The 54,964-nt window shown below is 66.9% G+C and carries 55 protein-coding genes and 2 tRNA genes (1 of these 57 cut by a window edge); 33 read left to right on the forward strand and 24 right to left on the reverse strand.

Translation table 11 applies throughout. From position 1 onward, the window contains the following. The first annotated feature begins 80 nt into the window (after positions 1 to 80). The 10 genes from V6D00_05210 (at position 81) to V6D00_05255 (ending at position 7,611) form a co-directional block, all read left to right on the forward strand. Positions 81 to 314, forward strand: a complete 234-nt coding sequence (locus V6D00_05210; protein HEY9898561.1) for a BolA family protein — start codon at positions 81 to 83, stop codon at positions 312 to 314. A 31-nt stretch (positions 315 to 345) separates the two neighbouring features. Beyond that, positions 346 to 693 carry a glutaredoxin domain-containing protein gene (locus V6D00_05215; GenBank protein HEY9898562.1) on the forward strand — a complete coding sequence of 116 codons (348 nt, stop codon included), beginning with the start codon at positions 346 to 348 and terminating at the stop codon, positions 691 to 693. A 142-nt stretch (positions 694 to 835) separates the two neighbouring features. After that, entirely contained in the window at positions 836 to 3,163 is a 2,328-nt protein-coding gene (mbhE, locus tag V6D00_05220) for a hydrogen gas-evolving membrane-bound hydrogenase subunit E (GenBank protein HEY9898563.1), read from the forward strand. After that, positions 3,156 to 3,563: an MnhB domain-containing protein gene (locus V6D00_05225; protein ID HEY9898564.1), complete on the forward strand. Its 408-nt coding sequence runs from the start codon at positions 3,156 to 3,158 to the stop codon at positions 3,561 to 3,563. The genes mbhE and V6D00_05225 overlap by 8 nt, the downstream gene beginning before the upstream one ends. Continuing rightward, on the forward strand, positions 3,560 to 3,892 hold the full coding sequence (locus tag V6D00_05230; GenBank protein HEY9898565.1) for a sodium:proton antiporter: 333 nt from the start codon (positions 3,560 to 3,562) through the stop codon (positions 3,890 to 3,892). The genes V6D00_05225 and V6D00_05230 overlap by 4 nt, the downstream gene beginning before the upstream one ends. Beyond that, complete coding sequence (locus V6D00_05235) at positions 3,889 to 5,328, forward strand: proton-conducting transporter membrane subunit (protein HEY9898566.1); 1,440 nt, start codon at positions 3,889 to 3,891, stop codon at positions 5,326 to 5,328. The genes V6D00_05230 and V6D00_05235 overlap by 4 nt, the downstream gene beginning before the upstream one ends. Continuing rightward, the gene (locus V6D00_05240; GenBank protein ID HEY9898567.1) at positions 5,325 to 5,822 is read left to right on the forward strand and encodes a Na+/H+ antiporter subunit E; all 498 of its coding nucleotides are present in this window, start codon (positions 5,325 to 5,327) and stop codon (positions 5,820 to 5,822) included. The genes V6D00_05235 and V6D00_05240 overlap by 4 nt, the downstream gene beginning before the upstream one ends. Then, positions 5,822 to 6,094 carry a monovalent cation/H+ antiporter complex subunit F gene (locus tag V6D00_05245; protein ID HEY9898568.1) on the forward strand — a complete coding sequence of 91 codons (273 nt, stop codon included), beginning with the start codon at positions 5,822 to 5,824 and terminating at the stop codon, positions 6,092 to 6,094. The genes V6D00_05240 and V6D00_05245 overlap by 1 nt, the downstream gene beginning before the upstream one ends. After that, a complete protein-coding gene (gene mnhG, locus V6D00_05250; protein ID HEY9898569.1) occupies positions 6,091 to 6,420 on the forward strand; it encodes a monovalent cation/H(+) antiporter subunit G in 330 nt (109 codons plus the stop codon). Before V6D00_05245 ends, mnhG begins: the two co-directional genes overlap by 4 nt. 144 nt (positions 6,421 to 6,564) lie before the next feature. Further along, positions 6,565 to 7,611, forward strand: a complete 1,047-nt coding sequence (locus V6D00_05255; protein HEY9898570.1) for an acyltransferase — start codon at positions 6,565 to 6,567, stop codon at positions 7,609 to 7,611. A gap of 168 nt (positions 7,612 to 7,779) precedes the next feature. Here the strand turns inward: V6D00_05255 and tpx are convergent, their stop codons facing one another. Together tpx and V6D00_05265 are read right to left on the reverse strand one after the other, a co-directional pair. Next, the gene (gene tpx / locus V6D00_05260; GenBank protein HEY9898571.1) at positions 7,780 to 8,280 is read right to left on the reverse strand and encodes a thiol peroxidase; all 501 of its coding nucleotides are present in this window, start codon (positions 8,278 to 8,280) and stop codon (positions 7,780 to 7,782) included. A gap of 87 nt (positions 8,281 to 8,367) precedes the next feature. Continuing rightward, positions 8,368 to 8,961: a YdeI/OmpD-associated family protein gene (locus V6D00_05265; protein ID HEY9898572.1), complete on the reverse strand. Its 594-nt coding sequence runs from the start codon at positions 8,959 to 8,961 to the stop codon at positions 8,368 to 8,370. A gap of 146 nt (positions 8,962 to 9,107) precedes the next feature. On the opposite strand from V6D00_05265, the gene V6D00_05270 reads away from it, so the two are divergent. The 3 genes from V6D00_05270 (at position 9,108) to V6D00_05280 (ending at position 13,047) form a co-directional block, all read left to right on the forward strand. Next, positions 9,108 to 9,635, forward strand: coding sequence for a zf-TFIIB domain-containing protein (locus V6D00_05270; GenBank protein ID HEY9898573.1), 528 nt, complete (start codon positions 9,108 to 9,110; stop codon positions 9,633 to 9,635). 52 nt (positions 9,636 to 9,687) lie between these two features. Further along, the gene (locus tag V6D00_05275; GenBank protein HEY9898574.1) at positions 9,688 to 11,211 is read left to right on the forward strand and encodes a hypothetical protein; all 1,524 of its coding nucleotides are present in this window, start codon (positions 9,688 to 9,690) and stop codon (positions 11,209 to 11,211) included. Between the two features lie 742 nt (positions 11,212 to 11,953). Beyond that, positions 11,954 to 13,047 (forward strand): IS3 family transposase gene (locus V6D00_05280; GenBank protein ID HEY9898575.1). Its coding sequence is split into 2 segments (ribosomal slippage): positions 11,954 to 12,209 and positions 12,209 to 13,047, totalling 1,095 coding nucleotides; the frame shifts between segments, so codons are not numbered across the junction. 581 nt (positions 13,048 to 13,628) lie between these two features. Here the strand turns inward: V6D00_05280 and V6D00_05285 are convergent. From V6D00_05285 to V6D00_05295, 3 genes are all read right to left on the reverse strand, one after another. Then, the gene (locus tag V6D00_05285; GenBank protein ID HEY9898576.1) at positions 13,629 to 14,045 is read right to left on the reverse strand and encodes a DUF6228 family protein; all 417 of its coding nucleotides are present in this window, start codon (positions 14,043 to 14,045) and stop codon (positions 13,629 to 13,631) included. 203 nt (positions 14,046 to 14,248) lie between these two features. After that, positions 14,249 to 14,323 (reverse strand) — tRNA-Gly (locus V6D00_05290). Positions 14,324 to 14,340: 17 nt separating this feature from the next. Beyond that, positions 14,341 to 14,417, reverse strand: a tRNA-Pro gene (locus V6D00_05295). Between the two features lie 193 nt (positions 14,418 to 14,610). On the opposite strand from V6D00_05295, the gene V6D00_05300 reads away from it, so the two are divergent. The 3 genes from V6D00_05300 (at position 14,611) to V6D00_05310 (ending at position 16,450) form a co-directional block, all read left to right on the forward strand. After that, the gene (locus tag V6D00_05300; protein HEY9898577.1) at positions 14,611 to 15,195 is read left to right on the forward strand and encodes a DUF4332 domain-containing protein; all 585 of its coding nucleotides are present in this window, start codon (positions 14,611 to 14,613) and stop codon (positions 15,193 to 15,195) included. A 161-nt stretch (positions 15,196 to 15,356) separates the two neighbouring features. Continuing rightward, complete coding sequence (gene uppP / locus V6D00_05305) at positions 15,357 to 16,235, forward strand: undecaprenyl-diphosphatase UppP (GenBank protein ID HEY9898578.1); 879 nt, start codon at positions 15,357 to 15,359, stop codon at positions 16,233 to 16,235. Between the two features lie 5 nt (positions 16,236 to 16,240). Then, the gene (locus V6D00_05310; protein HEY9898579.1) at positions 16,241 to 16,450 is read left to right on the forward strand and encodes a hypothetical protein; all 210 of its coding nucleotides are present in this window, start codon (positions 16,241 to 16,243) and stop codon (positions 16,448 to 16,450) included. Positions 16,451 to 16,485: 35 nt separating this feature from the next. On the opposite strand, the gene ettA is transcribed toward V6D00_05310, so the two are convergent. Together ettA and V6D00_05320 are read right to left on the reverse strand one after the other, a co-directional pair. After that, the gene (ettA, locus tag V6D00_05315) at positions 16,486 to 18,402 is read right to left on the reverse strand and encodes an energy-dependent translational throttle protein EttA (protein ID HEY9898580.1); all 1,917 of its coding nucleotides are present in this window, start codon (positions 18,400 to 18,402) and stop codon (positions 16,486 to 16,488) included. A gap of 218 nt (positions 18,403 to 18,620) precedes the next feature. After that, positions 18,621 to 18,986: a response regulator gene (locus V6D00_05320; protein ID HEY9898581.1), complete on the reverse strand. Its 366-nt coding sequence runs from the start codon at positions 18,984 to 18,986 to the stop codon at positions 18,621 to 18,623. A 270-nt stretch (positions 18,987 to 19,256) separates the two neighbouring features. Here V6D00_05320 and V6D00_05325 point away from each other — a divergent pair, with 270 nt between their 5' ends. Then, on the forward strand, positions 19,257 to 19,481 hold the full coding sequence (locus V6D00_05325) for a hypothetical protein (protein ID HEY9898582.1): 225 nt from the start codon (positions 19,257 to 19,259) through the stop codon (positions 19,479 to 19,481). Continuing rightward, entirely contained in the window at positions 19,478 to 20,422 is a 945-nt protein-coding gene (locus V6D00_05330; protein HEY9898583.1) for a prohibitin family protein, read from the forward strand. The genes V6D00_05325 and V6D00_05330 overlap by 4 nt, the downstream gene beginning before the upstream one ends. A gap of 49 nt (positions 20,423 to 20,471) precedes the next feature. On the opposite strand, the gene V6D00_05335 is transcribed toward V6D00_05330, so the two are convergent. Beyond that, positions 20,472 to 21,302: a DNA adenine methylase gene (locus V6D00_05335; GenBank protein ID HEY9898584.1), complete on the reverse strand. Its 831-nt coding sequence runs from the start codon at positions 21,300 to 21,302 to the stop codon at positions 20,472 to 20,474. Positions 21,303 to 21,577: 275 nt separating this feature from the next. Between V6D00_05335 and V6D00_05340 the strand changes: the two genes are divergently transcribed. Further along, a complete protein-coding gene (locus V6D00_05340) occupies positions 21,578 to 22,423 on the forward strand; it encodes a hypothetical protein (GenBank protein HEY9898585.1) in 846 nt (281 codons plus the stop codon). 53 nt (positions 22,424 to 22,476) lie between these two features. Here the strand turns inward: V6D00_05340 and V6D00_05345 are convergent, their stop codons facing one another. Continuing rightward, positions 22,477 to 24,918, reverse strand: coding sequence for a vitamin B12-dependent ribonucleotide reductase (locus tag V6D00_05345; protein HEY9898586.1), 2,442 nt, complete (start codon positions 24,916 to 24,918; stop codon positions 22,477 to 22,479). Positions 24,919 to 25,744: 826 nt separating this feature from the next. Here V6D00_05345 and V6D00_05350 point away from each other — a divergent pair. Next, positions 25,745 to 26,239 (forward strand): helix-turn-helix domain-containing protein, encoded by a 495-nt coding sequence (locus V6D00_05350; GenBank protein ID HEY9898587.1) that lies wholly within the window; start codon positions 25,745 to 25,747, stop codon positions 26,237 to 26,239. A 72-nt stretch (positions 26,240 to 26,311) separates the two neighbouring features. Here the strand turns inward: V6D00_05350 and V6D00_05355 are convergent, their stop codons facing one another. Then, positions 26,312 to 27,481, reverse strand: coding sequence for an MFS transporter (locus tag V6D00_05355; GenBank protein HEY9898588.1), 1,170 nt, complete (start codon positions 27,479 to 27,481; stop codon positions 26,312 to 26,314). Between the two features lie 296 nt (positions 27,482 to 27,777). Here V6D00_05355 and V6D00_05360 point away from each other — a divergent pair, with 296 nt between their 5' ends. The 9 genes from V6D00_05360 (at position 27,778) to V6D00_05400 (ending at position 34,745) form a co-directional block, all read left to right on the forward strand. Next, positions 27,778 to 28,608 (forward strand): cytochrome c oxidase subunit 3, encoded by an 831-nt coding sequence (locus tag V6D00_05360; GenBank protein ID HEY9898589.1) that lies wholly within the window; start codon positions 27,778 to 27,780, stop codon positions 28,606 to 28,608. 141 nt (positions 28,609 to 28,749) lie between these two features. Continuing rightward, a complete protein-coding gene (gene coxB, locus V6D00_05365; protein HEY9898590.1) occupies positions 28,750 to 29,550 on the forward strand; it encodes a cytochrome c oxidase subunit II in 801 nt (266 codons plus the stop codon). Between the two features lie 21 nt (positions 29,551 to 29,571). Further along, the gene (gene ctaD / locus V6D00_05370) at positions 29,572 to 31,158 is read left to right on the forward strand and encodes a cytochrome c oxidase subunit I (GenBank protein ID HEY9898591.1); all 1,587 of its coding nucleotides are present in this window, start codon (positions 29,572 to 29,574) and stop codon (positions 31,156 to 31,158) included. Between the two features lie 18 nt (positions 31,159 to 31,176). Continuing rightward, positions 31,177 to 31,746, forward strand: a complete 570-nt coding sequence (locus tag V6D00_05375; GenBank protein HEY9898592.1) for a cytochrome c oxidase assembly protein — start codon at positions 31,177 to 31,179, stop codon at positions 31,744 to 31,746. A gap of 19 nt (positions 31,747 to 31,765) precedes the next feature. Further along, on the forward strand, positions 31,766 to 31,906 hold the full coding sequence (locus V6D00_05380; protein HEY9898593.1) for a hypothetical protein: 141 nt from the start codon (positions 31,766 to 31,768) through the stop codon (positions 31,904 to 31,906). Between the two features lie 46 nt (positions 31,907 to 31,952). Continuing rightward, a complete protein-coding gene (locus V6D00_05385; GenBank protein ID HEY9898594.1) occupies positions 31,953 to 32,903 on the forward strand; it encodes a COX15/CtaA family protein in 951 nt (316 codons plus the stop codon). Continuing rightward, positions 32,900 to 33,826 carry a heme o synthase gene (locus V6D00_05390; protein ID HEY9898595.1) on the forward strand — a complete coding sequence of 309 codons (927 nt, stop codon included), beginning with the start codon at positions 32,900 to 32,902 and terminating at the stop codon, positions 33,824 to 33,826. The genes V6D00_05385 and V6D00_05390 overlap by 4 nt, the downstream gene beginning before the upstream one ends. Positions 33,827 to 33,828: 2 nt before the next feature. Beyond that, positions 33,829 to 34,251, forward strand: coding sequence for a cytochrome c oxidase assembly protein (locus V6D00_05395; GenBank protein HEY9898596.1), 423 nt, complete (start codon positions 33,829 to 33,831; stop codon positions 34,249 to 34,251). Then, the gene (locus tag V6D00_05400; protein HEY9898597.1) at positions 34,248 to 34,745 is read left to right on the forward strand and encodes a hypothetical protein; all 498 of its coding nucleotides are present in this window, start codon (positions 34,248 to 34,250) and stop codon (positions 34,743 to 34,745) included. The genes V6D00_05395 and V6D00_05400 overlap by 4 nt, the downstream gene beginning before the upstream one ends. On the opposite strand, the gene V6D00_05405 is transcribed toward V6D00_05400, so the two are convergent. The 3 genes from V6D00_05405 to V6D00_05415 all read right to left on the reverse strand — a co-directional run bounded on the left by V6D00_05405 (position 34,738) and on the right by V6D00_05415 (position 36,536). Further along, positions 34,738 to 34,944: a hypothetical protein gene (locus V6D00_05405; GenBank protein HEY9898598.1), complete on the reverse strand. Its 207-nt coding sequence runs from the start codon at positions 34,942 to 34,944 to the stop codon at positions 34,738 to 34,740. The genes V6D00_05400 and V6D00_05405 overlap by 8 nt on opposite strands. Before the next feature lie 34 nt (positions 34,945 to 34,978). After that, on the reverse strand, positions 34,979 to 35,725 hold the full coding sequence (locus V6D00_05410; protein ID HEY9898599.1) for a hypothetical protein: 747 nt from the start codon (positions 35,723 to 35,725) through the stop codon (positions 34,979 to 34,981). Positions 35,726 to 35,840: 115 nt separating this feature from the next. Beyond that, positions 35,841 to 36,536, reverse strand: coding sequence for a hypothetical protein (locus tag V6D00_05415; GenBank protein HEY9898600.1), 696 nt, complete (start codon positions 36,534 to 36,536; stop codon positions 35,841 to 35,843). Positions 36,537 to 36,683: 147 nt separating this feature from the next. Between V6D00_05415 and V6D00_05420 the strand changes: the two genes are divergently transcribed. The 4 genes from V6D00_05420 (at position 36,684) to V6D00_05435 (ending at position 41,397) form a co-directional block, all read left to right on the forward strand. Next, complete coding sequence (locus tag V6D00_05420; GenBank protein HEY9898601.1) at positions 36,684 to 37,271, forward strand: hypothetical protein; 588 nt, start codon at positions 36,684 to 36,686, stop codon at positions 37,269 to 37,271. 137 nt (positions 37,272 to 37,408) lie between these two features. Continuing rightward, positions 37,409 to 37,831, forward strand: a complete 423-nt coding sequence (locus V6D00_05425; GenBank protein ID HEY9898602.1) for a hypothetical protein — start codon at positions 37,409 to 37,411, stop codon at positions 37,829 to 37,831. A gap of 115 nt (positions 37,832 to 37,946) precedes the next feature. Further along, positions 37,947 to 40,196 carry an NADP-dependent malic enzyme gene (locus V6D00_05430; protein HEY9898603.1) on the forward strand — a complete coding sequence of 750 codons (2,250 nt, stop codon included), beginning with the start codon at positions 37,947 to 37,949 and terminating at the stop codon, positions 40,194 to 40,196. A gap of 49 nt (positions 40,197 to 40,245) precedes the next feature. Further along, positions 40,246 to 41,397, forward strand: a complete 1,152-nt coding sequence (locus V6D00_05435) for an FAD-binding oxidoreductase (protein HEY9898604.1) — start codon at positions 40,246 to 40,248, stop codon at positions 41,395 to 41,397. Positions 41,398 to 41,454: 57 nt separating this feature from the next. Here V6D00_05435 and rocD read toward each other — a convergent pair whose 3' ends face one another. The 11 genes from rocD to V6D00_05490 all read right to left on the reverse strand — a co-directional run. Then, positions 41,455 to 42,669 carry an ornithine--oxo-acid transaminase gene (gene rocD / locus V6D00_05440; GenBank protein HEY9898605.1) on the reverse strand — a complete coding sequence of 405 codons (1,215 nt, stop codon included), beginning with the start codon at positions 42,667 to 42,669 and terminating at the stop codon, positions 41,455 to 41,457. Positions 42,670 to 42,757: 88 nt separating this feature from the next. Continuing rightward, complete coding sequence (locus V6D00_05445) at positions 42,758 to 43,024, reverse strand: hypothetical protein (GenBank protein ID HEY9898606.1); 267 nt, start codon at positions 43,022 to 43,024, stop codon at positions 42,758 to 42,760. A gap of 15 nt (positions 43,025 to 43,039) precedes the next feature. Further along, on the reverse strand, positions 43,040 to 44,731 hold the full coding sequence (locus V6D00_05450) for an ATP-binding protein (GenBank protein HEY9898607.1): 1,692 nt from the start codon (positions 44,729 to 44,731) through the stop codon (positions 43,040 to 43,042). Positions 44,732 to 44,867: 136 nt separating this feature from the next. After that, a complete protein-coding gene (locus V6D00_05455) occupies positions 44,868 to 46,634 on the reverse strand; it encodes an aldehyde dehydrogenase family protein (protein ID HEY9898608.1) in 1,767 nt (588 codons plus the stop codon). A gap of 79 nt (positions 46,635 to 46,713) precedes the next feature. Then, positions 46,714 to 47,580: a glycosyltransferase family 2 protein gene (locus tag V6D00_05460; GenBank protein ID HEY9898609.1), complete on the reverse strand. Its 867-nt coding sequence runs from the start codon at positions 47,578 to 47,580 to the stop codon at positions 46,714 to 46,716. Continuing rightward, positions 47,577 to 48,818, reverse strand: coding sequence for a glycosyltransferase (locus V6D00_05465; GenBank protein ID HEY9898610.1), 1,242 nt, complete (start codon positions 48,816 to 48,818; stop codon positions 47,577 to 47,579). The genes V6D00_05460 and V6D00_05465 overlap by 4 nt, the downstream gene beginning before the upstream one ends. Next, on the reverse strand, positions 48,812 to 49,975 hold the full coding sequence (locus V6D00_05470; GenBank protein ID HEY9898611.1) for a glycosyltransferase: 1,164 nt from the start codon (positions 49,973 to 49,975) through the stop codon (positions 48,812 to 48,814). Before V6D00_05470 ends, V6D00_05465 begins: the two co-directional genes overlap by 7 nt. After that, positions 49,972 to 51,435 carry an O-antigen ligase family protein gene (locus tag V6D00_05475; protein HEY9898612.1) on the reverse strand — a complete coding sequence of 488 codons (1,464 nt, stop codon included), beginning with the start codon at positions 51,433 to 51,435 and terminating at the stop codon, positions 49,972 to 49,974. Before V6D00_05475 ends, V6D00_05470 begins: the two co-directional genes overlap by 4 nt. Beyond that, positions 51,432 to 53,183, reverse strand: coding sequence for a Wzz/FepE/Etk N-terminal domain-containing protein (locus V6D00_05480; protein HEY9898613.1), 1,752 nt, complete (start codon positions 53,181 to 53,183; stop codon positions 51,432 to 51,434). Before V6D00_05480 ends, V6D00_05475 begins: the two co-directional genes overlap by 4 nt. Before the next feature lie 25 nt (positions 53,184 to 53,208). Next, a complete protein-coding gene (locus V6D00_05485; protein ID HEY9898614.1) occupies positions 53,209 to 53,901 on the reverse strand; it encodes a TolC family protein in 693 nt (230 codons plus the stop codon). Between the two features lie 22 nt (positions 53,902 to 53,923). Further along, a protein-coding gene (locus V6D00_05490) for a sugar transferase (protein ID HEY9898615.1) crosses the window boundary here: on the reverse strand, positions 53,924 to 54,964 show its 3' portion. Its footprint extends 609 nt past the window's final position; the window shows 1,041 of its 1,650 coding nt (coding positions 610-1,650); its start codon lies beyond the right edge, outside the window — the gene reads right to left on this strand; the stop codon is at positions 53,924 to 53,926.

The following is a 54,964-nucleotide window of genomic DNA, read 5'->3' on the forward strand; positions in this document are numbered from 1 at the left end:
GTTAGAGTTGAAGTTTACTAAAAAGACCGTATTTGTCCGATTCAATCCCGGACGCACCTGAGGAGCGAGAACCGCCACCCATGATCACCCCCGAGCACCTGACCCAGTACATCCGCCAGGCCATGCCCGACGCCGAGGTGACGGTGACCGACAAGACGGGCACCTCGGACCACTTCATCCTGCGGATCGTCTCCGATGCCTTCGAGGGCAAGAACCCGCTGGACCGCCAGCGCCTTGTCTACCAGGTCCTGAGCGACCCCATGAGCGACGGGCGCATCCATGCCCTCGAGATCCGCACCGAGACCAAGTCCTGACCGTCCCCGCCCCCACTGAAGAGGAGACCCCATGAGCGAGCTGTTCAAGATGGCCGACACGGCCGTCGAAGAGGAAGTCCGCCGCGAGATCCAGGAGCACAAGATCCTGGTCTACGGCAAGGGTACCAAGACGATGCCCATGTGCGGGTTCACCCGCGAGACCGTGCAGTTCTTCGATCGGTACGGCTACGCCTACGAGGTGATCGACGTCCTGAGCAACCCGGCGAAGCGCGAGGTCCTCAGCCGCATGACCAACTGGCCCACCCTGCCCAAGGTCTTCATCAACGGCGAGTTCTACGGCGACACCGACATCCTCGATCCCATGGCCGAGAAGGGCGAGATCGAGCCGCTGCTCAAGAAGGCATTCGAACAAGCCTAGCCCCTCGCCTGGATCCCGCGCGCCCCGGATGCCTTCCGGGGCGCGCTTATTTTTGGCGCGCCGAAAAGAACTGGCCACTCTGACCAGCCTTGGCTCGTTCGCCTGCTTCTACACTCGGGGGTGTCGAAGCGAGGGGTCGATCGTGTCGAACGTGCTGGTCATCGCCATCATCCTGCCGTGGCTGTTCGCGGCGCTGCTGGCGCTCCTGCCCAAGGGCCTGGAGCGCTGGGCCAGCCGCGCGGCCCTCGGGGGCAGCCTCTTGACGGCGCTGAGCCTGACGCTCGCCTGGCGAGACCTCTCTCCCGGCGCGCACCTGGTCACCGTCGCCGAGCTCGATTGGCTGAGCGTCCCGGGCGGTCGCCTCTCGGTGGCCTACGACGGCCTCTCCTTCCTCTTCCTCATGCTGACGGCCTGGATCGCCGTGGTGGTGGTCCTGTTCTCAGGGGCATACCTGCCCCATGCCCAGCATGCCGAGCACGGCGATCGCAGCGAGTCGAGCTACTACGCCCTGCTTAGCGCCTTCACGGGCTGCATGTTCGGCCTCCTGCTCTCGGGGCACCTGCTCGGGTTCTACGTCTTCTGGGAGCTGACGAGCCTCGCCTCCTTCCTGCTCATCGGCTTCTGGCATCACGAGGCCCGCGCGCGCGAGGGCGCCCTGCGCAGCCTGGGAATGACCACCGCCGGCGGCGTCATGATGCTGGTCGGGTTCGTCGGGCTCGGGCTGAGCGTCGGGGCGTGGGGCTTCGGCGAGCTGCTCGCTGCGGGCCGGGTCGGGCCGCACACCCCGTCCCTCGCCGTGTGGGCTGCCCTCATCGCGGCCGGGGCCCTCGCCAAGAGCGCCCAGGTCCCCTTCTCCAGCTGGCTGCCCGGAGCCATGGCGGCGCCGACGCCGGTGAGCGCCTACCTTCACTCCGCTGCGCTGATCGCCTCGGGGATCTATCTACTGGCGCGCTTCTTCCCGCTCTTGAGCGGCACGCCCACCTGGCACTGGCTGCTCATCGCCTCGGGCCTGGTGGGTGGGCTGTTGGGGGGGCTCATCGCCCTGCGGCAGGACGAGCTCAAGGCCATGCTGGCCTACTCCACCGTCAGCCAGTACGCCTTCATCGTCCTGGCCTTCGGGCTCGGCACCCAGGCAGGGGCGCAGGCGGGGCTCTACGCCTTCTTCATCCACGCGTTCATCAAGGCGGGCCTGTTCCTGCTCAGCGGGGCGGTGACGCACCTGACCGGCGAGAAGCGCTTCGAGGCGCTCGGCGGCCTGGCCCATCGTCAACCCGTGCTCGCTGTCCTGGCCGTCGTCCTGGCCCTGTCCCTCGGGGGGGTGCCCATCTTCGGCGGCTTCTACTACAAGGAGGAGCTGCTCCACGCGGCCCTCGAGAACGACGCCTGGCTCCTGCTCGGGGCCCTGCTCGCCGGAGGGGGGCTCACCTTCCTCTACATGATGCGCTTCTTCAACGAGATCTTCCGGGGCGATCTGCCGGCTCCGCTCCACGTGGAGCGCCTTCCGCTGCGCATGACCTTCGCGATAGCCCTGCTCGCCGGGGTCTCGCTGGCCGCGGGCCTGGCTCCCAACTGGATGAACCATGCCCTGCTGGACCCTGCGATCGAGAGCGTCCTGCGCCACCCCGCGCCCTTCAGCGTCGAGCTGAAGTTCAGTGGCCTGCTGCTGCTCAGCCTCGTGGTCCTGGCCTGCGTGGCGGGCCTCTGGGCCCTATGGCGGCGCGGGGTGCTGCCGGAGGAGTGGCTGTGCCGGCTCCCCAGTCGCTTCGCCTTCGGCGGCAAGCACATGCTCGGGTGGTACTCCGCCGCCTCCGAGACCCTGCTCGGCCTTCACGACGGCAACCTCAGGCACTACCTGCGCTGGGAGCTGAGCGCGGCCGCCCTGCTCACGGTCGGCTGCTGGTGGGGGATCTCGTGGGGGACGCTCCCGGTGCCCGCGCGCTTCGATCTCGCCGTCACCCTCATGCTCGCGGTCGTGCTGCTGGCCGCGGCAGCGACCATCTGGCTGCGCTTCCACGTGCTCGCCGTCATCGCGCTGACCATCTCGGGCTACGCGCTCGCGGTGGTCTTCGCCCTCATGCACGCGCCCGACGTGGCTCTGGCGCAGGTGCTGGTCGAGACCCTCGCGACCTTCTCGATCGTGGTGGCCCTGAACCAGAGCCGGCAGATCAATCCGCAGCAGACCCGGATCCTGACGGCGGGCCGCCGTGACTGGGGGCGATGGGCCATCTCCATGGGGGTGGGCGCCATCATCGGCTGGCTCACCTACTGGGTGGGAGGGCGCGCCCCCCACTCCTCGATGGGCGAGCGCTATGCGGCCGATGGTCACGCGCTGAGCGGGATGTGGGATCTCGTGACGGCGATCCTGACCGACTTCAGGGCGCTCGACACGGCGATCGAGATCCTGGTCTTCGCCGCGGCGGCCCTCGCGGTGGTGGCTCTCTTCCGGCGTCGGGAGGAATCCCATGAATAATCCCCTCGTGCGCTTCGTTGCGGCTCTGGTGTTCGGGGTGACCTGGGTGATTGCCTGGCAGGAGATCCTCTATGCAAGCGAGCTGCCCGGCGAGGGTTTCACCGCCTCCATCCTCCTGCTCCTGGTGGTCCTTCTCCAGTACGCGGTCATGGGGCGCGCCGAGGCCGCCCGCCGCTTGCCGCCACCGGTCTTCGCCCGTGCCATGACCGCGGGATGCCTCCTGTTGCTCGTCCTGGTTGCTGTGCCGCTGGCGTGGGGCGGATCGGCCCTCGAGGTCTTCAAGATCCCGCTCGGGCCCTACGCCCTCTCGAGCACCACCCTCTTCGATCTGGCCCTCTTCCTCACGGTGAGCGGGTCCATGCTCGCGGCCTTCTGCGGCGTCACGGAGAACGAGGTATGACGGCCGTCTACGCGGTGGCCGTCGGCCTGCTTTTCACCATCGGCTGCTACCAGCTGCTCGGCAGGGATCTGCTGCGCATCGCCTTCGGGATATACATGGCCTTCAACGGTGTCAACCTGCTCATCATGGCGCTCGGAACCGTGCCGACGGGGGCCGCCCCCTTCGCCCAGCTCCGCGGCCCCTACGTGGATCCGCTGGTCCAGGCGATGGTCCTGACGGCGATCGTCATCGGGTTCGGGCTCGCCACCTTCCTGCTGATCCTGGCGGCACGCCTCGCCCAGGCGCGCAACACCCTGGACGCCGAGGCCATGCGACGGTGGCGGCGATGAGCCTCGCGTGGCTGCTCATCACCCCTCTGGCGGCTTTCGTGGCCGTGCTCTCGGCGCGGAGCCGGCCTCGCATGCAGGCGCTCGTCATCATGGCCATGGCCCTTTGCTCCTGCATCTTGAGCGCGGCCCTTTTCGCGGCGGGGCCCGCACCGCTCACCTACGCCCCTGGCGGCTGGGGGGAGCCGCTCGGGATCCTGCTGCGCGCCGACCCCCTCAGCCGTCTGATGTTGCTGCTGACGGGCGTCCTCTTCAGCGCGGGAGCTGCCTGCCATCTGGGCCAGACGTGGCAAGGGGGGGCACCCACCGGGCGTCCCGTCTACCACATGGCCTTCCCCTTGCTGCTGCTCGCCCTCAACTGCCTGTTCATGACGGCCGACTTCTTCAACTTCTACGTCTGCTTCGAGCTGGTCGCCGTCTCCTCGTACCTCCTCGTCGCGATGGGCAAGCATGCGCCTTTCGAGGCCGCCTGGAAGTACTCGGCCCAGAGCGTGATCGGATCCATTTGCCTGCTCACCGCCATTTGTCTGCTCTACAGCTGGACGGGGGCTCTGAGCATGGCCGACGTGACGGCGCGCCTCGAAACCCCCGCCCGCTGGGCAGCGCCGCTTCTTCTGGTGGCCTTCCTGCTCAAGGGCGCGATCTTCCCGTTCCACTTCTGGCAGCCGGACGCCCACGCGGCGGCGACCACGCCGGGCAGCGTCCTGCTGGCGGGCCTGCTCGTCAAGGTGGGATTGTACGGCCTCTTGCGCTTCTGGCCCCTGCTCCTGGGCGCAAGCCTGGAGAAGGCCTTTCTCGTCATCGGGGCCGCCTCGATCCTGTTCGGGGCGATCGCCGCCTGGCGCCAGAGCGATGCCAAGCGCCTCCTGGGTTTCTCCACGGTGAGCCAGCTGGGCTTCGTCCTGCTGGGGCTCGGGATGGGAAGTCCCGGGGCGCTGGGGGCGGCCGTCTTCTTCCTGGTCGCCCACTCGCTTGCCAAGTCCCTGCTTTTCCTTGCCACCGGCAGCGTCACCGACCGGGTGGGCCAGACCGCCTTCGCCGAGCTCGAGGGAGCCGGCAGGGGAATGCCCATGGCCTCGGCGGGCTACCTGATCGGTGCGCTCTCGCTTGTGGGGATGCCGCTCACCGCGGGCTTCGTGGGGAAGATAGGCCTGCTCGCGGAAGGGGCCCGGCTCGCCCTGTGGCCGTGGGTGGGACTCCTGGCGCTGGCGAGCGTGATGACGCTCGGGTACTGCGTGCGGGCGTACCAGTGCCTGTTCTGGGGACCGGCGCACGCGAGGCCCCTGGCGGGTCGGGCGAACCTCGGTTCGTCCGGTGCGATCGCGGCCCTGTCGCTCGTGGTGCTGCTGATCGGGGTGGCCCCTGCTCCTCTCTGGGAGTGGAGCCTCGCGAGCGCCGATGCCCTGATCGCCGCGCGGCTCGAGCGGGGGGCGCGATGAACGTCGCCTTCCTGCTGTTTTCGAGCGCAGCCTTGCTGGTCTGGTTTGCCCTGATCGGCCGCGCCGACGTGCCGGAGTGGTGCCTGGGCGCACCTGTCGTGCTGAGCGCCTGGGGCATCACGCAGCGCCTCGTGGATGCGCCGCTGCGCCTTGCGCCTTCACGCGCGCTGCCCTGGCTTCGAGGGGCGGTCGGTTACCTCTTGGGCTTCGTGGCCCCCGAGATCCCGCGGGCCACCTTGCGGGTTTTCGCCAAGGTCGTGCGGCCTCGGCAGGACGTCCAGTCCGCGATCATCGCCGTCCGGCTCCCCGAGGCGTCGCGCGCGGCCCTCATCTTGCTCGCCTACGGGATCTCCCTGACACCCGGTCAGTTGATCGTGGACATCGACTCCGAGGCGCACGTCCTCTACGTCCACATCCTGGATGCCGCGGACCCTGAGGCGGCACGCCAGGAGATCCTCGCCCTTTACGCGCGCTACCTCAAGGAGGTCATCTGATGCTGAACGCGGTGCTGATCGCGGCGCTTTCCTTCCTGGTCCTTCTCGCGTTCGCCACCACGTGGCGGGTCGTCACCGGCCCCACGATCCCGGACCGGCTGCTGGCGGGCGACCTCACGGTGGCGATCCTGACCTTCGTGCTCGCGATCGCCGCCATCCTCGGCGGGTCTGAGCTCTACCTGGACGCGGCCCTGGTCGCGGCCTTCCTCGCCTTCACCAGCACCATCGTGCTCACCCAGTTCATCGCCGGCGGCAAGGTGTTCGACGCATGATCGCCTGGATCGGCCTGTGCGCCCTGCTGCTCGGCATCGCCATCACCGCGGCGGGGGTGGTCGGCATCTACCGCTTTCCCGACGTCTACGCGCGCCTCAACGCCCTGGCCAAGGTGACGACCATGGGCGCGGTCCTGGTCCACCTCTCCTCGGGGGCCCTGCTGCCGCCCGGGCAAGGGGGGAAGGCAGTCCTGACGGCGCTCGTCCTGCTCCTGACCACTCCGGTCGTCACCCAGGCGATCGCCTACCTCGCGCACCGCCAGGGCCTGCCCAATCGCCTGCAGCGCGACGAGCTCGAAAGCGACCGGGCGAGCTTCGGGCTGTGATGTCGCGCTGGCGGCGCGAACCTAATACCGTAGGCAAAAAAGCCTACTCTCGAAGGGGCCATGCTGCACCCACAAGTCGCCTCCCGTGCTCTAAGCTGGAGAAGGTGCTATTTTGTGGCGCCTGGCACGATGGGGAAGGCGTCCATGAAAGAGAGCATCAATCGTCACCTGATCGGGATGCGAGCCGCAGGCTGCATCGCCGTCCTGTTCGTGCACGCCTTCACCGGTCCGCAGGAGCCGCTGCAACCGCTCCTGGAATCGCTCAACCAGCTCGCGCGCTTCGGCACCCCGCTCCTGCTCTTCATCTCGGCCTACCTGATGTTCGGGGCTTCGGGGCGAACGCCCTTCGACGTGCGCCGCTTCGTGCAGCGGCGCTTTCAGTACATCGTGCTGCCCTTCCTTCTGGTCTCGCTGATCCAGATCGCGCCCTTCGTGCAGCAGCGACAGTTCCTCAAGATCGGCATCCATTTCCTGACGGGCGGTGGGAGCCACCTCTTCTTCGTGCCCCTGATGATCCAGGTGTACGCCTTGTACGTGCTGCTGCGCGTGTGGGGGCGGCCCCTCGACTGGCGGCGGCTCTTGCTGCCGAGCTTGCTGGTATCGCTCGTCTGGTCGTGTGCCTGGCTTGGCCTGGATGTCCAGGTGAATCGCTGGCAGTGGCTTCTGCCTGGCTGGCTTCCTTTCGTCGTCCTCGGGGCCCTCTGCGCCACCGAGCCGAGCTGGCTGCCCGCGTTCTGGCGCCGCCACGCGCTCCCCCTGAACGCTGCCTTGCTCGCGGCTGCCGGTCTCGTGGCCGTCCAACTACATGTCTTCGGTCCTGGGTCGCTTTCGAGCGTGCAGCGGGAAATCCTGTCGACCAGCCGCGGCCCGGCGGTGATCGTCTACGCCTTGTTGTTCATCGCATGGTGGGTGGCAAGGTGGCCGCAGCTAAAGGAGCGAGAGCTGCCGCCGCTCATCGGCCTCATCAGCAGCCGTTCGTTCGGCATCTACCTGGTACACCCCTTCGTGAACGGGGCCTTGTCCGCGGTCCCCGCCTTCCTGAATGCTCCGTTGTTCCTGAGGGTGTTGCTCATGCTGCTCGCCTCGCTCGCCTTGGTCTGTCTCGTCGGGGCGCTGCCCGGGGGGAGCTGGCTGGTCGGCAAGCCCAGCCCCACCGGGATCACGCCTCGGCGCGAGCAAGTGGTCGCCTGAGGTTCTGCGGGCGCGAGGGCATGTGCGATCGCGCGTGCTCGTCACGGCGGTGAGTTTTTGTCGGGTACGACGCCTGGGCGCTCGTGGACGTCTACCCGACCACGCTTCGCACGAACGAGGTGGCCCGAAAGGCGGCGGCCCCGGAATGATCCGGGGCCGCACGGGGGCTTATGCCAGGGCCTTGAGGGCGGCCGCGTAGTTCGGCTCCTGGGCGATCTCGGGGACCTGCTCCTCGTAGACGATCTTGCCCTGCGGGTCGATCACGACCACCGCCCGCGACAGGAGCCCGGCGAGGGGGCCGTCCTGCATGGTCAGGCCGTAGCGCTCGGCGAACTCGTGGTGACGGAAGCCGGACAGGGACACCACGTTGGTGAGGCCCTCGGCGCCGCAGAACCGCGCGTGCGCGAAGGGCAGGTCGTTCGACACGCAGAGCACGACGGTGTTGTCGAGCTTCTCGGCCGAGGCGTTGAAGCTGCGGACGGACGCCTGGCAGACGCCCGTGTCGATGCTCGGGAAGATGTTCAGGATGACGCGCTTGCCCGCGAAGTTCTTGAGCGAGACGTCGCCGAGGTCGGTCCTGGTCAGGGTGAAGTCGGGGGCCGTCGTGCCGACCGGCGGGAGCTGGCCGGACGTGTGGATCGGGTTGCCCTTGAAGGTGATGGTCGCCATGGTGCCTCCTTGTAATGGGGTGCGTTCGGATCATTCGGAAAGCCGCTCCCAATTGTAAAGGAATATCCGGAGTCCACCAGGCGAGGCTCAGTGGATCTTCTCTTGCCTCAGCATCAGCTCGAGCGCCCACGCGAGGCGCCGGGCACGCGTCTCTGGCTTCTTGGCCGACTGGATGCGGTAGTAGAGGGCGAAGCGGTTCGCCTTGTCGAGGCCCTCGAAGAAGACCTTGGCCTCGGGGTGCCGGTCGAGCAGGGCGAGGAAGTCCTCCGGCATGCGCGCCTGGCTCGGTGAGTCGTAGGCGGCGTCCCACTGGCCGTTGCGCTTGGCCTCCTCGATGGCTTGCTGGCCAGCGGGCTGCATCTTGCCGGCCTCGATGAGGCGCGCGACGTGCCCCCGGTTGGCCTTGGACCAGGGCGATCGCGCCTTGCGGGGCGAGAAGCGCTGCAAGTAGCTGTGCGCGTCGTACGCGTTCTTGGTGCTGTCGATCCAGCCGTAGCAGAGGGCCTCGTCGAGGGCTTCCGCATAGGTGAGGGTGGGCTGCCCACTCCCCTTCTTGTAGAGGCGCACCCAGACGCCCGGGGCCCGGGCGTGGTGGTCGGCGAGCCATGCGCGCCAGTCTTCCTGGGAGGCGAAGGGGAGGATGGGAAGGTCCTTGAGGGATTCAGTCGGCGGTGGGGTCATGGTTTCCGGTTCCGTTAAGGGGGCTGAAGAGAGTTTACCCCGTGAAGCATCGGTCGTTCCAGCGCCGAGGAGCCGGCATGCCGAGATTTCCGCGGGCGGGGGCCGGGTAAGAAATAGTGGAGTACTTGTTTGCTTGGAGGGCGTTCATGACTTGTCCAGCTTGCGGCCATTCCCTGAGCCAGGTCCCGGCGGGGACGATCGTCGTCGATGCCTGTGTTCAGGGCTGCGGTGGGCTCTGGTTCGACGCTTTCGAGCTCAAGAAGGTGGACGAAGCCCATGAAGCCGCAGGGGAAGCCCTGCTCTCCATTCGACCGGCGGGGGATCGGGCGTCCGTTCGAGACGAGAAGCGCCGCTGCCCGAAGTGCGCCGGCGTCGCGCTCTTCAAGCACTTCGCGAGTGTCCGGCGGCGCGTGACGGTCGATGAGTGTCCGGGCTGCGGCGGCTTCTGGCTTGACGCCGGCGAGCTGGAGCAGATCCGGGGCGAGTTCGCAGGCGAGGCCGAGAAGGACCACGCCACCGAAACAGCGATCGCGCAGCAGGTCGATTCGCTGGCTGCCGGTGCGATCGCCGAGCGGGAGGAGAACCTGGCGCGATCGCAGCAGGTGGCCCGCATGTTCAGGCTGATCTGCCCGAGCAACTACCTGCCGGGCAAGCAGGACTGGGGGGCCTTCTAGGCGGCCGCGCACGCCACGGCGCAAGCTTCCCACCGATTCAAGGAGCCCCCTCATGACCGAGCCCATTCGCGAAACCGGCATCCGCCGCTCCAGTCCGCTTGCGACCACGGTCAAGCGCGGCACGCAGAAGCTATCGGCCAGCGTTACCTCCGCCATTCGCAAGGGGACCGCGAAGCTGAGCGCGGTGCCGGATCGCCTCCACCTCTCGACCGCCCAGAAGCTGAAAGAGGGCAACCGGATCGCCCTGTCCGAGGCGGGCGGCACCCTTGCCGGCGTCTTCACGCATCCGCTCGGCACCCTCAAGAGCATCGCCAGGGGGATCGGGGATCTCGTCGTTCATCCGGACAAGGCCGTCGCCTCGGTGGCCGATCGCTTCAAGCGGGATCCCTTCGACGGGGTGGTCGCCACGGCGAACCTCGGGGCCGCGTACGCGGGTCTCGGCTCGCTGGCGCTGGTCGCGGGGGCCTTCGTCGCGGCTCCGTTCACGGGGGGCGCCTCCCTGGCGATCCTGCCCCTGGCGGGTACCCTGGGGTCGGCGGCCGGCGCAGCCGGCCTGGTGACGCTCGGGGCCTCCTTCGCCAAGAACCAGGTGGATATCGCCCGGAGCGAGACCCGCTCGGAGCTCGAAAAAGAGGCGGGCGAGCTCGGGGCCGACTACGCCAACGCCGGCCTCCAGGCGGTGGGCTACGGAGCCGGCAAGGCACTCCACAAGGCGGCCGAGGCGATCAAGCCCAAGAACCTCACCCCTTCCTCGGCGCAGCGCGCTTACGACACGCTGGCCGACAAGGTCCGGGAGAAGCTCGCGCATCAGCAGGCCGACGCCCACGGCGGGGTCAAGACCAACGACATGAGCCTCGAGCAGGTCCGGCAGGAAGGAATTCGCCAGGTACAGGAGGCCGTCGACTGGAGCGTGCAGGGTAAGCGCGATCTGCACGTTGTTGACGTAGACCGGGGCAGCTTCGACGGGCTCTCGGACGTCGGCGATCGTCGGCTGGCCTTCCACGGGACCCGCGAGGAGATCGGCGAGCTGATCGTCAAGAACGGCTTCAAGCCGAGCGAGATCGGCGACTATGGCAGCGGCGTCTACCTCGCGACCTCGCCGAAGACGGGGGTGGGGTACGCCGACAACGTCACCATCTCGCGATCGCTGGGGAAGAACAAGCAGCCTGTCGTCGTCACCACCGAGGTGGCCACCGGCAAGGTGCTGGATTTCCTGGCGGACAAGGATCGCTTCCTCGAATGGGCCAAGGCGCGCTTCGATCCCACCGATCTGACCGACCCGGTGAACGCGCCCTACGTCAAGCCGAACGTGCCGGTGAATCCTCTGGTCGATAACTCCTACACGCGGTACTTGCCGCGCTATGCCAAGGAGATGGGTTTCGACTCCATCCTCATCCGAGACGCGGAGGGGCTCGGCAAGGACTTCTGGGTGGTCCACGATCCCAGTCGCCTGGTGATCCGCCAGGCCATCAGCCTGGATGTCCCGACCAACCGCGAGCTCTTCCCCTCGACCATCGACGGTCGTATCGCCGCGACCGTCGAGCAGGTCCACACGACCTCCCAATCCGATAAATGACAATTTAGTCCGTTATTGTGTGAGAAATCCCACTGTGGGGGACATATTATTCGATTTGAAGTTCAGTAGCTGCTACGGACGGTATTATTGATCGAACAGGGTACATTGAAGGTGCGAGGGGTGAGACCCAAAGCAAAGTTGAAAAGGGACGGTAAACACCCTTAGAGGCGACACCGCCACAAGGCTTGCAATTAATGCGGTTACAGACCCCTCCGGCCCCTGCCTTCATGGCGGGGGCCACTTTCGTTGGGAAAGAATAGAGGGTTTATATCTCCTCGAATCTTTTGCTACTTTGTAATTTATTGATTAAAAGGATGTTTATTGCTTAATTATTGTAATACCCTAAGGCATCGATCGGTATTGAAGTTCGGTAGCGGCTACGGACGGTATTATTGACCGAACAGGGTACATTGAAGGTGCGAGGGGTGAGACCCAAAGCAAACTGAAAAGGGACGGTAAACACCCTAGAGGCGACACCGCCACATAGCTTGCGATTCAAGCGGTTACAGACCCCTCTCTGGCCCCTACCTTCATGGTGGGGGCCCAATTCATCCCTGAATTGCACCAGACGTTTTGCCTGCGATCAAGCACCCAACCATGCGATAGCAAGCTCACTCCCTGATGGTATCCCGGGATGCGGCCTTCCTTCCCGTGCTATGGCAAGATAATCCTGACCTGACTCCCGAAAACCGGGTCAGCAAGAATTTGGATCTCCCGGGAATAGAACCCGAGGAGGGGCAGTATGAAATCCAGCCGTTTCACCGAAGAGCAAATCATCCGGGCGATCAAAGAGGTCGATGCAGGCCGCAAGGTGGCTGACGTCTGCCGCGAGCTCGGCGTCACCGATCAGACCATGTACAACTGGCGCCGCAAATACGGCGGCATGGAAGTCAGCCAAGCAAAGCAACTGAAGCAGCTTGAGGACGAGAATCGGCGCCTGAAGCTGCTCTTGGCGGATGCCACCCTGGACAACCAGGCGTTAAAGGCGGCCCTCGGAAAAAACTGGTGAAGCCCGCAGCCAAGCGACGTCTCGTTCGGTACTGGGTGGATAACTTCCAGCTGAGCGAGCGCCGGGCCTGCGGGCTTGCGAATCTGGCCAAGTCGGTGTGGCAATACAAGAGCAAGAAGGCGGTCTCCGACGCGCCTCTCAAGGAGCAATTGCTGGAACTGGCTCGTGAGCGACCTCGCTTTGGCTACAGACGGCTCTGGGCGATGCTCCGGCGCCAGGGTGAGGTAGTCAATCGAAAGCGCGTCTACCGGGTCTACCGCGAACTTGGCCTGGCGGTCCGACGCCGCAAGCGCAAGAAGATCGCAGCGGCCGCCAGGGTACGGATGCCCGCTCCAAGCCGATCGAACCAGCGTTGGAGCATGGACTTCGTAAGCGATGGCTTGAGGGATGGCCGGAGGTTCCGTACGCTGAACATCGTCGACGACTACACCCGCGAGTGCCTGGCCATCGAGGTCGATTTCTCGCTACCTGGTGCGCGGGTGGTGTGCGTCCTGAACGAGTTGGCCGCCACGCGGGGCCTGCCGGAGGCCATAACGATCGACAACGGCCCCGAGTTCGCAGGTAAGGCACTGGACGAGTGGGCCTACGAGAAAGGAGTGAGCTTGCAGTTCATCCGGCCGGGCAAGCCGGTCGAGAACGCGTATATCGAGTCCTTCAACGGCAAGTTCCGGGACGAGTGCCTCAATACGCACGTCTTCAAGAACATGCTGCACGCTCGGGCGCTAATCAGCGCCTGGCGAGACGATTACAACCAGGTCAGACCTCACAGCGCCTTGGGCCTATTAAGCCCGCAGGAGTTCAACCGAGGAACCGCACGAACCGCGTGAGATCCAAAATTCGATCGGGTCAACCGAGGGTGTCAGGTCAAGCGGTCTAACGTCAGGCAGCAAGCTTGAGGAAGAGATCTGGGTGGAGTTCGCTAACGATCACTCTCGGCTGATGACCGTTGCTGACAGCATTCGCCGAGCAATGGCTGACACCTCAACGAGCGCGAGAATGCAGGCTCGCCTTTTTAGGTCACTACCTTAAAGGCGTACACTGAATATTTTTACGCTCATTGAATTTTGTATATATTCCACACTCCATTATTCATTTTCAACTTTACAAGAACTTGTCCATTTTTCTTTGATCCATGAATCCATAAGCGTAATGCAGAATCGCCAGTTTCTCCAACGTACTGATAGTATGAGTCAATTGGGAGAAGCAATACAATTTCTGGATTTCCGAATTCGTTTCTGATGTAAGGGTCGTTTGATAGGCGGGTCAGTGTCATGCTCATTGCATCGCTGCGAACAAGACTGGAATATGCCACTACCCAGATAACGAGGGAGAAAATAATAAATCCAGGAAGGCTCTTCTTGGTATATATAAGATATTTCTTTGCGATATTTGTAATGGTCATCATGTGTTATTGGTGGAATGCGAAAAACGCCCGAGAAGTATTTGAAATTTGCTCCAGTTGCCCGGCTTCTATCTGAAGCGTTGCTTTGACCGTCCAAGGTGTGCTCATCAATCTAGCAGGATCGAGGGTGACCGCCATTTGGTGCTGACCAGTGCGATCAGACGTGCAGGCGATTTGAAGAACGCCATCTCGTGATTTCCATACCTTTTCACCTGACCATTCCTGCCAGTGCTCTGCCAAATCTTGGAAGAACTCAGGTAGACCACCGCCCAAGTAGTCGTCGATGGTTGCAGAGGCTTGCAGGCCATCCACTTCAAGACTGGCTGTGAACTCGTCTATGAGACTGTCAGAGAATGATGGATTGCTGAGAATGAGCTTGTTTCGACCAAGTGGCGGAATGCTCAGAGTTGGAGAGGCGGTCATATCCACTGAAGGCGAACTCCCGGAGTGTTTACATTGCTGTGACCAAATACTCATAGGGAAATCGTACCCATGATTGAGCAGGGATTACCCGCTTGCCGACCCGTGAAACAAAACTCGTTTCATCTGTTTCATTCGTTTCAAGTATTGAAACTTGTACCGGCGCATAGCAAAAGCCCTCGGACCGAAATCCGAGGGCTCGTAATTGGAGCGGGCGATGGGATTCGAACCCACGACAGCCTGCTTGGAAGGCAGGAACTCTACCACTGAGTTACACCCGCACGGTGATTTAGAGAAATGGTCGGAGCGCTGGGATTCGAACCCAGGACCCTCTGCTCCCAAAGCAGATGCGCTACCAAGCTGCGCTACGCCCCGAAAAGGCGTGTTCAGCATAGCAACTTCCTCGGACGGTTGTCAATCGAACGCCGTGCTTGCTCGAGCGCATTCGAGCGTGAGCCTTAGCTGGGATTTAGCCATGGATTAATGAGGCCTTAAGAAAGATCCGCCCAGCGCTCCCTATAACGTTTGTGAGCTGTTAAGTGGTGCTCGATTCAAGGGGGAAATGACGATGCAAGTTCAACGTTCAATCGCGCTGATGCCGACCCGCGTGGCGGGGCCCGTCAAGGCAGGTGGCGGCGAGACCGCCCAGGCCCAGGCGCCCGCCCAGCAGATGGCCGCCCAGGGCAGCGACACCCTCAACCAGATGAACCAGCTCCTCGGCAACGAGCAGGACCTGGCCAGGCTGAACCGCGTCTTCCTCGCGAGCCCCGGCATGCTGCGCTTCGCCACCGGCGGCGGCATCCGCCGCGCCATCACCTCGTTCCTCACGGGCATCCCGAAGGATCAGCTCATCCAGTACGGCCAGATGGCCGACATGATGCGCGTCCAGGGCATGCAGCCTCAGTGGGCCCACCTCTTCGTCAAGGCCGGCATCAAGAACCCCGGCGAGCTCTCCAAGTACGCCGGCGACGACTGGTCCGCCCAGATCCAGCGCGGCATCATCTGGGGCGCCATGGCCGCCAAGGCCATCGAGTCGGCGGGCAACGGCCGCAACTACTCGCCCCCCTCCTACGACCAGATCAAGACCCTCGCCGGCAATTCCGTCGGCCTCGGCTCGGTCATCAACCTCGGAGTTCCCCAGACCCAGGGCTAGACCCTCCCCCTACAGCTCAATCCATCCAGACGCCTCGCGCCCGCCGTTCCCCCCGGCAGGCGCGAGGCATCGTCATGACGCCCATCTCGGCGCGCTCATATGGTAAAATCCCAGGGTTTGACCGCTCGTCTTTTCGACCCACCCCGAGAAAGGACCCCCCGTTGGATCTGCTTCAGTCCGTCGTGCTGGGCGTGGTGCAGGGCATCACCGAGTTCCTGCCCGTCAGCAGCACCGCCCACCTCATCCTCGTCCCCTGGTTCATGAACTGGCGCGATCCGGGCCTGACCTATGACGTGGTGCTCCAGGGCGGGACCTTCCTGGCGGTCATCTGGTACTTCTGGACGGATATCCGCAACATGCTCTGGGCCTGGATCCGCAGCCTGAGCAAGCCGGACCTCGCCAACGATCCCGACCAGCGTCTCGCATGGCTCGTGATCCTGGGCTCGGTCCCGGCAGGCGTCGCGGGCGTGCTGCTCGAGAAGCACATCGAGACGACCTTCCGCTCGCCCTACGTCATTGCGGCGACCCTCATCGGGGTGGGCCTCTTGCTGGCGCTCGCCGAGGTGGTCGCCCGGCACCAGAGAGAGCTGAAGGGCTTGCGCTGGCTGGATGCGCTCGTGATCGGCATCGGCCAGGCCTGCGCCTTGATCCCCGGCACCTCGCGCTCGGGCGCGACCATGACCGCGGCCATGTTCATGGGCTTCAGCCGGACGGCGGCGGCGCGCTTCTCCTTCCTGCTCGGTATTCCCATCATCTTCGCGAGCACCCTCTTCAAGGTGAAGCACTACGTGGACGACTTCGGCCTGAATCATCCCGGCCGATCGCTCGCCGACCACCTCCTGCAAAGCCCGAACACCGTGCCCTTCGTCGTGGGGACGGTGGTCTCGACCGTGGTGGGCTACCTGAGCATCCGCTTCTTGCTGGCGTACCTCCAGCGCGGGACCATGTGGCTGTTCATCGGGTATCGCCTGGTACTGGGGGCCTTGATCCTGGTCATGCTGCTGACCAACCGCCTGCCTGCCACCATGCACGTCGGCTAGCCGCGATGGAGGCCTTCGAGGTGACGCTGGACGGCACGCCGCATCGCTTCTTCTTGGGGGCGACGGTGCGGGACCTGGCGGGGCGCCTGGGCCCCGAGGATCGGGTGGCGATCGAAAACGGCCTCGCCACCATCACCGACTCGCACGGCAACGCGCTCGGCTCCGGCGGGGCGCTGCGGCCCCAGGGGCGATACTTGCTGGTTCGGACGGTCTGAACGAGTAGGGGGCGGGATTTCCCGCCCCCTTCGCCTTATGCCTCTACCGGGGCGAGGCCGTCCCGGATGGCCTCGAGCTCCTGCCAGCGCAGGTAGAGGGTCTCCACCTCGCGCTTGGCCGCGTCGGCCTGGTCGAGCAGGGCCTGGACCTCGTGGCCGCGCTCCGCGTAGAGGCCCGGGTCCTGGAGCATGCCTTCGAGCTCGGCGACCCTCGATTCGGCCTCCTCGATGCGGGCCTCGATGGTCTCGAGCTCCTTGGTCTCCTTGTAGCTCATCTTGCGCTGGGCCTGTCGCTCGGGCCTCGTGGAGGCGCTCGGCGCGGCGGGACCGGGCTTGGGGGCCGCGGGGACGGCGCGCCGCTCCAGGTAGCGATCGTAGGAGCCTTCCGAGTAGACGATCTTGCCATCGCCCTCGAAGGCGAGGATCCCCGTCGCCACCCGGTTGAGGAAGTAGCGATCGTGGCTGACGACCAGCGCGCAGCCCTTGAAGGCCACCAGGGCGTCCTCGAGGGCGCGCAGGGTCATCAGGTCCAGGTCGTTGGTCGGCTCGTCCAGGATCAGGACGTTGCCGCCGGTCCTCAGCAGCTTGGCCAGCTGCACCCGGTTCTGCTCGCCGCCCGACATGCGCTTGACGGGCGTGTTGGCCTGCTCGTCGGTGAAGAGGAAGCGCTTGAGGTAGCTGCGCACCGTGATCTGGCGATCCTCGATCGAGACCCACTGGGATTCGCCCGCCACCTCCTCGACCACGGTCTTCTCGGGATCGAGCAGGTGGCGCCCCTGGTCGGCGTAGACGAAGCGGGTGTTGACCCCCACCTCGATGGTGCCGCTGTCGGGCTGGTCCTGGCCCAGGATCATGCGCATGAGGGTGGTCTTGCCCATCCCGTTCGGACCGATGACCCCGAGGCGCATGCCGGCGGCAAGCTCCAGGTCCAGGTCCGAGACGAGGGTGCGATCGCCGAAGCGCTTGGTGACCCCCTTGAGGTGGACGACCTTGTTGCCCAGGCGCTGGGTCATGGGGATGACCAGGTCGAACTCCCCATGGGCGTCGGGCGGCCCCTGATCGACGAGATCCTGGAAGCGATCGACGCGGGCCTGCTGCTTGGTGCTTCGGGCCTTGGGTTGCTTGCGCACCCACTGCAGCTCGCGACGGATCGTCATCTGGCGGACGTGCTCGGACTTGGCCTGGGCCTCCTCGCGCTCGGCCTTGAGCAGGAGGTAGTCGGAGTAGTTGCCCACGTACTCGGCGAGCTTCCCGAAGTCCAGCTCGATCATGCGGTCGGCGACGTTGTCGAGGAAGTAACGGTCGTGGGTGACGAGCACCACGGTGCCGGAGTAGCTGGCCAGGTAGCCCTCGAGCCACGCGATGGTCTCGGCGTCGAGGTGGTTGGTCGGCTCGTCCAGCACCAGCAGGTCCGGCCGGGCCACCAGGGTGCTCGCCAGCGAGACGCGTCGCAGCTCGCCGCCCGAGAGGCCGCGGATGGGCCGGTCGGGGTCGGGCACCCGCAGGTGCTGCATGACGCGCGAGACCTCCACGTCGAGGTTCCACGCGTCGAGCCGCTCGATCTCGGCCTGGAGGCGCCCGTGCTCGGCGGCCGCCGCCGGGTCGTCGGCCAGCTCATGGGAGAGGGCATGATAGCGCGCGAGCAGGGCGCGGGCCTCGCCGAGCCCCGCCTCGACGCTCTCGCGCACGGTCGCGTCGGGGGAGAGGGTGAACTCCTGCTGCAGGTAGCCGATGCGCAGGCCGCGCGCGCGCACGACCTCGCCCTCGTCCGGGGGCTCCTGCCCCGAGAGGATCCGCATCAGGGTCGACTTCCCGGCGCCGTTGACGCCCAGGAGCCCGAGGCGGTTGCCCTGGTGAACGGTCAGGCTGACGTCGTCGAGGATCGCGCGGCCTTGGAAACGATGGGTCACGCCCCTCAGCGAGAGGAGGGGCTCTCCGGCGAAAACATCCATGTCTTCAGGATAGCACGACGCCCCGACGCTCGGCGTCTTGGCGGCTCTCGATCGTCGAGCGGCGCCTCGTCAGTAGACGTCGAAGAGATTGCCGAGGTCGGTGCGGCACCCCGCCGCGCTCAACGCGAGCATCACCAGGGTCGCAAGGTAGATCAGTCTGCGCATGGATGGGCCTCCTGGCGCTATCATACCCGGCGCTCGCCCCTTCGGCACGCCGCCTACTTGGTCAGGACCGCCTCGATGGCGGCGATCACGCGCTCCTTGCGGAAGGGCTTGACGATGAACTCCTTGGCGCCCGCCTTCACTGCGGCGACCAGCATGTCCTGCTGGCCGACGGCCGAGCACATGACGATGCGCGCGCCGGGGTCGTCGGCGATGATCGCCCGCGCGGCGGCCAGGCCGTCCCCGTCGGGCATGGTGATGTCCATGGTGACCACGTCCGGCTTGAGGGTCGGGTAGAGCGCGATCGCCTCGCGGCCGCTGCAGGCCTCACCGGCCACTTTCCACCCCTTCTCCTCGATGAGCTTGGCGATGCAGCGTCGCATGAAGAGGGCGTCGTCGACGATCAGGACCCGTAGGCTCATGTACTTCTCCTTGCGCAACTGGCGCCCACCGGCGCTCCTGTCTGTAGCTATTTTGTGAAATATTGAGAAAATCTAAACATAGTCACCTTTTTGTTGACATAATTGAAGCGAGGGGCCGCGGCGTCGGGAGCCGGAGTTCCTGGCGGCGCTTGCCTTCGCAGCTCGTCGTCCATCCGACGCCCTGCGATCGCGTCGAGGCGGGGTATGATGCGGGGGAGGCTCACTTGACTGTATTGCGGCTCCGCGTCGCCGGCAAGGAAGGATCTTCGGATGCGTTTTCTCTTGATCCTCCTGGGCGATCTGCTCGCGGTGGTGGCCGTCGCCCTCATCACGCGGGCGACCTACCGCGCCTGGGTCGCGCGCCGGCAGGCCCGCCTCTGCCCCAGCTGTCAGGACCTGGCCCTGCTGAGGGCCCACGACAACGTCTGCCCTGGCTGCGGGCAGCTTCACCTGGGCCCCTACGACCCTCTCGCGACTGAAAGGATCGATCCTTGAAGGAACTCCTGTCATCCAAGCCGTCCCTCACCAAGCCCGTGCTCGCAGGCGCCGGCCTGCTGCTCTTCACTGCCCTCTTGGCCTCGTTCGGGCTCGGGGCCTGCACGACCATCGAGCCTGGTGCCGTCGGGGTCAAGACGAATGTCTACACGGGCGGCATCGCCTCGAAGCCCCTCTCGGCGGGCATCCACTTCGTGGGCTTCGGCTCGGCGGTCTACGAGTTCCCCACCGTGGTCGACAACATCAACCTGGACAACCTCTCGGTCAACACCAAGGAGGGCCAGAGCATCTCGATCGACCTGAGAGTCCAGTACAAGCCCAACTTCTCGATCGACAACGACAACGTCGTGCGCCTCTACCAGCGCTACAAGAAGCCCTTCAACGGGGCGAACGGGCTCGTCAACACGCGCTGGGAGCCGGTCATTCAGCAAGCGGCGGGCTACGCCTTCAGCCAGTACGGCATCATCGAGGTCTACCAGTCGCGCGGCGCGCGCGTCGCTTCGTTGATGAAGCAGGTGCTTCAGAACGGCCTCAAGAATGACGTCATCGATATCGACGGGATCGGGGACGACTTCGTCTCCATCGAGACCGTGGCCGTCTCGGACATCGGCCTGCCCGAGGCCATCAAGCGCTCCGTCGAGATGAAGGCCCAGATCGAGCAGGAGACGCTCGCGGCCAAGCAGAACCTCGAGAAGTCCCGCATGGAGGCCGAGCGCCAGCGCATCGAGGCCCAGGGCAAGGCGGACGCCTCTTTGATCGAGGCGCAGGGGCGCGCCAAGGCCCGCGCCGCTCTCGGGATCAGCCCCGAGCAGTACACCAAGATCGAGATCACCAAGCTGCAGACCGAGGCGATCCAGAAGGCCCCGAACCTCGTGATCGTCCCGGACAAGGCGCTGCTCAACCTGGGGGACCTGGTCCAGCAGCACAAGGCGGCGAACTGAGCCAAAGCACGGGGGGCGATCCATCGGATCGCCCCCCGCTCGCTTTGCGCTAGTAGTTCAGGACGACCACTTCGCTGATGGCGCCTCGCTTGGCCGCATCCCGGTTGATGGCCCGGCGGCACCACACCTGCTCGATGCGGTAGCCCTCGTACAGCTCGCGGATGAAGGGGGTGTCCGAGTTGGAGAGCATGACCTTGGCCCCCTTGGCGTCGAGGGCGCGGAAAGCATCTGCCAGGCGGCGCTGATCATCCGGCTTGAAGTCGTCGGCGCCGTAGCTCGTGAAGCTCGAGGTGGCGCTGACCGGGTGGTAGGGGGGATCCATGTAGATGAAGTCCCCGCGCCGGGCCTCGGCGACCACGCCGTCGAAGGGGCGCAGCTGGATCGCGACGTTCTGGAGCGCGGCGCTGACGGCGTGCAGGTTGTCCTCGTCGAGGATCTTGGGGTTCTTGTAGTCGCCGAAGGGGACGTTGAACTGGCCGCGGCGGTTGACCCGCCAGAGACCGTTGAAGCAGGTCTTGTTGAGGAAGATCATGCGCGCGGCCCGCTGCACCGCCGAGAGGTCGGAGGAATCCAGCTCGCGGACGTGGTAGTAGAAGTCGCGGTCGTGGCGGTACATCCTCAAGAGCTCGATCAGCGCGGGGAGCTCGTCGCGGATCACCTGGTAGCACGCGACCAGATCGGGGTTGGTGTCCGAGAGGAGGGCCTTCTTGGGGGCCAGGTGGAAGAAGACCGCACCCGCCCCCACGAACGGCTCGAAGTAGCGGCTGAAGCGCTTGGGGAAGAGCGACTCGTACTGAGCGAGCAGACGCCCCTTCCCGCCGGCCCACTTCAGGAAGGGGCCCGCCTTGGCGGGGACGACGGCGCGGCTGATTCTCGACATTCCGGGCGGCTCCTTTGCAGCGACTGATCCATGGAGATAGCTGATCGATGTCTCCGACGATCTTTGTCTCGGATGATCCTTGTCTCGGATGATCCTTGTTTACAATAGCACGATCGCTCCATGGAGGAAAGCCCCGGAAGGTCGCTCAGATAGGGCTCAAACGTCCTCGTGTCGCCCGTTACCGGCGAGCTTGGATTTACAAAAATTGCGATTAGCACGGGAGGTTCTGGGCAAATGAGTCGTGTACGAGCCACACGCAGAGGGGGTAGACAAGGGTGCTGATCGAGCCCGCAGTCCACGAACGCTTCGTCCAAGACTTCGGCATCAACATGCTGAACACGTTGACCGTGAAGGATAACCGGCAGCTGGCTCACAAGCGGCGGATCTTCGTCTTCGACGAGCGAGGCGGGGTCTTCGGCGGGAGCGGCAGGACGCTGCAGGCGTACCAGAACCTCACGACGGGGGTCTTCCATTCGAACAAGCGGCGCATCGTGGGGGTGCGCTACCGGTGCCGCCCCAACACGCTGGAGGTGCCCGAGATCGGGGCCTTCCACACCCATCCCGTCGCGTTCTCGACGAGCGTGCGCCAGGTGCGCCAGCGGATCGAGCACCTCTTGTGGCTGAGCGACATGGACGTGAAGGCCTTCCTCAAGCAGTACGAGCTCTACGGCTACGAGTGGCACTTCATCGGCAGCATGGACATCGGCTGCTTCCACATCGACGACGTGCGCCGGGACCATCGCGAGCCGCGCGAGGTGATCCGCTACCCGAAGCTGGAAGAGGCCATGGCGGATCTGGCTCCCCAGATCCGCTTCTACGACCAGATCCTGCAGTCCAGCGCGAGCGCCGCGCCGAGCCACGAGGTGCTGGCGCACGTGATCCAGGACCTGACGGCCCAGAAGGGCGATCTGCTCGGCATCCTCGCCTCGCACGATCCCGAGGCGATCCCGCTGCTCGCGGGCAAGGTGGCCTCGCGCTTCCAGCTGCTGGGGTACTCGTCGCGCCAGGTGAGCACCCTGCTCAGGAAGACGGTCGGAAAGGCAGGCAAGGAGGCGACGGTGCTGTGCTTCCAGGACCACCTGGCCAGCGCGTACGACCGGCTCTCGGCGCTCTCCTCCTGAAGAACGACGAAGCGGCCCCCCGGCAAACGCCGGGGGGCCGCTTCGTCATCGTGCTACGAGCAGCGCGAGTAGCCGCAGCCGTGGCAGACCGCGCAACCCTCGCCGAAGGCGAGCGAGTGGCCGCACTCGGGGCACTCGGGCGACTCGCCGTAGACCTCGACCGCGTGCACGCCGTAGCGTCCGCTCACCGTCGCCTCGCCGGCGTAGGTGTAGGCCTCGACGGCCTGGGGCTCGGGGCTCGGCTGGACCACCGGCTGGGCCGAGAGGATCGCGCCGAGCTGGCGCGGGCTGTCCTTGAGCACCTTGCCGATGGCGTCGGGGATGCTCAGGGTCTGCTTGGGGCCGAAGCCCGAGGGGTTCGCGCCGCGGATCCCGATCAGCTGGGCAGCCAGCTCGTCCACCGGCACGTTGTACTGGAGCGCCAGGCTGATCAGCCGGCCGATGCCCTCGGACAGGGAGTTGAGCGTCCCGCCCGAGCGGCCCACGTTGGTCACCACCTCGCGGATGCCCTGCTCGTCGTAGTTGACCGTGGTGTACAGCTTGCCGTCGCCGGTCATGGTGACGCGGGTGAAGCCGTACAGGTCCTCGGATCGGGTGCGGGGGCGAGGCGAGAGCGCGTAGATGGGGGCCTGGGGCTCGAGCGCCGGGGCGATGGCCTTGGAGGGCTGCTCAGCCTTCTTGGGCTCGGCCTTGGGGACGCTCAGCGGCTGGAACTGGCGGCTGTTGTTGCGGTAGATGGTGATGCCCTTGCAGCCGGTCTGCCAGGCGATGGTGTAGGCGGCCTCCACGTCCTCGATGGTCGCGTCCTCGGCGAAGTTGATGGTCTTGGAGGTGGCCGAGTCGTTGTACTTCTGGAAGGCCGACTGGATCAGCACGTGCTCGCGGGGGCTGATGTCGTGGGCCGAGACGAAGACCTCGGCGGCCTTGGCCGGCAGGTCGAAGCCGTGCAGGTCCATGAGGCTGCCGTGATTGGCCTCGACGGCGGCCATCAGCTCGTCGCTGTAGTAGCCGTGCAGCTTGGCGTGATCGAGGAAGACCTTGTCCACGTCGACCATGTGGGTATCGGCCTGCCAGCGCTTGAAGGCCAGGGCGAAGACCGGCTCGCAGCCTCCCGAGGTGTCGGCGATGATCGAGATGGTGCCGGTGGGCGCGATGGTCGTGGTGGTCGAGTTGCGGATGCCGTACTCCTTGACCAGGGCGACCAGGTCCAGGTAGTTGGCCGAGGGGTGGCGGCCGGGGTTGCGATCGCGCTCGACGAAGAGGCGCTCGAAGAAGGCGTTGGACTCGCCCTCGTGGCCGTCGCGGCCGGAGAACGCGCCGCGGGTCTGCGCCAGCTTGATCGAGGCGAACTTGGACTCGAAGTCGATGAAGCTGAACAGCTCCTCGGCGATCGAGAGGGAGGCCTCGCTGCCGTAGCCGACGCCCAGGCGGAACAGCATGCGGGCGAAGCCCATCACGCCCAGGCCGATCTTGCGGGTCGCGAGGGTGACCTCGCGGATCTCGGGGATCGGGTAGTGGTTGGCGTCGATGACGTTGTCCAGCAGGTGGGTCGAGACGTGGATCGCCTCGCGCAGGGCGTCGTAGTCGAGGAAGGTCTTGCCGCCGGCGTCCATGCGCACGAAGTTCTCGAGGTTGATCGAGCCCAGGTTGCAGCTCTCGTAGGGGATGAGGGGCTGCTCGCCGCACGGGTTGGTCGACTCGTAGCCGCCCATCCAGGGCACGGGGCAGTAGCGGTTCATGCGATCGATGAAGACCACGCCCGGCTCGCCGGTGTTCCAGGCGCGCTGGATGATCTCGCGCCAGACCATGCGGGCCTCGAGGGTGCCCGCGATCTCTCCCGAGCGGGGGTTATGCAGGTGGTAGTGGCTGCCCGCCTCGAGGGCCTCCATGAAGGCATCGGTGACCGCCACGGAGATGTTGAAGTTGGTGAGCTTGGAGAGGTCTTCCTTGTGGCGGACGAAGTCGAGGATGTCCGGATGGTCGACGCGCAGGATGCCCATGTTGGCGCCGCGGCGCATGCCGCCCTGCTTGATGCTCTCGGTCGCGGCGTTGAAGACGTCCATGAAGCTGACCGGGCCCGAGCTGACGCCCTTGGTCGAGTTGACCAGGTCGTTCTTGGGGCGCAGGCGGCTGAAGGCGAAGCCGGTGCCGCCGCCGGTCTGGTGGATCAAGGCGGCATGCTTGATGGTCTCGAAGATGCCGCCCAGGTCGTCGGGCACGGGCAGGACGAAGCAGGCGCTGAGCTGGCCGGTGCGGGTGCCCGCGTTGGCGAGGGTGGGCGAGTTGGGCAGGAAGTCCAGCTCGTACATGAGGCGGTAGAACCTGGCCTCGGTCTCCTTCACCTCGGTGGGGGTGGCGCCGTAGTCGGCGTCGATGGCGGCCAGCGTCGAGGCCACCCGGCGGAAGAGATCCTCGGGCGTCTCGCAGACCGAACCGCTCTCGTCCTTGCGCAGGTAGCGCTTCTCGAGGACCGTGACCGCATTTTTGCTCAGCATGAATGACTCCTACCAATAACCGTAGCGTTGGCGATGAAAGGTTTGCGGGGTGTGGGGCGCGTTTGGGCCCGGGGGCCCGGCATCGAATGTCGAAGGCAGTGCGATCGCAGGATGCCCGGTAGCACGGAGGGTGGACGCTCGGCGGGTGTCGGGGGCGACACGCTACATCTAGTGTCCTCTCGCGCTTCGCTCACTATAGCACCGCTATATGGGCGTGTCCAGACAGTGAACTCGCCCGGATTGTCAAGTCTCGCGAGTAGTGCGGGGAATTTTCCGGGAGTAGAGCCCATGTGATCGCGATGTGACCGCGATCACCTCGACTTGATGCCATGTTGCCACAACACCGGGGCAACAAATGCGATCATGGGCGGATTACGGACGAGATTGATGCTTAATTCCGGCCTCGGCGCGCCCATGGCGTATCCGTCGCGCAATATTGCAGATGACGTGTCAATTCAGTACATCACGACGGCGATAACGCTATCGATTGACTTGTTGTCATGGCGGCGACGGGATGACGGATCCCCCTGATTCAAGAGGAGCGAGCCTCGAGGCTGCGGGTGACAACATTCGCGATCGCAAGAAATAATTGGCCCACCCGTGGGAACCGAGGCGAGGGGGGCGGAGTCGATAGAGGAAGCCGCGCCCGCGCCGCGTACACTCCGCGTGGTGGCCGTGGCCCGCGGGGCGCTGTCAAGGACGGAACGCTCACGGCCCCTTCACGATTAATTATCAATTAAACGACTTGCCAAGGCTCGGGGATTGATTCATAATTTTTATGAAGGGTTCTATGTATTGTGCCTGAGAGAGAAGGACGGTTCCCGACATGGTGAAATGGTTAGCCTCTCTGTTTCGTGCCATCCGCACCCTTTGGCAAGCCGGCCATGCCGGCAAAGAGGCGGCGACCTGGGTTCCCGATTCGCCTTCCCAGCTCATCACCGCCTGGCACCAGGCCCGTAACTCCCAGTCCCTGGGCTTCATCCTCAATCAGGCCCGGATCTCGAAGGGGCTCAGCTTGCTGCAGCTCCAGACCGGCACCGGCATCAACGCCACCTACCTCGTCAAGCTCGAGCACAACCTCATCAACCAGCCCTCGATCTTCGTGCTGGTGCAGCTTGCCGAGGCGCTGGACCTGGACCTCAGGCAGCTCATCCTGCGCCTCGACCCCCGGGCGTACAGCCCGGAGGATCTCCTGGCCCTCGAGCGTCGCTGGCGGCTGTGCCTCCTGGCTCAGCCCGGCAATCGCAACGGCATCCTGATGCTCGAGGCCATCTCCTTGATCTGGGCGCAGATCGGCACGCGGACCTCGGGCTCGCGCTGAGGCTTCCTCGTTGACAGGGCACGAGCCCCGGAGCGACGCTCCGGGGCTCGTTTCTTTGGTGCCGAAGAGCGGCTAGGTCGTGGTGCGCTCGTGCGCGCGGCCCTTCATGGTGAGGAAGGCGAGCGCCAGCGCGACGACCATCACGGCCGCACCCGCCTGGTAGGGCAAGCCGGGGGCCATGAAGTACAGGACGCCGCCGAGCGCGGGGCCGAAGACCCGGGCGAGCGATTCGCTGCTCTGCATGATCCCCATGGCCGTCCCCTGCCCAGCCGAGGCCCCGCGCGAGACGCCGGTCGAGAGCGAGGTGCGCAGCAGCGCCGAGCCCACCCCGAAGAAGCAGAAGGCCCCCAGCAGCTGCGAGGGGGTCTGCGCGAGCGGCGTGAGGACGAAGCCGACGCCGAGCACCGCGCACCCGGCGCGGGTGATGGTCGCCTCGCCGAAGCGCGTGATGAGCTTGCCGACCCCGCCGCCCTGAAAGCCCGCCGAGACCAGGCCCATGGCCATGAACATCAGGCCGACCTGGGTCATGGTGAGGGCGAAGCGGTCCTTGGCGAACAGCACGAAGGTCGCCTCCATGTTGGTGAAGGCGAGCATCTGGATGAAGGAGAGCAGGTAGAGGGGCCACAGGGTCAGCCCGGTGGTCCTGAGGGCCTCGAAGAGGCCGAGGCGCTCGGCCCCCGAGGGCTGGCGGGCGGGGAGGGCGAGGGCCACGAAGAGGGCGGTGAGGACCGTCAGGCCTGCCGCCACGAAGAACGGCAGGCTCGGGTTGTGGCCGCCGATCCCGCCGGCGATCCCGCCCAGGGCCGGGCCCACGACCATCCCGAGGCCGAGGCCTGCCCCGAGCATCCCCAGGGCCTTGGCGCGCGACTCGTCGGTGGTGACGTCCCCGGCGTAGGCCATGGCCGTCGGCAGGGCCGCCGCGCCGAAGGCGCCGCCCACGACGCGCGAGGCGAAGAGCACCCAGGTCTCGTGGGCCAACCCGAAGATCACGAACGACACCGCGAGTCCCGCGAGGCCCACCAAGAGGACCGGCTTGCGCCCGACCCGGTCAGAGAGGCGGCCCCAGAAGGGGGCGCACAGGACGTTCATGGCCGAGTAGGAGGCCAGCAGAAGCCCCACCGCCCGCGAGTCGAGCTTGAAGACGTCGACCGTCAGGTAGGGCAGGGCCGGGATGATGATCCCGAAGCCCGTCATCACGCAGAAGAGCGTGGCGAAGAGGACGAGGATGGTGCGTTTTTCCATGGAAGGCCTTTCCGGGCGATCGCGTTTTCCGGAGATCCAGCGGTTCTGCGCGTCGATCTGCTGACGGCTCATTGTAACACGCACCCCCGGTCGCTTTTGCCTCTACGCAATTTCCACGGATAGCTCCGAGATGCATCGGGAAAAACTACGTAAGTTTTCCGATTTTTGTGGGCAGCTAATCAAGGGTTGTGCTAAGATCCCGGGAAAAATACGGATGCTTCGACGCCAAACGCGCACCTCGGCGACGCGTCACATCCGCCGCAAAGCACCGGGAATAGCACGAAGGAGACGCACGCGTGAACCAATCCGCCCACGATCGGGGGCCCCTCGATCACCCGCACGTCGACACGAATCCCTGGCCGCCGGTCGCGGCCCTCGGGATCGTGCTGCTGGCGTTCGGCCTGGCTCTTTCGTTCAGCTTCAAGGCCATCGGCTATGCGATCCTGATGATCGGCACCATCGTGACGCTGCTCGGTACGATCGGCTGGTGGCGCGACCTCATCAAGGAAGCCAACACCCACACCCTGCTGACGGCCCACGCCGCCTCTGCCGTCCACAAGCCCGGCCAGGACATGAAGCTCGCGATGATCCTCTTCATCGCCTCGGAGATCATGTTCTTCGCGGCCTTCTTCGGCTTCTACTTCTACACCAGCGCGGGCGCCAAGGTGTGGCCCCCCGAGGGCACGCCCGAGGTCATCGAGTCGCTCTTGCTGCCCGCGATCCAGACCGTGATCCTGGTGATCAGCAGCTTCACCTACACCTACGCCGAGAGCGCCCTGATGCGCGACAACCGCAAGGGCCTCGTCACGGGCCTCGCCATCACCCTGGCGCTCGGCGCGATCTTCATCTCGGGCCAGGCCTACGAGTGGCGGCACATGCACCTGGGCATCACCGACGGCCAGCTCGGCGCGGCCTTCTTCATGCTCACCGGCTTCCACGGGCTGCACGTGATCGTCGGCGCGATCTTCATCCTGGTCAACCTGGTGCGCGCCATCAAGGGCGACTTCACCAAGACCGACCACTTCGCCCTGCAGGGTGCCGGCTGGTACTGGCACTTCGTGGACGTGGTCTGGCTCATCCTCTTCTTCGTGGTCCTGTACGTCCCACTCTACAATCTCCGGGGCTAAGAGCACCTAACAACACCAGGCATGTTACGACCACTGGCCGCCGGGGGCGGCTTGATGGAACAGTTTCGTTAGATGCTCCGCCCCCCGTCACCGCAGTATTCGCCCTTTACTTGGAGGCAAGCAGTGCAAGTTCGATGGCCATTGCCACGTAATCTCGTCGTCGGGGTGAGCGCCCTGGCCGCCAGCATGTCGGCGCTCCCCGCCCAGGCGGTCGGTGGCGTCGTCAACGCGACCTCGATCGCCGACCGGGTCGACGGGGTCTACAACCTCATCTTCTGGATCACCACGGTGATCTTCATCGGGGTCTGGGTCGCCATGGCCTTCGTCCTGGTGCGCTTCCGCGCCCGCGAGGGCGGCAAGGCCCAGCAGATCCACGGCAACACCGCCCTGGAGATCGTCTGGACGGTGATCCCCGCGATCATCCTGATCGCGATCGCGATCCCGACCTACAAGACCATGAAGTACGTCGAGAACGCGCCCAAGCCCGACCTGACCATCCAGGTCGTCGGCCACCAGTGGTTCTGGGAGTACAAGTACCCCGACAACAAGGTCGCCGTCTCGAACGCGGACCTGGTGCTGCCTGCCAACAAGGTCGTCAAGGTCCTGGTCTCGTCGGCGGACGTCGTCCACAACTGGGGCGTCAGCGCCCTGGGCTTCTCGATGGACGCCATCCCCGGCCACATCAACGAGGGCTGGCTCTACGTGAAGGAGCCCGGCGAGCACGAGGGCTTCTGCCGCCAGCTTTGCGGCACCCTGCACGCCAAGATGACCACCAAGGTCCGGGCGCTGCCGGACGCCGAGTGGCAGGCATGGATCAAGGAAAAGGGTGGCGTGATCCCCGCCACCTACGACCTCTCCGAGGGTGAGACCAGGCCCAGCGTCACGATCCCCGTCGCCGAGGCCCCGATAAAGACCCCCGACCAGGTCAGAGCCCTGCGTTAGGCTTGAGAGGTAGTTGATTCGATGAGCACCCAATCCGCGAGCGTGCACCCGCACGCCCCCACCGTGCCCACCTGGATGAAGTGGCTGACCACGACCGATCACAAGAAGATCGGCATCATGTACGTCTTCATGGCGTTCTTCTTCTTCATGCTCGCCGGCTTGTTCGCCCTTCTGGTGCGGGCGCAGCTGCTCTTCCCGGGCAATACCCTGCTCACCCCCGACCAGTACAACCAGATGGTTACGATGCACGCCTCGGGCATGATCTTCTTCGCGGTCATTCCCTTGCTGGTCGGCTTCGCCAACTACACGGTGCCCATCATGATCGGCGCGCGGGACATGGCCTTCCCCCGGGTGAACGCCATCGCCTTCTGGATGCTGCCCTTCGGCGCCATGATGATGATGTCCAGCTTCTTGCTGGGCGGCGCGGCGGCGGCGGGATGGACCGAGTATCCCCCGCTCTCGGGCGGCTTCTTCTCGCCGGGGCGCGGCGTGGACATGTGGATCCTGGGCCTGCACGTGGTCGGCGTCTCGTCGATCATGGGCGCGATCAACTTCATCGTCACCATCCTCAACATGCGCGCTCCCGGCATGCGGCTCCACAAGATGCCCCTGATGGCCTGGACGGTGCTGGTCCAGTCCTGGCTGCAGCTGATCGCGACCCCGGTCCTCGCCGGCGTCCTGACCATGCTGCTCTTCGACCGCAACTTCGGCACCTCCTTCTTCCGCCCCGAGCACGGTGGCGACCCGCTGCTCTGGCAGCACCTCTTCTGGTTCTACTCGCACCCGGCCGTCTACATCATGATCCTGCCGGCCTTCGGCATCATCTCCGAGATCCTGCCCGTCTTCTCGGGCAAGCCCATCTTCGGCTACCTGGCCATCGCCTACTCGTCGGTCGCCATCGGCGTCCTCGGCTTCGTCGTCTGGGCGCACCACATGTTCGCCACGGGCCTGCCCGTGAGCATCCGCATGGTGTTCATGTTCCTCACCATGCTGATCGCGGTGCCCACCGGCATCAAGATCTTCAGCTGGGTGGCCACCCTGTGGGGCGGCCAGATCCGCTTCACGATCCCGGCCCTGTTCGCGATCGCCTTCGTGGCCTTCTTCCTCATCGGCGGCCTATCGGGCATCTTCCTGGCCTCGGTGCCGGTCGACGTCCAGCTGACCCACACCTACTTCGTGGTCGCCCACATCCACTACGTGCTGTTCGCAGGCTCCATGCTCGGGATCTTCGCGGCCATCTACTACTGGTTCCCGAAGATGTTCGGCAAGCTGCTCGACGAGAAGCTGGGCCTGGCGCACTTCTGGCTCACGATCGTCGCGATGAACGTCACGTTCTTCCCGATGCACGTGCTCGGGATCATGGGCATCCCCCGCCGCTACTACACCTACTCGGCGCACCTGAGCGAGGTCGCCACCATCAACGGGATCGAGTCGATCGGCTCGTTCGTGCTGGGCGTGGCGCAGTTCATCCTCATCTACAACGTCTTCGTCTCGCTCAAGAAGGGCAAGACCGCCGGCGACGATCCCTGGGGGGGCAACACCCTCGAGTGGACGGTCTCGTCGCCGCCCCCGGACAACAACTTCGACGTCATTCCCACCATCCGATAGCACTTGCAGGGACCCGCGATGCACACCGACGAGCTTCACCACCAGGCGATCAAGGCCAAGAACGGCAAGACCCTCAAGCTGCTGGGCCTGGTCGTCGTGGGGATGACCCTCTTCGCATGGTCGCTGGTCCCGCTCTACCGGATGATCTGCATCAAGTTCGGGGTGGGCAACGCCCCCCAGCGCCCGAACCTGGCCAACGTCTCCGCGGGGGTCGGCGATCGCACGGTCATCGTTCGGTTCGTCGGCATCACCACCGCGGGCACCCCGGCCACCATCGAGCCCCTGGAGGAGCGGGTCGTCGTCAGGGTCGGCGAGACCCGCGAGGTGAAGTATCGCTTCAAGAGCCTCGTCGACCATCCCTTCGACTTCCAGGCGGTCCACAGCGTCACGCCGCCACTCGAGGACAAGAATTTCCACAAGCTCGAGTGCTTCTGCTTCACCAAGCAGACCCTCAAGCCGCGCGAGACCCGGATCATGCCCCTGAGCTTCTGGGTCGACCCCGCGATTGCCGCCAAGGTCGATACCATCACCCTGCAGTACACCCTGTTCGCCCTCAAGCCCGAGCGCCTTTCAAGGCAGCCGGGCTAGCTGATACGAGGAGATCCCGATGGTCACCGAAGAGGCCCACGTCACCGCCTACCAGGCGAAGAACCGCATGCTCGGCCTGGTCATGCTCGGCCTGATCGCCGGCATGTTGCTGCTCGCTTACTTCACCCGCGGCATCCTCTTCCACTCGGTGTTCAAGTAGTCGCTCCTGAGGCCTGCGCGGTCCCGGTCACCCGAAGGAGAATCCCTTGCCAAGTCCTTCTGAAACCTTTCGACGCTTCAGCCCGCTGAGCGTGGGCATCGTCGTCTTGACCTACTGCCTGATCCTGCTCGGCGCCGTCACCCGCCTGATGGGGGCGGGCCTGTCCTGCCCCGACTGGCCCCTCTGCAACGGCAAGTGGATCCCCACCTTCGAGGGCGGGGTGATCTACGAGTGGCTCCATCGCCTGGTCGCGGGCACCGTCAGCATGCTCTTCATTATCATGCTCGTCTGGATCGTCGTGGATCCCGCCCTTCGCCGGCGCCTCTGGAAGCTGGCCCTCATCGCGGTCGGGATCCTCGGCCTGCAGATCACCCTGGGGGCGCTGACCGTCACCAAGCTGCTCAAGCCCCTGGTCGTGACCATGCACCTGGGCATCGGCACCCTGCTCTTCTCGACCCTGATCGCCATCGCGGGGGTCTCCCTGGTCGCGGCCAAGGACCTGCCGCCCGCCTCGGAGCAGCCCAGGGGGCTCAAGGGGCTCGCGGGCGTGACTCTGGTCGCCGTCTACGGCCAGATCCTGCTGGGCGGCCTGGTGGCCTCCAACTACGCGTCATGGGCCTGCCCCGACTTCCCGACCTGCCAGGGCATGTGGTTCCCGCCGCTCACCGGGTTCATCGGCCTCCACATGATCCACCGCTACGGGGCTTACGCCGTCACCCTGATCGCCCTGGGGCTCTTCGTCGTGGGCTTCAAGGCCTCGGGCCCCCGCGTCCGGCTGGGGATCCGGCTGGTCTTCGGCATGGTGTGCGCGCAGATCGCGCTCGGCATCGCGAACGTCCTGCTGAAGATCCCGGTCGAGCTCGCGGCCGCCCACAACGGCCTGGCCGAGGCCATCCTGGCGAGCCTGGTGGCCCTCAACTTCGCCCTCCATCACCGGGGCGCCGGGCTACCGGCGCCTGCGCCGCAGGCCCCGCGCGAGGAGGCCCCGGCCCGATGAGCGCAGTCCAGGCGACCTCGCGACCGTCGGCCTTCGCCGTCCTTCGCGACTACTACCAGCTCACCAAGCCCACCATCGTCATGCTGATGCTGGTGACGGGCCTGCCCGCCATCCTCATGGCAGGCAACGGCTTCCCCTCGCCGCGCCTCATGGTCGTGGCCCTGCTGGGCACCGCCATGGCCGCCGGAGCGGCGAGCGTCCTCAACCACTGGTACGACCGCGACATCGACGGGCTCATGGAGCGCACCAGCCACCGCCCGATCATCGCGGGCACCGTTGGGCCCAACCAGGCCCTGGCGTTCGGTCTCACCATGGGCACTCTCTCGATCCTTTTGCTCGGCCTCTTCGCCAACTGGCTGTCGGCGGGCCTGGCCCTGACCGCGATCGTCTACTACGTGCTGGTCTACACCGTGTGGCTGAAGCGCCGGACGCCGCAGAACATCGTCATCGGCGGGGGAGCGGGCGCCATGGCGCCGCTCATCGGCTGGGCGGCCATCACCGGGACCGTGGGTCTCCCCGCGTGGCTGATGTTCCTCGTGGTCTTCATGTGGACCCCGCCGCACTTCTGGGCGCTCGCCCTCTACCGGCGCATCGACTACGCCAAGGCCGGGGTGCCCATGATGCCGGTGGTGGCGGGCGAGGATTCGACCCGCCTCCAGATCCTGGTCTACACCGTGCTCCTGGTCGCGACCAGCCTCGCCCTCTACGCCACCAAGGCCTGCGGGGCGATCTACCTGGTGGGGGCCCTGGGGCTCGGGGCGAGCTTCACGGCGGGGGCCTTCAGGCTCTACCGCGAGAAGACCGATGCCGCCGCGAAGAAGCTCTTCATCCAGTCGATCTTCTACCTGTTGATCCTGTTCGTGCTGCTGTTCGTGGACGAGCTGGCGCGCCTCGCGCTCGTCGCCACGCACCACGGAGGCTAGCCATGAGAATCAGGACCCTTTTGCTCGCGTGCGTCGCGCTCGGCGCCCTCTGCCCCTCGGCCGGGGCCGGGGTTCGCGAGGTGAACGTCCACTTCCGCGGGACGGTCGAGGCCGGGATCCCCCTGGACTTCGGCCCCGCCCGCCCCGCGCTCAGGGTCAGGCTGGGGGAGGCTCGCGGCATCCCCTACCGCCTCACCAACTTTACGAAGGAGCCGCTGCGCCTGAGGGCCACCCTCAAGGTGGAGCCCGCCGAGGCCGCGAAGGCCTTCAAGGTGCTGGGGGGCTTCGCCCGTGCCGAGGTGGTCCTCAAGCCGGGCGAGAGCAAGCTCGTGCCGCTCGACTTCGTGATTTCGCCGGGCCTGCCGAGCTCGGCGCCCGAGCTGACGGTGGCTTTCGCCCTGGAGAAGGCCGAGGGGACGAAATGAACAACGGCAAGCTCGTCATCGTCGGCATCTTCGCCTGCGTGATCGCGGGCGGGCTCTGGATGCGCAGCGCCGCCTCGCGCCAGTGGGACACCACCCTCGACTTCTACCGGGGGCACCGGCCGACCCTCGCGCGGTACGAGGCCCTTCACCGGCGGGTCCGCGAGATGCAGCTCGCCCCGTCGCGCGACAGCCGGACCCTGGCGAACGAGGCCCGGCGGCTCGCAGCCGGCGCGCGAGCAATGGAGGCACCGAACGGCCGCACCATGCGCACCCAGGAGAGCGAGATCGCCTACGCGGAGCAGGTCGAGTCGTGGGCGCAGGAGCTTCGGCGCACGGGCCGCTCGAGCCTCGAGGCCTCCCCGTCCTTCTTCGACCTCGAGGCCGCCTACGGCGCCCTGATCGGGCAGGTTCGGATGGACGACCCGGACTACCCGTTCAAGGTGCCGCCCGCGCCGGGCACCATGCCCACCCCCAAGCCCCGGCGAATCATCTAGTCGGCGTCTCCGGCTCGGGGCGCGGGGGCTCGGGCTCGGTGGCGACGAACTCCTCCTCGTGAAGCGGGGCGCGGTACTTGAGGGTGGTCCAGATGACCAGCCCGAAGACCAGGGCCGCGAAGAGCACCATCCCGACGCCGAAGAAGAAGATCGCGGCGTTGGCCTGGAGCCAGTTGCCGGAAGAGACGGCCACGGGCATGGAGGGGCCTCCTTTCGCGTTGCGTCTCGAGCCGTCAGGGCTCCGAGGCGTATTGCCGGCGCAGGTGCTGGTACTCGTCCCAGGTGATCTCGCCGCGCTCGTAGCGCGCGCGAAGCTCGGCGCGCCCGGCTCGGATCAGCTCGCGCTCGGCGGGCTCGGTCGCCTCGAAGGCGAAGTGGGCAGTCGCCGCCTGCGAGGGGACCGTGGTCAGGTAGAGGTAGGTGACGGCCCCGTAGAGGATCAAGGCGAGCAGGATGGCGCTGCCGTTGCCGCCGTAGGCCTCGCCATGGATCGAGCCGTTGAGCATGGCGATCGCCACGTAGGAGAAGCCCATCACCGCGCCGTAGAGGAAGTGGCCGATGAGCCGCACGAAGGCCTCCTGGGGGCCGTAGTGGATCCCCCAGATGCCGGGGTCGGCCTCCTGGCCCTCCCGGATGTGGGGGTTGAGCTTTCGCCCGATGCTGATGAGCGGCATCGAGAGGAGCCAGTGGTAGATGCCGAAGCCCGTCCCCACGAAGGCCGCGAGCCAGAGGACGCCGCTCAGGCCCAGGTAGGCGAAGAGGCCGGCGTAGACCAGCCCGAAGATCACCCCGACCGCGAGGTGCATCAAAAGCCCCACCGTGGCGGCATTGCGGTCGATCTTGGGCATGAAGATGCCGCCGAGCAGACGCCCGAAGTCGATGTGGACGAACCCCAGCGCGAGCATCAGGGTCATGAAGCCGGTGAAGGCGGTGGTCGCCCAGAGGGCCGCGGCGATCGCGTTGTAGAGGTTGAAGGGCATGCGGAGCCTCCTCTCGATGCGCCTCGCGCGGGAATTGTAACAAAATGCGAAGCATTGGCCTAGTGCGTTCCACCGGAAAAGTAGGCCCCCGGCCAGACGGCCAGGGGCCAGTGCCTCACTTCGCCCGCTTGGCGTGGGGGATGAGCCCCAGGTCGTTCATGTGGCTGCGCACACCCGCCAGGTAGCCGGCGGCGCCGACGGCGAGCAGCAGGATCGAGCCCACCGAGAACCAGCCGACCTGGCCGGCGAGCATGCTGAGGGTCCGCGGATCCAGCGCGAGGCCGCCCGGCACGAAGACGCCACCCTGGGTCGCCTGGGCGCCTGCGACCGCGCCGGTGGTCGCGCTGGCGGCCATGGCCCCTGTGAACAGGCCGAAGAGCAGCGGCAGGGTCATCACCAGCGAGGCGTAGATGATGCCGTTGACCGCCGCCGGGTAGCGCGAGCGCAGGTTGGAGGTCCAGCCCGCCAAGAGGGCCCCGACGAAGGTCGAGACGAGCATGATCGCCCCGACGGTGAAGCCGATGGTCGCGGCGGGCTGCGCCGGGTTGATGGCCCGAGCGGCGATCGCGAGCGCCGAGAGGATCGTGGCGCAGGCGAGGTAGGCGAAGAACCCGCCCCAGATGGATCCCCAGTGCACCAGGTCGTTGCCGAAGGGCTCGACCTTCTCGTAGCGGGTGACCGCCATGTTCTCGACCATCTCGGGGTGCGCGGTGGTCACGTTCCGCGCCAGGAGCATGTTGCGGCGGATGTCGAGGTCCACGTCGGTCGCCGTGGGCGCGTCGGCCTCCGGGCGATGGTAGTCCCGTTCCATCCTGAGCCTCCTTTCCACTCCCTTGGGGAGTTTCGTCGATGATGCCGGCAACTTAATATAGCTTCACGCCGTTGACAAGCGCCGCTTTTCCCCTCGAAGCGGGCCGGTGATGCGCCATTTCGGCCAGTCGTTTGGTATCCTTGGGGCATGGAAAGTGATGATCCCCTCTCTCGCGAGGCCTTCGTCCGCCAGGGGGCTGAAGAGCTGACCCAGCGCTTCGGCATGATGTTCGGGGCGTGGCTCGGCCTGTCTCCCAAGGCGCCGATCGAGGCGCCGAGGCGCGCCGTGCTGCGGCCGCCCGGCGCCCTGGCGGAGGCCGCCTTCCTCGCGGCCTGCACCCGCTGCGACGCCTGCGCGGCCGCATGTCCCGCGTTCGCCATCAAGGTGGCGGGGCGAGGCGAGGCGGCCGCCGAGGGCACCCCCTTCCTCTTCGACGTGGCGCGCTCGCCCTGCATCCTGTGCGTCGATGCGCCCTGCATCGCCGCCTGCGAGCCGGGGGCCCTTTCGAGCGCGAGCATGGGGATGGGCCGCGCCGAGATCGCCTCGGATCGCTGCCTGGCCTTTTCCGGCACGGCCTGCGCGGCCTGCGTGGAGGCCTGCCCGCTCGCAGACGAGGCGATCGTCTCGCGGGATGGCCTGCCCATCGTGGTGCCTCTGGGCTGCGTGGGGTGCGGGCAGTGCGTGGGGGCGTGTCCGGCCCCCGGCGGGGCGATCGCGGTTCGGCCGCTGCCGTAACGATTCGTTGCAGGGGGATCTAACCTTGCGAGCTGTGGTAGAATGTCGCAGGAAGCGAACGAGGGCTTTGTCCTTCGCCGCGACCGGCGCCCCAATGCCGCAATCTTTCTCGATTCCTAAGGAGTGAACTTCTCGCCATGATGCTCGCACTCGCCTCGTCTGCAGCCGGCTTCGGCCACCTCGTGAACGGATACTGGTATCCCGGCGCGACGGGCCAGCTCGTCCTGCTCTACGCCTTCACGGTCCTCTTCACCTTCATGGGCTCCTTCTGGTTCGGTCTCGCCTTCAAGCAGCGCCCCATGCGCTCCTGGATGGAGGGCGCCCTCAAGGCGACCATCGCGTGGACCGTGGCCATCGTCGCGGCCGTCCTCGTGCCCATCGGCCTGTACGGCGCGGGCGTCGGCGCCCTGACGGACAAGGTCGTGGGCGGCATGACGATCACCCCGTTCATCGCCGAGAGCATCGTGGGGTCGCTCGCCTTCGGCATGACGATCACGGTCATGGTCCTGGTCGTGGCCTTCTTCTACACCAAGGGCGCGGCCTGGTTCCTCAAGTCCTAGGCCGGGGGTGACCCCCTAATCACGGAGGCCCCGCTCGATTTCGAGCGGGGCCTCCGTTTCTTCGCGGAAAACCGCGCTATAATTGATTTCCAGCCAATAGAAAGAGAGCCTTCCCTTGAAACGCGATGCCCTGGAGTACCACTCGCGAGGTCGCAAGGGCAAGATCGAGGTCGTTGCGACCAAGCCTTGCCTCACCCAGCGCGACCTGTCCCTCGCCTATTCCCCCGGCGTCGCCGAACCCTGCCGCGCCATCGTCCAGGACCCCGAGGCGGCCTACGAGTACACGGCCCGCGGCAACCTGGTCGGCGTCATCACCAACGGCACGGCGGTGCTGGGCCTGGGCGACATCGGTCCTCTGGCGGGCAAGCCCGTGATGGAGGGCAAGGGCGTTCTCTTCAAGCGCTTCGCGGACCTGGACGTCTTCGACATCGAGGTGGACGAGAAGGACCCCGAGCGCTTCATCCAGACGGTCAAGTCCCTCGAGCCCACCTTCGGGGGGATCAACCTCGAGGACATCAAGAGCCCCGAGTGCTTCGTCATCGAGGAGCGCCTCAAGGCCGAGATGGACATCCCGGTCTTCCACGACGACCAGCACGGCACGGCGATCATCACCTCGGCGGCCCTCTTGAACGCCCTCGAGATCACCGGCCGCAAGATCGAGGAGGCCAAGGTCGTCTTCTGCGGCGCCGGGGCGGCCGCCATCTCGTGCGCGCGCCTCTTCGTCAAGCTGGGGGTGCGGCGCGAGAACCTCGTGATGGCCGACAAGGACGGGGTGGTCTACCGGGGCCGCACGGTGGGGATGAACCCCTACATGGCCGAGCTCGCGGCGGACACGCCCCACCGCACCCTGGCCGAGGCCATGGTGGGCGCCGACGTGTTCGTGGGCCTCTCCACCCGCGGCGTGGTCACCCCCGAGATGGTCAAGACCCTCGCCCCGCGCGCCGTCCTCTTCGCCCTCGCCAACCCCGAGCCCGAGATCACCTACGAGGAGGCCAAGGCCGCCCGCCCCGACATCCTGATGGGGACGGGCCGCTCCGACTACCCCAACCAGATCAACAACGTGCTGGGCTTCCCCTACATCTTCCGCGGGGCCCTGGACGTGCGGGCCCGCTCGATCAACGACGAGATGAAGCTGGCCGCGGCCCACGCCCTGGCGGATCTCGCCAAGCAGGACGTGCCCGACCAGGTGCTCGCGGCGTACTCGTCCAAGCACCTGGAGTACGGCCCCTCCTACATCATCCCCAAGCCCTTCGACCCGCGCGCCCTCCTGTGGGTCGCCCCGGCCGTCGCCAAGGCCGCCATGGAGACCGGGGTGGCGCGATCGCCCATCGAGGACTTCGATGCCTACCGCGACAGCCTGGAGAAGCGCTTCGGCCAGCGCCGCGCCCTGATGCGCTTCATCACCAACCGTGCCAAGCGCGATCCCAAGCGCATCGTCTTCCCGGAAGGGGACCAGGAGAAGATCCTGCGCGCCGCCCAGATCATGCTCGACGAGGGCATCGCGCAGCCGGTACTGCTCGGCGACCCGGTCAAGATCCGCCTGGTGGCCGAGCGCCTCAACCTGACCCTGCAAGGCGCCGAGCTCGTCGACATGCACAACGAGCCCGCGCGGCACCGCTACGCACAGCTGCTGTTCGAGCAGCGCAGCCGCAAGGGCGTGACCTTCCAGGACGCCTCGCGGCTCATGCACCAGTCCAACTACTTCGGCACCATGATGCTCAAGTGCGGGGAGGTGGATGGCCTGGTCTCGGGATTGACCTACGACTACTCGGAGACCATCCGGCCGGCGCTCCAGATCATCGGGCCCCGCAGCGATCGCTCCATCGTCGCCGGTATCTACGTGCTGGTCTTCAAGGATCGCCTGCTCTTCCTCTCCGACGCGACGGTCAACCTGGAGCCCACCGCCGATCAGCTCTGCGAGATCGCGGTGGGAAGCGCCGCGACGGCGGGCTTCTTCGGGGTGGAGCCGCGCATCGCCTTCCTCTCGTTCTCCAACTTCGGCAGCTCCACCCACCCCTCGGCCCTCAAGATGAAGCGGGCCACCGAGCTGACCAAGGACATGCTGCCCACGGTGGTGGTGGACGGCGAGATGCAGGCGGACACCGCCGTCCATCCCCCCTCGGCGGATCCCTTCACTTTCTCGGCCATCCAGGGGGACGCCAACGTGCTGATCTTCCCGGATCTGCAGAGCTGCAACATCGCCTACAAGCTCTTGCACCGCATGGGCGGGGCGGAGGCCGCGGTCGGCCCCATCCTGATGGGCATGGCCAAGCCGGTGAACGTCCTGCAGCACGGCGCGGACGTGGACGAGATCGTCAACGTCACGGCCATCACCGTCAGCGAGGCTCAGCGCTTCCCGCTCTGAGCGGGGGGCTGCTACAATCGAGACGCAACGTGAACAAGCGAGGAGAATGATGGAACGCGCGCAGGCCGTCGTCATCGGCGGAGGGATCATCGGGGCGTCGACCGCCTACCACCTGGCCCGCATGGGCATGAAGGACGTGGTCCTGCTGGAGAAGGAGCTCTTCTTCGGCATGGAATCCACGGCCAAGTGCGCCGGCGGCATCCGGGCCCAGTTCTCCAGCGAGGTGAACATCAAGCTCTCGCTCGCTTCCATCGCGCACTTCGAGCGCTTCGCCGAGGAGATGGGCGCCGACGTCGAGTTCCGGCAGGTCGGCTACCTCTTCATGTCCACCACCCCCGAGGCCTGGGATCGTTCCCAGGCGGCGGCCGCCTTCCAGCGCGCGCACGGCGTGCCCGTCGAGCTGATCGGGCCCGACCGCGTCCTTGAGCTGTGCCCCGAGCTCCAGGTCTCGGACGTGCTGGGCGGAAACTACTGCGCCATCGATGGCCTCGCCGACCCGCACGGCTTCCACCAGGCCTATCTCAAGGCGGCCCGGTCCCTCGGCGTCGGCATCCACGTGGAGCGGCCGGTCATCGGCTTCGAGACGGCGGGGGATCGCGTCGTGGCGGTCAAGACGGCCAAGGGCGACATCGCCTGCGACACGGTGATCCTGGCCTCGGGCGCCTGGACGGGCGAGCTGGGCCGGATGCTCGGCGTGGACATCCCCGTCGTCCCGGTGCGGCGCCAGATCATCACCACCGCCCCCTTGCCCTGGATCGATCCGCGCTGGCCCATGATGGTCGACAACGGGACGGGGATCTACATGCACCCCGAGTCGGGCGGGATGCTCCTCGGCCTGGCCAACAAGGCCGAGCCCGCCGGCTTCAACACCACCGTGGACGAGGCCTTCACCGTGCAGATGGCCGAGGCGGCCTTCAACCGGATCCCCCGCCTCGAGGAGGCGTCGATCAACGCCGCCTGGGCCGGCCTCTACGAGGTCACCCCGGACCACAACGCGATCGTCGGTCACCTGCCCAGCTTCCGCAACGCCATCGTGGCGGCGGGCTTCAGCGGCCACGGCTTCATGCACGGCCCGGCCTGCGGCGAGGTCGTCGCCCAGCTCGCGCTCGGCCAGACGCCGGGCATCGACGTGTCGGCGCTCGGGATCGAGCGCTTCGAGGGCGAGGGGGCCCACGGCCTCGAAGAGGTCATGGTCATCTGAAGCGAAAACGTCGTGGGCGCCCCAATCCGGGGCGCCCACGACGTTTGGTGGCTTTTCCTAGGCCGAGAGGACCTTGTCGAGGCGCTCGAGGGCCCAGTCGATCTCTTCCTTGCTCACGATGAGCGGGGGGGCCAGGCGGATGACGGTGTCGTGGGTCTCCTTGCAGAGCAGGCCCTCGTCCATCAGCCGCTCGCAGTAGACGCGGGCGGGCTTGTTGAGCTCGATGCCGATCAAGAGGCCGCGGCCGCGGACCTCCTTGACGTGCGGGCTCTTGATCGACCGCAGCCTGTCCATGAAGTAGTCGCCGAGCTTGGCCGAGTTCTCGACGAGCCCCTCGTCGGTGAGCACCGAGAGGGCGGCGCGGGCCACCGCGCAGGCGAGCGGGTTGCCGCCGAAGGTGCTGCCGTGCTGGCCGGGCTGGAACACGCCCATGACCTCGTCGCTGGCGAGCATGGCCGAGACGGGGTAGAAGCCGCCCGAGAGGGCCTTGCCCAGCACCAGCACGTCGGGGCGGATGCCCTCGTGCTCGTAGGCGAACAGCTTGCCCGTGCGGCCGAGGCCCGTCTGGATCTCGTCGGCGATGAAGAGGACGTCGTGCTTCTTGAGGAGCTCGCTCACACCGGCCATGTAGCCCGCGGGCGGGACGTAGATTCCCGCCTCGGCCTGGATGGGCTCGATCAGGAAGGCGCAGGTGTTGGGGGTGATGGCCGCCTCGAGCGCGGCGAGGTCGCCGAAGGGCACGATCCTGAAGCCGGGGGTGAAGGGGCCGAAGCCGTCCTTGTAGCTCTCTTCGGTCGAGAAGCCGACGATGGTGGTCGTGCGCCCGTGGAAGTTGTTGGCGCAGACCACGATCTCGGCCTGGTTCTCGGGGATGCCCTTGACCTTGTAGCCCCACTTGCGGGCGGCCTTGATGGCGGTCTCGATGGCCTCGGCGCCCGTGTTCATGGGCAGCACGCGGTCGAAGCCGGTGAGCGCGTGGAGCTCCTCGTAGAGCAGGGGCAGCTGGTCGTTGCGGAAGGCGCGCGAGGTGATGGTGACGCGCTCGGCCTGGCTCTTCAGGGCCTCCAGGATGCGGGGATGGCAGTGGCCCTGGTTGACCGACGAGTAGGCGCTCAAAAAGTCCATGTAGCGCCGGCCCTCGACGTCGTAGAGCCAGACCCCCTGGCCCGACTCGATGACCAGATCCAGCGGGTGATAGTTGTGGGCGCCGAAGCGCTCTTCCTTGTCGATGTAGTCGCGCGTCTGCAGGGCGCCGGGCACGAGCTCGTTCATGGGGTTCCTTTCACGGCCTGAGGGGGATGCCTTCTTATTAGTTACCATAGCGCGATCGCGCCCCCGGCGCCACCCCGCAGGCCGCCTCCTACTCCTCCTCCGCGGGCTCCTCGAAGACCTGGAGGGTGTCGATCAGGGCCGTCTCGATCTCCATCATCGCCAGGAAGTCCTCGGCGTCCTCCTCGGTGCCGACGGCGGCCACCAGCTCTTCGAAGGAGACCTCGGCGCCATCCGGGAAGGGCTGCCCGAAGCGCTCCTTGCGGCGCTCCATCAGGGCGTCCACGATGAGCAGCGCCTCGTGCAGATCCAGGGTCACCGAGATGGCCGGCTCGTTGTGCGGAATCAGGTAAGCCATGCCCACTTCTCCCCTCTAGTGCTCGGGTGGCGCGGCGGGCAGGGTGAACCAGAAGCGGCTCCCCTCTCCCGGCGAGCTTTTCACCCCGACGGTCCCCCCGTGGGCCTCGACCAGGTCCTTGACGATGCTGAGCCCGAGCCCCGATCCCCCGCGCCGGGCACCCGACGGAAGCTGGCTGAAGCGCTTGAAGAGCTTGGGGATGTCCTCTGCGGCGATGCCTTCGCCCGTGTCCACCACCTCGCAGTACAGGCCGCCGTCGCTCGGCATGGCCTCGAGCCGGATGTGGCCTCCGGGCGGGGTGAACTTGATGGCGTTGTTGAGAAGGTTGATGAGCACCCGGCCGATGCGCTCCGAGTCCAGCCGCATCGGCATGGGGGCTTGCGGCAGGGAGAGGGTGAGCATCAGCTTGGCCCTTTCGACCTGCGGGCGCAGGCTTGCTTCGACCTCGCGGGCCAGGGCCGCGAAGTCGAGCGTCTCCAGCTTGAGCGTGAAGCTCCCGGCCTCGAGCCGCGCGGTGTCGAGAAGGTTGTCGACCAGGTAGGTCAGGCGCTGCGAGCTCTTCTCGATCTCGGTGACGAACTCGCGCTGCCTTGCGCTCAAGGGCCCCCCCAGCCCGTCCTCCAGGAACTCGGCGTAGCCGATGATCGAGGTCAGGGGGATCCGCAGGTCGTGGCTGATGGCGTTGAGGAACCTGCTCTTGAGGAGCGCCTGCTCCTCGAGCGCGGCATTCTTGGCGCTGAGCTCCGCCTCGAAGCGCTTGCGCTCGCTGATGTCCCGGTAGATCGCCGAGTAGCCCATCATGTGGCCCTGGGTGTCGCGCACCGGGGAGAAGGAGATGGCGACGTCGAGGCGCACGCCTCCCTTGCACATCCGCTGGCCCTCGAAGTGGGGGATGTGCTCGCCCTCTTCGAGCCGCTCGATGATGCGTGCGGCCGAATAGCCGCCCTCGGGCGGCACCACCAGCGAGATGGGCTGCCCGATTGCCTCTTTGGCGGTGTAGCCGAAGAGGCGCTCTGCCCCCTTGTTCCAGGTGATGAAGGTGCCGTTTCGGCCGACGCCGACGATGGCGTCCTCGCTGTCCTCCACGATGGCCGCCAGGTTGCGGGACGACTGCTCGGCGCGTCGGCGCAGGATGAACTGCCCGATCTGGGCGCCGATGCTGGCCATCAGCTTCATCACCCCCGGATCGGGCTCTCTGGCCTGCTGGCTCAGGAACTCCATGGCCCCGAGGACCTCCCCGCCGCCGACGATGGGGAAGCCGAACGAGCCGTGCAACCGGCTCGCGGTCGCGGCGTCGCGGCGGGGGAACCTGGGGTCGTGCTCGACGTCCGGGAACCATGCGGGTTTGCCGGTCTGCCAGATCAGGCCGGGTAGCCCGGTGCCTTTGGTGAACGAGGAGACGCGGGTGATCTTCACGAAGTCGCTGTCTTCGAGCGACGAAAGGCGCCAGCTCTCCTCGCACTGCATGACCTGGCCGAAAGGATCGACGAGCCAAAGGTTGCCGAGCTGCCAGTCCAGGTGCTCGGCGATGGCCTTCAGGAGCGTGGGGGCGGCCTCCGAGAGGGTCTCGGCGTCCGCGAGCAGCCGGGTCGTGGCGTACTGGATGGCGAGGCGATTCTCGCTCAGCGGGGGGCACGCCTCCCGGCGCGCGGTGCCCTCATCGGGGGCCGCGCCGAGGAAGGTGGTCTTGCCCTGCTTCTTGCCCATCGCCTCCTCGTTTCCTCTCAGCGACCGCAACGAGGATCTTCGTCGATGCCGCCCGCGTCGGCAAGCCTCGCTCCTTGGCTGCGTTCCAAGGAAAACGGCCCGGGCAGAATGCCCGGGCCGCACGCGATCGCATGGACTAGAAGACGACGTGGCGCCCCTTCTGCCGGCGGCAGAACATGGCGATGGTCGCCGCGGCGTCGCCGACCCCGGTGTTGCCCGAGCCGCCGATGCCCGACGCGCCGAACTCCTCCCACTCGAGGGCCGAGTCGGTGCCGTCGTTCTCCTTGAGCATGCCCGCGATGACCTTGCGGGCCTTCTGGATCTTGCGGTCGTCGCGGGTCCAGATGGAGCAGGCCAGGTCGTGCGGGTTGGTCAGGAGCGAGAACTTGAGGAAGTCCTCGAAGCTCGGAAGCTCCATCGCGCACAGGATCGGCATGAAGAACTCGGTGGTCGCGATCGGGAATTCGATCTCGCCCTTGCCGTCCCAGTCGGCCTTGACCATGGAGTCGGGCTTGACCTTGACGATCAAGGGGGCGATGACCTCGGCGTGGTCGGCGTAGGCGCTGCCCTCGACCTTGCCGCCCTCGCGCAGGATCTCGAGGCCGGCGGCCCTGGCGCCCTCGCGGATGTTGGTGACGGTCTGGGCCTGGTGGACCATGTTGGGGCCGATCACCTTGGTCTTGTCGGTGAAGGCGGGGTTCATGACTTCCCACTGGTCCATCTCGGCGTTGACGTAGCCGATCACCTTGGAGAGGGTCGAAGGCGAGGCCGCGATGCCGTGCAGGGTGGTGCACTTGTGCGAGCTGAAGCCGAGCTTGGAGTAGGTGAGGCGCACGGCGATCCGCTGGAGCTCCTCGTCCGAGTAGCCGTCGTCGATCCAGCTCCAGTTGCAGCCGCCGCCCTCGAACTTGAGGGTGCGGATGCCGCGGCCGGCCTGGATGTTCTTGGCGGTCTGCTCGGAGCCCGTCAGCGACGCCACGGCGATGCGCGGGTCGGTCCCGAGGCTCGCGATGCCCGAGCCGAAGCCCTCGAGCTTCTGGACCGCGCGGGGATCCGCTCCCGCCGCGAGCAGCATGCGGATCATGACCGTGCTGGAGACCGCGCCGTAGGGGTGGCCCTTGAAGATCAAGGGGGCATTGGCCATGTAGGCGCCGATCAGCTGGATGACCGGGATGCCGTAGATGAAGTTCATCGGGGTGATGAGCGCCACCACGCCGGCGGGCAGGTACGGGTTCTTCCAGTACGACTGGCCGTCCGCCATCTGGGGGACGAGCTCGCCCATCATGGCCTTCTCGGCGTTGCCGCCGATGTGGTCGGCCGAGCGCTTGGCCTCCCAGTAGTCCTTGTCGGCCTCGAGCCGGGTCTTGGGGATCTCGTTGCGGATCTCGCGCATGATCTCCTCGTAGTAGTACTCGAAGAGGCGCGAGAAGTTGCTGACGACGAACTTGCGGTAGCTGACGACCTCGTCAGACCACTCGAGCGAGCTCCAGAAGTCGTAGGCGTAGGAGATTGCGAGCTCCACGTCCTCGGGCTGCGAGTCGGGCACCTCGGCGAAGGGGATGCGCTTGTCGTACAGGGTGCTCAGCGTCACCATCTTGCCGTTCGAGGGCAGGCGCCACTCGCCCGCGATGAAGTTGCGGGTGGGGATGGGCTTGGCGTCCGGGGCGCTGGGCAGCTCGCTGTAGGGGAAGAGGTAGGAGCGCAGCGCCTCGATCTCGGCGTCGCGCAGGCCGCACGAGAAGAGCGACCAGTCGGCGCGGCGACGGGGGTAGAGGGTGGCGACGGGGTCGGCGCCGAGCTGAGCGCCCTGGTTGAAGGCGGCGATCGAGGCGCCGAGGGCCTCCAAGTCGAAAGTCACGCCGGAGTTGGCGCGCTGGTGGGGTTTGTTCATCGTCTGGGTCAAGGTGACGCTCTCCTCATCGAGGGGCTCGGGGTGCGAGCCGGTGCGAACACCCTATTTTACACCGAAAGAGGCGCTTCGTTCAGCCCCAGGAGACCTTGCGTCCCCGCAGGGCGTTGAGCGCTCGCCAGAAGCCGATGCTCACGGCGGTCTTGGCGTGGAAGGTCAGGCGGGCGGCCCTGCCGTAGTGCTTGTCGATCAAGAGGGCGCGGCTGTGGTACTCCTGCCGGCGCATGCGAGCGGGGATGCGGGCCGAGCTCGCGCCGCCCAGGTGGATGATCTCGGCCTCCGAGAGGAAGTAGACCCGGTGGCCGACCTTGGCCATCCGCATCTGCCAGTCGATCTCCTCGCCGTACATGAAGAAGCGCTCGTCGAGGAGCCCCACCGTCTCGACCACGTCCCTTCGGACCATGAGGCAGGCGCCCGTCACCCAGTCGACCTGCCGGGTGCTCGCGTGGTCCCAGTAGCTCAAGAAGCGCGTCCTCGCGGATCGCCGCTTCCAGAAGAGGGCGACCAGCTTGTTCTCGATCAGCGAGCCCATGGTGCTGTAGAAGTTGTGGGCCGAGGGCTGCAGGGTGCGGTCGCCGTTGAGCAGCTTGCAGCCGACGGCCCCTGCTCCCTGGTGGTTCTCCAGGAAGGCGACCATCCGATCGAGGGCGTGGTCCAGCACCACCGTGTCCGAGTTGAGAAGCAGCACGTAGCGCCCCCTGGCCTGGGCGATGGCCTGGTTGTTGGCCGCGGCGAAGCCCAGGTTGTGGTCGTTGGCGATCAGCCGGACGTCGGGGAAGTCGGTGGCGACCATCTCGGGGCTGTGATCCGCCGAGCCGTTGTCCACCACCCAGACCTCGGTGGGGGTGAGGGTCTGTTCCTGGATGCTCTCGAGGCACGCCTTGAGCAGCGCGCGGGTGTTCCAGTTGACCACCACCACCGACAGGATCGGTCGATTCATCGCGGCGTCCCTCCTGAGAGCATGCGGGCGTTCTGGGCGATCAGGCGCGGCACGAGGATCCGCCCCATCTCGAGGGCGCGCTCGCTCCAGTCGTGGGCGCGGGCGAGCGCCATCCGGGCCTCGCGGTGCTCGCGCGAGTGCTCGCCAAGCGAGCGCTCGATGGCCGCGAGGTAGGCCGGGGCCCCCTCGGCGACCCGGCAGCTCGAGGCGACCTCGTCGAGCGCGGCGAAGGGGGTCATGACCACAGGCAGGCCCGCGGCCAGGTACTCGTTGAGCTTCAGCGGGTAGATGGCCCGGGTCTGCACCGACGAGACGAAGGGGATCAGCCCCACGTCGAAGACCTTGAGGGTGCCGGGGGCGCGATGGGCCGGGCACGGCCCGAGCACGTGGACGTTGGGCAGGCGAGAGAGGGCTTCGATGCGCGCGGCGTAGGCCCCCTGGACGGGGCCGACCAGCACCCAGGACCAGCCGGGGCGCGCCTCGGCGCAGGCCTGGATCAGGTCGTAGTCGAAGCGCGCCTCCAGGTTGCCCAGGTAGCCGATCACGGGCCCCGGCAGGCGCGCGAGCTCCTCGGGGACGGCCTCTCTAGGGTCGCCTGCCCGGGCGTAGTGGGCGTAGTCCACCCCGTTCGGCACGTAGTGGCAGCGGGGGTGGAGGGCCCCGCGCGAGGCCTGCAGGGCGGGGCTGGTGGTGAAGACCACCTCGCTCTTGTCCATCAGGGCGCGCTCGAGCCGCGCGCCGTGCCGCGCGATGTAGGGCTCGCCGGTGATCTCGTCGAAGCAGTGGTAGACGGTCATGCGCTCGCCGAGGGTGCCTGCGAGGCGCTCTCCCAGGGGCACGTCGAAGGAGACCCAGAAGATGGGCTCGCGCATCTCCAGGCGCTGCATGGCGCGTCGGATGCAGCGCCGCACGAGCGCGGCGGAGGCTTCGAGCCCCCAGTCGTAGAGGGGCCGAGGCAGGCCGCTCGGGACCATCGGCGGCGGGGTCAGGACCCAGACCTCGCGCTGGGGGTCGGGTACCCGCCGCAGGCCCACCTGGCGCCCCCAGGTGCGCGCGAGGCGATCGCGCCAGGCCGGGTCGCGGCGAAAGGTCCAGCCGTCCTTGAGGGTGGCCGGGTGGTCCACCCACAGCACGCGGTTGTGCCGGGCGAACTCGCGCATCAGGTAGTGCCCGCTGGAGGGCAGGCGGGTCTCCCAGGGCGTGATCGACAGGCACACCAGGTCGTGGTCCCTCAGCACGGTCGCCCTCCTTTTCGCGCGCGCCGGCGGGCGTCCACCGCGCTGAAGAGGCACCCGAGCGTCGCGGCGCCGGCCTCGTAGCTGTAGCGCTCGCGGATCCGCCTCCTGGCCGCCTCGCCCAGGGCCGCCGCGCGGCGCGGGTCGTCCAGCAGGCCCGCGATCGCCTCGCCGAGCGCCTCGGGGTCGTTTGGCGCCACCACCACCCCGCACCCGGCGAGGAGCGAGGGGATGTCCGAGACCGCGGTCGAGACCACCGGGCAGGCCATGGCCATGGCCTCGTACAGCTTCATGGGCATCTGGCCCATGCTCGCTGGCTCGCGGCGCTGGGGAAGGGCCACCACGTCGGCCATGCGCAAGAAGGCGGGGGTCTTCTCCGGGGGCTGGGTGCCGAGCAGCATCACCCGTTCGTCGGTCTCGGCGAGGGCCCTGGCGTAGGGGGTGACGGGCCCCACGATGAGGAGCTTCCAGGAGGCGCGATCCCCCAGGCGCAAGAGTGCCTCGCGGATCTCGCCGACCCCCTTGTTGGGCTGCGCGATGCCCGCGAACACCGCGACCTTGAAGTCGCTCAGCCCGTGCTCGGCGCGCAGGGCCTCGCGGTCGTATCGATCGGGGTCGAAGCGATGGGTGTCCACGTACTGGGGCGCGAGCACCCCACCGTAGCGACGCTGGAAGTGGGTCGAGACGGTGGTGATGGCGTCGGCCGCGCCCACCAGCCTGTCCGTGGTCCAGGTCGCCCAGTAGTTGTTGGGCTCGTGCAGGTGCGGCAGGCCGTAGACGGCGTTCTTGAGGGCGTACCGGGAATAGGGGGCCACCATGTAGGGCTCCCAGTCGTCCACGTCGACCACCACCGGCAAGCCCCTTCTCGCGCGCAGGGCGAGCGCCAGGCCGTAGGAGGTCGGCCTGGGCTTCATGGCGTAGATCAGGTCGCCCGAGATCCGCTCGCAGAGCGCGCGCGCATCCTGCCAGAAGGCCGGCCACGGCCTGGCCGGGACGCCCCGGTACGGGAAGTCCCTGGGGGCCAGGGGGTCGAGCGTCTCGGGCCGGAAGTGGAAGCCCAGGACCTCGACCTCGAAGCGGCGCGACAGCACCCGCGCCAGGAGGCGCACCCGGTACAGCGGCGCGCTGGATTCGTCCGAGGCGATGAGGGTGATCTTCATTGGCGACTCCTCGAGGGGCCGCGCCTGGCAAGCTCGGCCGACTGGCCGAGCAGCATGGCGAGGCCGATGGCGAGGTAGAACCACTCGCTCAGGGGCTTCTGGACGTAGATGTCGTTGGAGAGGGCGCCCACCGCGTAGCAGACGAAGATCCCGAACAGCCCGAGGCAGAGGGCCTTCAGGAAGGGGCGTTCGAGCCGCGCGTAGGTCCTTGCCGCCGACGCGGCAGCAGCGACGATCAGCCAGATGAACAGCGAAAGGCCGACCCAGCCCATCTCCAGGCCGTACTTGAAGTAGTTGTTGTCGGTGGGCACCCCGATGGTGGTGCCGGGGATGGGCTCGCCGCCTGTGACGGCGAGGCCCGAGGCGCCGGCGGTCCACAGGCCGCTGCCGAAGGGCCGCTCGACGATCCGGGGCAGGTAGTCGTTGATGTAGCCCATCCGCACCTGGAAGCTGGCGTCCTCGCCCGGCTTGGCCGCGGTCATGACCCGGTCCAAGAGGCCCGTCTGTCCGCTCGCCGCGAGCCCGCCCAGGCACAGCGTCCCGATGAGGAGCGCCCCCAGGCACAGCTTCCAGTTGCGGCTCAGCATGAGCATGGCCGAGAGCCCCGCCACCACCGCGACGATGGGGCCCCGCGAGTAGCTGAGCACCATCGCGTAGAGCATGGGCACGCTGAGCGCGAGCAGGGCCGCGACCCGCCACCCCCTGCTCGAGAGCGCCAGGGCGACGAGCAAGAGGGCACCGGTGATCTCGATGAAGCCGAAGGTCGCGGCGTCCCCCACCGTGCCGAACACGCGCACGTAGCCGTTGAGGATGTGGGTGCGCCAGCTGCCCGACTCGATGAGCCAGTTGTACTCCTGGTTGAGCAGGCCGTGGTGGTGCTGGTAGATGCCGTACAGGCCCTCGACGGTGAGCAGCCCCAGCCAGAAGACCATGAAGCGCTTGAGCTTGCGCTCGCTGCGGAAGTAGTAGACGACCAGGATGGCGCCGACGGCCCGCAGGGTGTCGCGCAGCCCGTACACCCCGAACTTGAGGCTCGGGGCGAGGGGATTGAAGACCTCGAGCACCTGGTAGGCGCAGAAGAGCACCAGCGGCAGGGTGATGGCGGTACGGAACAGGCGCCGGTTACCCCCGTTCGCCAGGTCCACCACCAGGCGCAGCCCCATCAGGAGGATCATCCCCTCCAGGGCCAGGCCGATCTGGTTGGCGTCCAGGTTGGGCATCATGCGCTTGATGAAGACCACCACCGTCGAGAAGCCCAGCACCACGTAGACCCCGAGCTCCACGTTGAGGAAGATGGCCGCCATCAGGGGCGCGATGGTCAAGAGCACCATCTTGAGCCGGTCGAAGCCCGCCACCGCCTGGGCCGTGACCGCCACGAAGGGCAGGCAGGCGAGCAGGACCTTCCACCACGTCCCCCGAAGGGGGGCCTTGCCCCTGGGCAGGGTCGCCTTGACGCTCATGCGCCCTTCTCCTGGTCGAGCTTGGCCTCGACCAGCTCGTGGGCCATCAGGGCGCTCGCGCGCGCCTCGAGGACGTAGGCCAGAACGAAGCCGAAGACCCCCGCGATCAAGGAGCCGAGGGCGAGCTTGACCAGGGTCTTCGCGTCCTCCGGCTTGATGGGCGGCTCGGCCAGGTCCACGATGGTGATCGGCAGGACCGAGGCGCCGTTGGCCGCCAGCCGGGTCTGGCTCGCGCGCTCGCTCAGGCGCTGGTAGTCGGCCTCGCGCAGGGCGACCTCGCGCTGCAGCTCCTTGTAGGTGACGTCGGTGACCGAGGCGTTGCGCGCCTTGGGCTCGAGCTCGGCGATCGCCGCCTCGAGGCTCGAGAGCTTGGCCTGCTGCTGGGCGACCTCGACCTTGAGGGCGATCCGGCGCCCGGCCACGTCGGCGCGCGCGGGGTCGCTCGCGGCCACCTTGGCGCTGGTCGAGCGAACCGTGCTCGAGGCCCTGGCGATCTGCCCCTTGAGCTCCTTGACCACGGGGCTCTCATCCCCGTACAGCCCCCTGGCGTCGGAGAGGTTCTGCTTGAGGGTCTTGAGGCGATCGCCCGCCGTCTCCACCTCCGGGGCGTCCTTGACGCTGCTCGCGAACGCGGGGTCCTTCTTGAGCAGGAGGATCTCGCGCTCGACCATCGAGAGCCCGCTCCTGGCGGCCGTGAGGGCGCGCTCCACCTCGCCCTTCTGGGCCCGGAGCTCCGCGAGCTGCACGGCGATGGTGGTCTGGGCCTCGGGGACGTTGGTCGCCTTGAAGGCCTTGAGGCGATCCTCGGCCCCGCGCAGGCGCTGGGCGCTCTCCTTCACCTGCTGGGCGATGAAGGCGTCGGCGCTGCGGGCGTCGGTGCCCTGGCTCTGCTGGTAGAAGCGGATGAACTCGCGGGTGTGCGTGTTGGCGAGATCCGCCGCCTCCTGGGGGGACCTGGCGGTGCCCGAGATGCGCATCATGTCGGTCTGGCCGACCTTCTCGACGTCGAGGCGCTTGGCGAGCTTCTCGGGGGTGGTGGCGAGGTTGAGCTTGGAGGCGGTTCGCTCGAGCACCGAGCGGCTCTGGAGCATCTCGGTCAGGTTGCCCATCAGGGCCCCCGCCTTGAACCAGTCGATGGCCGTCCCGCTCACCGACTGGCCCGAGGCGATGCCGGTGTTGATGGTGGTGGTGGCCTTGTAGGTCTTGGGCGCGCGCATCGAGAGCACGCCCACGGCCAGGTCGCTGGCCACGACGATCGAGAGGATGAGGGGCCAGCGACGCTTCAGGATGTTGGACAGGGTGAGCCACAGGCGCGCGTCGTTGGCGCCTTGAGGCGGGCTCGCGAACTCCTCGTAGGGCCGCAGGCCGTAGCCCGCCGCCTGCGCCATCGGGGCGTAGTAGGGCATCAAGCCCGGCTGGATCCCCCGGCGATCCAGGGCGAGCACCATCTCCTCGAGCCGCTCTGCGAAGGGGGTGAGCTCGGGCGGCAGGGCCATGGGCGGGATCGCCTGCGCCTGGAAGAGGGCCATCAGCGCCGGGTGGATGGCCCTCTCGGCGGCCTCCTGGAAGCTGCCCTCGCCCTCGGTCCAGCCGAGCGAGGCCTGGTACAGGGCGAGGGCGCCCGCGAGCACCATGGGGCGAGGCCCGAGGGGGTAGCCGCCGAGGACGCGCTCGACCAGGAGCCGCAGGAGCGGCAGGTTGTTATCAAAGCGCGCCAGGGCGGCATCGAGGGGGGGGCGATCCTTCATGGCGGTCTCCTCCTGTTGGGGGCTCTTACTGCTTGGCGGTCTTCGGCCTCTTCTCGAGCCAGTCCGTGTCGCCCATCTGCTGGACCAGGATGGCCCAGGCACGGTTGTAGGCCCCCTCCGAGGCGACCAGGTCGGCTTGGGACTGGCTGACGGCGAGCCGCGCCTTCATGACCTCGCTGATGCTGGCGTTGCCCTTCCCGAAGAGGCGCTGGACCACCATCACGTCCGACTCGGTGCTGCGGATGGCCTCCTGCCGAAGGACCAGGAGCTTTTGCTGGGAGAGCCACCCGGCATAGGCCTCGGTGGTGCTCGCCACCACCTGGAGGCTCACCTGCCTCACCCCCTCGCGCGCGGCCTGGAGCCGGGCCTCGGAGCCCTTGAGCACCAAGGGGGTGCTCAGGAAGTCGCCCAGGTTCATGGTCACGTAGGCCCCGGCGGCGGGAAGCGGCAGGCCGTTCGCCGGGGGCACGACGGTGTTGACCCCCACGTTGGCCGAGACCGAGCGCAGCGGGTAGAGCTTGGCCACGTCGGCCTCGGCCTCGGCCCGCGAGAGCTCGGCGCGCGCTGCGCGCAGCTGCGGGTTGTTGGCGAGGGCCTTGGTGATCGCCTGGTCCAGGGTGAGGTCGGCCGGGGGCTCGGGGAGGGCCTGGGCGAGGGCCGCCAGGGACCCCCAGGCGAGCATCGCGCCGGCCACGAGCATTGCCAGAGGAGTCTTCATGAGGGTCCTTTCGTGTGTGCGCTCACCGCGCGCCGCGGCGAAGCAAGAGGGCGGGAATGGTCTTGAGCAGGATCAGCCAGTCGCTCCAGAAGGTGCGCGTCACCGAGTAGTAGGAATCGAGCACCATGCGCTCCTTCTCGCTGAGGTCGGATCGCCCGCTGATTTGCCACAGGCCGGTGATGCCCGCGGGGCACGAGAAGCGAAGGCGCTGCCAGTCCTCGTCGAGGGCCTCGGCCTCATACACCGGAAGGGGCCGGTTGCCGACCAGCCGCATGTCCCCGAGCGCCACGTTCAGGAGCTGGGGCAGCTCGTCGAGGCTCGTGGCGCGCAGGAAGCGGCCCAGGCGGGTGATGCGCGGGTCGTGCGTCAGCTTGAAGAAGGCCCCGTCGCCGTAGTGGTTGTGGGCCTTGAGGGCCGAGAGGCGGCGCTCGGCGTCGCGCACCATGGTCCGGAACTTGTAGAGCTCGAAGACCCGTCCGCGCAGGCTTCCCTCGCGCCAGGCGCGGCGGTCCTGCCCGACCCGCAGCTGGGTGAAGATGACCGGGCCCGGGTCGTCCAGGTAGATGAAGAGGGAAATGGCGAGCAGAAGGGGCGAGAGCGCCAGGAGCGCCACGATGGCGAGGCTGGAGTCGAGGAGCTGGCCGAGGCGCTCCCCTCTGGGTGCGCGCATGGTCGATCGCAGCACCTCGGGATCGGGGCTGGGCTCGAAGGGGGCTTGCGGGCGATCCACGTCGAAGGATCCGTGGCGCCAGACGAGCCGATCGTGCCAGCGGGTGGCCTTGCCGAGGGAGGTGCCGGCGAGCACGATCGAGCGCTCGACCGAGGCGCCGCGCGCGACCTCCACGTCCCGGACCAGCACGGCGTGCGGCCCGATCCGCCCTTCGCGCCCCACGCGGCAGCCGGGGCCGATCCAGCAGGGGGGAACGAGGGTGGCCTCCGGGTGGACCAGGGCACCGGGGTCCACGTGAAGGATCGCATCCCCCGCCGTGCCGGCGCAAAGCGCGGCGAGCTGCGCCTGGTGGTACCCGAGCGGGGTGCCTGCCGGATGCCAGGCGCCCTCGGC

The sequence above is a fragment of the Pantanalinema sp. genome, assembly GCA_036704125.1.
Classification (GTDB): Bacteria; Cyanobacteriota; Sericytochromatia; order S15B-MN24; family UBA4093; genus JAGIBK01.

What these genes read in the sequence shown, in the direction of transcription:
- V6D00_05210 (HEY9898561.1), top strand. Translation starts at nt 81, where the DNA reads ATGATCACCCCCGAGCACCTGACCCAGTACATCCGCCAGGCCATGCCC.
- V6D00_05215 (HEY9898562.1), top strand. Translation starts at nt 346, where the DNA reads ATGAGCGAGCTGTTCAAGATGGCCGACACGGCCGTCGAAGAGGAAGTC.
- V6D00_05225 (HEY9898564.1), top strand. Translation starts at nt 3,156, where the DNA reads ATGAATAATCCCCTCGTGCGCTTCGTTGCGGCTCTGGTGTTCGGGGTG.
- V6D00_05230 (HEY9898565.1), top strand. Translation starts at nt 3,560, where the DNA reads ATGACGGCCGTCTACGCGGTGGCCGTCGGCCTGCTTTTCACCATCGGC.
- V6D00_05235 (HEY9898566.1), top strand. Translation starts at nt 3,889, where the DNA reads ATGAGCCTCGCGTGGCTGCTCATCACCCCTCTGGCGGCTTTCGTGGCC.
- V6D00_05240 (HEY9898567.1), top strand. Translation starts at nt 5,325, where the DNA reads ATGAACGTCGCCTTCCTGCTGTTTTCGAGCGCAGCCTTGCTGGTCTGG.
- V6D00_05245 (HEY9898568.1), top strand. Translation starts at nt 5,822, where the DNA reads ATGCTGAACGCGGTGCTGATCGCGGCGCTTTCCTTCCTGGTCCTTCTC.
- mnhG (HEY9898569.1), top strand. Translation starts at nt 6,091, where the DNA reads ATGATCGCCTGGATCGGCCTGTGCGCCCTGCTGCTCGGCATCGCCATC.
- V6D00_05255 (HEY9898570.1), top strand. Translation starts at nt 6,565, where the DNA reads ATGAAAGAGAGCATCAATCGTCACCTGATCGGGATGCGAGCCGCAGGC.
- tpx (HEY9898571.1), bottom strand. Translation starts at nt 8,280, where the DNA reads ATGGCGACCATCACCTTCAAGGGCAACCCGATCCACACGTCCGGCCAG.
- V6D00_05265 (HEY9898572.1), bottom strand. Translation starts at nt 8,961, where the DNA reads ATGACCCCACCGCCGACTGAATCCCTCAAGGACCTTCCCATCCTCCCC.
- V6D00_05270 (HEY9898573.1), top strand. Translation starts at nt 9,108, where the DNA reads ATGACTTGTCCAGCTTGCGGCCATTCCCTGAGCCAGGTCCCGGCGGGG.
- V6D00_05275 (HEY9898574.1), top strand. Translation starts at nt 9,688, where the DNA reads ATGACCGAGCCCATTCGCGAAACCGGCATCCGCCGCTCCAGTCCGCTT.
- V6D00_05285 (HEY9898576.1), bottom strand. Translation starts at nt 14,045, where the DNA reads ATGACCGCCTCTCCAACTCTGAGCATTCCGCCACTTGGTCGAAACAAG.
- V6D00_05300 (HEY9898577.1), top strand. Translation starts at nt 14,611, where the DNA reads ATGCAAGTTCAACGTTCAATCGCGCTGATGCCGACCCGCGTGGCGGGG.
- V6D00_05310 (HEY9898579.1), top strand. Translation starts at nt 16,241, where the DNA reads ATGGAGGCCTTCGAGGTGACGCTGGACGGCACGCCGCATCGCTTCTTC.
- ettA (HEY9898580.1), bottom strand. Translation starts at nt 18,402, where the DNA reads ATGGATGTTTTCGCCGGAGAGCCCCTCCTCTCGCTGAGGGGCGTGACC.
- V6D00_05320 (HEY9898581.1), bottom strand. Translation starts at nt 18,986, where the DNA reads ATGAGCCTACGGGTCCTGATCGTCGACGACGCCCTCTTCATGCGACGC.
- V6D00_05325 (HEY9898582.1), top strand. Translation starts at nt 19,257, where the DNA reads ATGCGTTTTCTCTTGATCCTCCTGGGCGATCTGCTCGCGGTGGTGGCC.
- V6D00_05335 (HEY9898584.1), bottom strand. Translation starts at nt 21,302, where the DNA reads ATGTCGAGAATCAGCCGCGCCGTCGTCCCCGCCAAGGCGGGCCCCTTC.
- V6D00_05345 (HEY9898586.1), bottom strand. Translation starts at nt 24,918, where the DNA reads ATGCTGAGCAAAAATGCGGTCACGGTCCTCGAGAAGCGCTACCTGCGC.
- V6D00_05350 (HEY9898587.1), top strand. Translation starts at nt 25,745, where the DNA reads ATGGTGAAATGGTTAGCCTCTCTGTTTCGTGCCATCCGCACCCTTTGG.
- V6D00_05355 (HEY9898588.1), bottom strand. Translation starts at nt 27,481, where the DNA reads ATGGAAAAACGCACCATCCTCGTCCTCTTCGCCACGCTCTTCTGCGTG.
- ctaD (HEY9898591.1), top strand. Translation starts at nt 29,572, where the DNA reads ATGAGCACCCAATCCGCGAGCGTGCACCCGCACGCCCCCACCGTGCCC.
- V6D00_05375 (HEY9898592.1), top strand. Translation starts at nt 31,177, where the DNA reads ATGCACACCGACGAGCTTCACCACCAGGCGATCAAGGCCAAGAACGGC.
- V6D00_05380 (HEY9898593.1), top strand. Translation starts at nt 31,766, where the DNA reads ATGGTCACCGAAGAGGCCCACGTCACCGCCTACCAGGCGAAGAACCGC.
- V6D00_05390 (HEY9898595.1), top strand. Translation starts at nt 32,900, where the DNA reads ATGAGCGCAGTCCAGGCGACCTCGCGACCGTCGGCCTTCGCCGTCCTT.
- V6D00_05395 (HEY9898596.1), top strand. Translation starts at nt 33,829, where the DNA reads ATGAGAATCAGGACCCTTTTGCTCGCGTGCGTCGCGCTCGGCGCCCTC.
- V6D00_05400 (HEY9898597.1), top strand. Translation starts at nt 34,248, where the DNA reads ATGAACAACGGCAAGCTCGTCATCGTCGGCATCTTCGCCTGCGTGATC.
- V6D00_05405 (HEY9898598.1), bottom strand. Translation starts at nt 34,944, where the DNA reads ATGCCCGTGGCCGTCTCTTCCGGCAACTGGCTCCAGGCCAACGCCGCG.
- V6D00_05410 (HEY9898599.1), bottom strand. Translation starts at nt 35,725, where the DNA reads ATGCCCTTCAACCTCTACAACGCGATCGCCGCGGCCCTCTGGGCGACC.
- V6D00_05415 (HEY9898600.1), bottom strand. Translation starts at nt 36,536, where the DNA reads ATGGAACGGGACTACCATCGCCCGGAGGCCGACGCGCCCACGGCGACC.
- V6D00_05420 (HEY9898601.1), top strand. Translation starts at nt 36,684, where the DNA reads ATGGAAAGTGATGATCCCCTCTCTCGCGAGGCCTTCGTCCGCCAGGGG.
- V6D00_05425 (HEY9898602.1), top strand. Translation starts at nt 37,409, where the DNA reads ATGATGCTCGCACTCGCCTCGTCTGCAGCCGGCTTCGGCCACCTCGTG.
- V6D00_05435 (HEY9898604.1), top strand. Translation starts at nt 40,246, where the DNA reads ATGGAACGCGCGCAGGCCGTCGTCATCGGCGGAGGGATCATCGGGGCG.
- rocD (HEY9898605.1), bottom strand. Translation starts at nt 42,669, where the DNA reads ATGAACGAGCTCGTGCCCGGCGCCCTGCAGACGCGCGACTACATCGAC.
- V6D00_05445 (HEY9898606.1), bottom strand. Translation starts at nt 43,024, where the DNA reads ATGGCTTACCTGATTCCGCACAACGAGCCGGCCATCTCGGTGACCCTG.
- V6D00_05450 (HEY9898607.1), bottom strand. Translation starts at nt 44,731, where the DNA reads ATGGGCAAGAAGCAGGGCAAGACCACCTTCCTCGGCGCGGCCCCCGAT.
- V6D00_05460 (HEY9898609.1), bottom strand. Translation starts at nt 47,580, where the DNA reads ATGAATCGACCGATCCTGTCGGTGGTGGTGGTCAACTGGAACACCCGC.
- V6D00_05470 (HEY9898611.1), bottom strand. Translation starts at nt 49,975, where the DNA reads ATGAAGATCACCCTCATCGCCTCGGACGAATCCAGCGCGCCGCTGTAC.
- V6D00_05475 (HEY9898612.1), bottom strand. Translation starts at nt 51,435, where the DNA reads ATGAGCGTCAAGGCGACCCTGCCCAGGGGCAAGGCCCCCCTTCGGGGG.
- V6D00_05480 (HEY9898613.1), bottom strand. Translation starts at nt 53,183, where the DNA reads ATGAAGGATCGCCCCCCCCTCGATGCCGCCCTGGCGCGCTTTGATAAC.
- V6D00_05485 (HEY9898614.1), bottom strand. Translation starts at nt 53,901, where the DNA reads ATGAAGACTCCTCTGGCAATGCTCGTGGCCGGCGCGATGCTCGCCTGG.